This is a genomic window from Parafrankia sp. BMG5.11 (assembly GCF_004337455.1).
In genome coordinates this window covers 451,020-505,994 of record NZ_SJXI01000001.1, presented here as the reverse complement: position 1 = coordinate 505,994, position 54,975 = coordinate 451,020, and the positions used below count along the sequence as shown (strand labels likewise).

The window sequence follows — 54,975 nt, the reverse complement described above, 5'->3', positions numbered from 1 at the left end:
GCATGGGCCGCCATCAGCGTCAGCGAGCGGACCAGGCGGTAGGTGAACAGCCACTCGCCATCCGCGCTGCGATTGCCGGTCGCGCCCAGCGCTGCGGCCAGATCCTCCGCCCCCCAGGTCAGTCCGCGCAGCCGCGTCAGTCCGGCAGTGGCGTACTCGCCCAGCCGGAACGGCGCGAGCGCGGTCTCGGTGGCCACGGGGATGATCCCGATGGAGCCGGGCGTAATCCCGTGCGCCAGTTCCATGTGATCGAGCAGGCTGGAAACCTTGGCGACGTCATCCGGGCCATCGGGCTTGGGCTGCATGATACCGTCGGGGCGTGCCGGGATGATCGCCGCCAGGTCACGCTCGGCAAGCCCGCTGTCGAGCGGGTTGATCCGCACCCAGAGTTCGGGCGCGCCTTCCGCCGTGCGGTCAAACCCGCGGAGAAATTCCGCCACTTTGTCCCGAGCGATGAGCTTGTTCGCCGGCGCCACGGCGTCTTCCAGATCCAGGATCACCGCATCGGCGCCGCAGCCGGCAACCTTGGCCAGCTTCCTGTCGCTGTCGCCAGGGATGAACAGCAGCGATCGGAGAGCGCGGCTCACGATGGTTTCCGCCGCTGCAGACCGCTCCGCTTGCAAGTCGCCACCAGAACTCCGTCCTGATTGAACGCCCGGTGCGCGAAGGTGACGATGCCGGCTTCGGGGCGCGACTTGCTTTCGCGCAGTTCCAGCACCTCGGTCTCGATCCGCAGCGTATCGCCGATGAACACCGGCGCTGGAAAACGCACCTCGTCCCAGCCGAGATTGGCGACCGCGGTGCCCAGCGTGGTGTCCCCCACCGACACGCCGACCATCAGCGACAGCGTGAAGCACGAATTGACCAGCACCCGGCCATATTCGCTGTCTTTCATGTACTCTGCATCGAGATGCAGCGCGGCCGGATTGTGGCTCAGCGTCGTGAACAGCAGGTTGTCGGTTTCCGTCACCGTTCGGCGGATCGGGTGATCGAACACCCGGCCCACGGCCAATTCATCGAACCACAAACCCGGCATCGGCGTCTCCTTTGCCGATGCGACTAGCGCGGGGCTGCGACGAATGACAGAGGGAGCGAAACCCGCGCCGCCGTTGCGCGTTGGAGCCCACCATGACGATCGCCATCAACGCCCGGTTCGACTTCCAGCTCGACCAGCCCACCGACATTATCCTGCAGTTCGAAGCGGCGGATATTCCCGAACAGAAGATCATCTCGGCCAACACCCGGATGACCCCGACCGATGCCGCCCGGGTGCCCGCGCATGACGGTGTGGGGGAGCGCGTGCTGTTCCAGGCGGAAGGGAAGATCGAGGTCAGTTATCAGGCGGTGGTCGACGTGCAGCGGCTGGTGCCCGAACTCGCCGACCTCGAACAACTCTCTCCCCACGACCTGCCCGGAGAGACGCTCGATTACCTGCTCGATTCGCGGTACTGCCCCGCCGACCGGTTCCAGCCGTTCGTGGAAGACGAATTCGGCGGCACGTCCGGGGGCGCGCGGGTGCAGGCGATCCACGACTGGCTGGTCCAGCATTTCACCTACGAACAGGTCAGCACCACCAGCACGACCGCGCTCGACAGCTTCGTGGAGCGGCGGGGGATTTGCCGCGATTACGCGCACGTACTGATCACGCTGGCGCGCGCCTCCACCATTCCCGCGCGCTATGTCTCGTGCTTTGCACCGGGGGTGGAGCCGCCCGACTTCCATGCGCTGGCCGAAGTGTTCCTGGCCGACCCGCACACGCCCGGCGGCGGTGCCTGGTACATCGTCGATGCGACCGAGATGGCCGATCCCGCAGAAGTGGTGAAGATCGGCATCGGGCGCGATGCTGCCGACGTCAGCTTCCTGACCAGCTTCGGGGCTTCGCAATTCGGCGACAAGACGGTCAGCGTCACCCGTCAGGCCGGTTAACCTCTACCACGTCGCTGTCCCGCGGGGGGACGCCGGCTGCCGGCCGGTGGAACCGCTTGCCGCCGTGCCGCATAGCCTGTTCCATGAACGCGATGATCAGGTGGTTAGGCGGAGCGACAGCCGCAGTGGTTCTGGGCTTTACCGGCGCCGCGTTTGCGACGGGTCAGTTCACCGCGCCGGAACGGCCCGCCGCGCCGGCTGAGTCGGCGACAACGCTCGCGCAACCGGCCCCGGCGGACCAGTCCGGCTTTTTCACGAGCCCGGCCCAGCCTCGGCCAGCACGGGCGGAGCGCCTGACGGTCAAGCGCGTCCTGCCGATCGACGGCCCGATCAAGTACGGCGAATGGCACTGGGACGATGCGAACGTGCCCGACGGCCCGATCGTGATGACCGTCGATCTCGACGCGCGCGTGCTGTCGGTGTTCAAGGGCGGGTACGAGATCGGCGCCGCGGCGGTTCTGCTCGGGACCGACGAATACCCCACCCCGCTCGGCACCTTTCCGATCCTGCGCAAGCAGCGGCATAATGTATCGGAGAAATACGACAATGCGCCGATGCCCTGGTCGATGTTCCTGACCAGCGACGGGGTCGCGATCCACGGCGGTCACGCGATCGAGAACGGCTATGCCAGCCACGGCTGCATTTCGGGCCCCGACGGGTTCATCTCGAAAATCTTCGCCATCGTGCAGCCGGGGGACAAGGTCATCGTCACCCGCGGCGAGATGCTGCAGCAGGGCGACCCGATCGTCTAGCCGACAGTCGCCCGGGGCGGCGCGCGGCGGAAAGTCCACGTCCCCTTGCGAACGGAAAGCTGCACGCCTGCCAGCGTACCGCCGCGCACGTCCTGGTTGATGATGGCGTCGTGCAGGCGGGCAACCCCGCTCATGGTGAAGCCAGTGCCGCCCGCTTCGGCGATGGCCCGCGCGAGAATGCGCAACCGCACCGCACGCGGTTCATCCTGCGGCCGCCACTCGACCGCTTCGTCAGCATAAGCGATCGTGCGGTCCCAGACCTGCGCCGCGATCCAGCCGAGCGCCAGGTCGCTTTCGTGCAGCAAAGCCGCAGAGCGCGCGATCGCCAACGGATTGAGCCAGTCCGCCCCTTTCAATGCCGCGCGAACCTGCGCCCGGTCGAAACGGGGGTCCACGTTCGATGGGTCCGTCGCCGGGCTTATTCCGGCACCGGTCACGATTTTGGTCAACTCTTCCTTGGACCAGCTCAACAGCGGACGGAAAATCGCGATGCCCGTCCCCGGGTGACTGGTCATAGGGCGGATACCGCTGAGACCAGAAATCCCGCTCCCCCGATTGAGCCGCATGACGACCGTTTCAGCCTGATCGTCGCCGTGGTGCGCGGTTGCGAGCGCCACCAGGCCCCGGTCGCGTGCCCAGCGGCCGAGCGCGGCGTAGCGCGCGGTGCGCGCGGCGTCCTGCAGATTTCCGCCGGAAACCTCGACCGGCAAGGTCGCGTGGCGGATTCCGAGCTGGTCGCAAAGTTTCGCCACCAACGCTGCCTCGGCGGCGCTGTCAGCCCGCAAGCCGTGATCGACGGTCGCCACCTCGAACTGCCCGGGACGAAAGGCGTGGCACAGCAGCATCAGCGCGAGGCTGTCCGCCCCCCCGGACACCGCCACGCCGAACGGCATCGAGGCGTCGGCCCCGGCGCGCCAGACCTGGCGAAAATCCGCCCCGAAACGTGCGATCAGCTCAGGCGAAAGCGCCGTATCAATTGCACTTAACCTGGCGGCGATCGGCGTCGTACTGGCTCTTCAGCCGGCCGCTGGCGACCGCGGGATAGGTCTCGCTGAACTCCGCGAGCGCGATGCAGGCGCGCTTGGTGTCCTTCATCACGATCATGCTTTCGGCAAGATACAGCAGGCTGTCGGGTGCGCGCGCACCCTGCTTGTCGGACTGGTAGTTCTTGAGAAACCAGGGCGCCGCTTCCGCCGCCTTGCCGCCATCGAGGTAGGCCCGGCCCAGCAAGTTGCGGCCATAGCTGATCTGCGCGTGGCGCGGATACTTCTCGACGTACAGCGTCAGCTGCTGCTGCGCTTCGGGGTAGAACTTGGCCTCCCACAGGCGGAAGCCGTAATCGTACTCGTCCTTGCCGGCATCGTCGGTTTGCGGCTTGGGGATCGCCTGCACCGCCGCCAAGCGCTGCGCGGTGGGCCCTGTCGGCGCCGCCGCCGGCGGGGGCGTGGCCGCAGCGGGCCTTTGGGCGGGTGTGATGACGGTGGCGGCGGGCTGGCTGACTGCCGCGATCGGCGGATTGGCCGCAGTCGCCGCCGTGCTGGTCACTTCCAGCGCGCCCAGCCGGGTGCCCAGCTGGGCGATGGCATTGGTGTTCTCTTCGGTCTGCGAGGTCAGCCGGGCGATCTGGCCTTCCAGCGCATCGAGCCGGGCGAGGATATCGGTCACCGCCGTAGTGGAGGGCCGCCCGGCGACCGCGCCCGCCGGTTGCGCGGCCGTGATCTCCGGTTCGAAATACTTGCCGTCCGAACCCGGGAACACCTTGCGCTGCAATGCGCGAATCTCCGTCTCCGCTTTACGCAGCCGCGCATCGGTCGAAGAATCCTGCGCAGACGCCGGCAACGCGCCCAGGCCCAGCGCCACGATCGCCAACGGCGCCGCGAAGGCGCGGTTCAACTTGATCCCCATCGATACTTTCCCGTCCAAATCTTGTCCCGAGCACCAGTGTCGCCTTCTGTGGGCGAACCGCCGATGAACCGGATGGTTAATGCCTAGGTCCCGGTCGGTCCAGCCGCGGGTGCCGCCGCCGCAGCCGCTTGTCCCCGTGCAAGGAGCGCCTGCGCCGTCACCGGCACGTCGCGGATGATGCCCTCGCTCTCAGCCAGCTTGGGCACGGGCTTGCCGCCGACGGTAATCGCCAGCGCGTCGGGCCGCCCGGTCCACACCTGTGGCCCGGTCGCTTCGGCCGGCACGGTATAGCGTTCGCCGCGCGCCATCTGCTTCTGCATCAGCTGTGCGCCGGTGCCGTCATAGAACTTGACCCACACGCCGTCCTCCAGCGCGGTGAACACCACCGGCCCTGCCGGACGCGCGGCACCCTCGCCTGGACGAGCCGCAGCCGGCGGGTTCGCCTTGGCGTTCTGGGCGGCGAGCCGCTCTTCCTCCAGCAGCGAACCCGGTCCCGATCCCGGAGCCAGCACTCGGTTATAGAACATCACCCCGCCCACCAGCAGCAGGATCAGCGCAGCCAGGCTGAACAGCGCCAGCCCGCGCGATGGGATGCGCGCCGGGTCTCCCGGTTCGAAAGAGGCGGCGCGATAACGGTCACCGCCGTGGCTGCGGGCAAGCTCTGCGCGCACTTCCTCGACGACCGCACGCTGGTCGAGGCCGACCGCCTTCGCGTAGGTGCGGGCAAAGCCGGTGGCATAGGTCTTGGCGGGAAGTCCGGCGAACTCGCCCTTCTCGATCAGCGCCAGGTGCCGCGCGGGGATGCGCGTTTCGGCCGACAGCTGCGCTAGGGTCAGGCCTTGCTGCTCGCGCGCCATGCGCAGGCGATCGCCCACGCCGTGCAGCGGCAGCTGTCCGTCAGGCGGACTTGTTTCCTCGTTCATCTGGCGTCCCGAACTATCGATCCACGCCCCCCGCTCCTCTTGAGACGGCAGAGCCGCGGTATGTCAAGGTTGGCCACTGCCAGACTGTTGATCGCGCACGACGAAGCGCCGCCCCCGCGCGGCGAAGTCAGTCGGTGTCGATCCCGTTCGACTCGGCCCAGGCCTGCAGTTCGGCGCGGATGCTGGCGGTGGGGGATGCGAGCAGCCGTTTCATCGTCTCCTCGATCTGGGGCAGGTCGACCTTGCGGATCAGTTCCTTGATCGGGCCCACCGCGACCGGCGTGATCGAGAACCGGCGGAAACCGAGGCCGAGCAGGGCCAGCGCTTCCAGTCGGCGCCCGCCCATTTCGCCGCAGATGCCGAGGTCTACCCCGCTGCCCACCGTCCCTTGCGTCAGCCGCGCCAGAAAGCGCAGGATCGCGGGGCTGAGCCAGTCGTACCGTTCCGCCAGCTTGGGGTTGGCGCGGTCGGCGGCGAACAGGAATTGGGTCAGGTCGTTGGTGCCGACCGACAGGAAGCTGACCTTGGGCAGCAACTGGTCGAGAACTTCGGCCAGCGCCGGCACTTCCAGCATCGCGCCATAACGGATCGCCTCGGGCAGCGGCTTCTTGCGCGCCTTCAGAAAGGCGAGCTGCCCATCGAACACCGCCTTCGCCGCATCGAACTCCCACGGCTCCGACACCATCGGGAACATGACGTAGAGCTTGCGGCCCGCGGCGGCTTCCAGCAGCGAGCGCGCCTGCGCCTTCAGCAGCCCTTCGCGTTCGAGCGCCAGCCGCAACGCACGCCAGCCCATCGCCGGGTTTTCGTCATGCTCGCTGGTGACGGAATCGAGGTACGGCACCGCCTTGTCGCCGCCGATGTCGACGGTGCGGAAGATCACCGGCTTCTCGCCCGCAGCTTCCAGCACGTCGCGGTAGAGGCGCGTCTGCCGCTCGCGCGCCGGCAGCGTGGCGGACACCAGGAACTGGAACTCGGTGCGGAACAGCCCGATCCCGTCCGCGCCGACCAGCGGCAGCGCCGCCAGGTCGTCGCGCAGTCCGGCGTTCATCATCACCTGGATGCGCGTGCCGTCGCGAGTGAACGGCTCGATATCGCGCATCTCGGCATAGGCCGCCTGCCGCTGGCGACTTTGCGCGAAGCGTTCGGCAAACAGGTCTGCGGTCTGCTGGACGGGGCGGACGTGGGCAATGCCCTTGTCCGCATCGACCAGAATCTCGTCACCTTCGCGCACGATCCCGCGCAAGCCCCGGACCCGGCCGATCACGGGCACGCCCATCGCCCGCGCGACGATCACCACGTGCGCCGTCAGCGAACCTTCTTCCAGGATCACGCCCTTCAGCCGGCGCCGGTCGTATTCCAGCAGCTCGGCCGGCCCCAGGTTGCGGGCGATCAGGATGGTATCCCGCTTCAGCCCTTGCGTCGCCGCGGTGCCAAGCTGGCCCGAGACGATCCGCAGCAGCCGGTTCGACAGGTCCTCCAGATCGTGCATCCGGTCCGCCAGCAGCGGATCGTCGATCTCGCGCATCCGCATCCGGGTGCGCTGCTGCACCCGCTCGATTGCCGCCTCGGCGGTCAGGCCGGCGTCGATCGCCTCGTTGATGCGGCGCCCCCAACCTTCGTCGTAGGCGAACATCTTGTAGGTCTGGAGGATATCGACATGCTCGCCGCCCACGCCGAATTCGGCCTGGCTCGCCATCGTGTCGATCTGGTCGCGCATCTTGTCGAACGCGAGGTAGACCCGCTGGCGCTCCGCCTCGGTATCCTCGGCCACGACATGGTCGATATGGACGCGCGGCTGGTGATAGACCGCGGACCCGCCCGCGATCCCTTTGACCAGCGTCAGTCCCTGGAGCATCACCGGACCGCTCGCCGCCGCGCCCAAGGCAGCGGTCTCGTCGTCGACCAGGCCAGCGTGCGCGATCAGTTCCGACAGCACCATCGCCACCGTCTGCAGGGTCTCGATCTCGATGTCTTCGTAGCGGCGCGGATCGGCATGCTGCACGCACAAGCTGCCGATCGCCCGTTCGCGATAGACGATCGGCACCCCGGCGAATGAATGGAATTTCTCTTCGCCGGTTTCCGGCCGGTAGGCGAAGTCGGGGTGCGCGGCCGCTTCGGCCAGGTTCAGCGTCTCGCTGCGTTCGGCGATGATGCCGTTCAGGCCTTCGCCGATCGCCAGCTGAGTCACGTGCACCGCGCTTTGTTCCAGCCCGCGAGTGGCGAACAGTTCCAGCATCCCTTCGCGCAGCAGATAGATCGAGCAGACCTCGCTATCGAGGACTTCGCCGATCACTTCGACGACGCGGTCGAGCTTGGCCTGCGGGTGCAGGCGCGATGCCATGACCTCGTGCAACTGGGTGAGGATCTGGCGGGCGGCGGCGGCGGCTGACATGCGTGTCCGGGCCTAGCCTATCCGGACGCCCAAGGGAAACGGCCATCGCGCGGCCAAAGCTCGGTTCATACCCGACGATCACTGAACGCGACCGCGCGCCCCGGCCGCCGCGATGACCACTCAAGCGCCTGCGGGAGTGCCACGCGGGAAAAATGGCGCGCGCGGCCGCCCACTCGCTGGCAGCCGGCGCGCGCCATCCCCTCCCGCAGCTTCAGCCGCTAATCTGAGATCGTCTGTCGGCGCGGGGTCAGAGAGCGGTAAGCTCCTGCTTGATCCGGAGCTTGGCGCGCTTCAGTTGCTGGATCGTCCCTGCGTCCGGCGAAGGCCGGCCCATTTCTTCGCGCAGCCGGGCTTCGATGCCGGCGTGCTTGGACTGGAGTGCAGTGGAATGGGACGAAGACAGCATGCGTGTTCTCCTGGTTGCGGACCACACCCCTGCAAGGGGGGGCGGACCTTCTTCAAGGCGACTCGTGCCCGCGCAGGCACCAGCCGCGCTGAGAGGATAGGACCACACGAATGAGGCCTTGCGAAGACCTGCCAGTCGCCTAATCGACGAGCCGCCGATTATCGCGCGATGAGCCGATGACGCATCGCGCGGGTGAGGGACGAGGGACGGTTGACCGAACAGGAACTGACCAAGCTGCTGGCTGCATTGCGCACCGAACATCGCGACCTCGACGCCGCGATCGATGCGCTCAGCGGCACCGGATCGACCGATCAGTTGCAGATCGCGCGGCTGAAGAAACGCAAGCTGCGCCTCAAGGATCAGATCGCGGTTGTGGAGGACCAGCTGCTGCCCGACATCATCGCCTGAGGAACGGGGTAAAGTGAATCCCGGGTAAAACTGTCCCATCCCGGCACGGACTGAAATTGGCGCGGGATTGTTAGGTTAGCGTTGTGGCGGCGCCGAGTCGCGAGGCGTAGCGGGGGTTGGCAATGACTGTTCCCGCCGACCTCAGCCGACCCATCATCGAGGCGCTTTATTGCGAGGCGCTGGTACTTGCCGACGAGGTGCGCGCCGCGTTTGACCTGGCGCCGCGGCGGTGCGAGCAGGAGGATCTGGTCCGCATCGCCCTGTCGTGCGAGGGACTGCGCACCACCACCCGGATGATGCACGTGCTCGCCTGGCTGCTCAATCACCGCGCGTATTTCGCCGGCGAACTGTCGGACTTCCAGCTCCGCCGCCACGGCGTGCTGCCGCCCGACCGTCCCGCCGATCCCGACCAGCTCGCGCTGCTGGAGCCGGCGACGTGCGCGCTGATCCGCGAGACCGAAGCGCTGCACGGGCGCATCGCGCGGCTGGATAGCGCCTGGCGCGAACGGTTCGTGGTGGCGCCGGCGGTGCTCGGGCAGCGCGAACGGCTCGGCCGGGCGCTCGGATCGCTGTGAGTATGGCGCTCTAGATCGCGGCCAGCGCGCGGCCCCACCGCTCCAGCCGCTCCCCGCGCACCGATCGATCCATCGCCGGAGTGAACTCGCGCACCGCGCCGCGCATGGCCTGGGCCGCTTCGTCCAGCGAACCGAACAGCCCCGCACCGGTTGCCGCGAGCACGCCTGCGCCCAGCGCGGTCGTTTCCACCATGTCGGGCCGCTCGACGGTCAGATCGAGCATGTCGGCCAGATCCTGCGCCATCCAGTCGTTGGCGCTCATCCCGCCATCGATCCTGAGCCGCTTCCAGGCCGCCCCATCAGCGGCGAACGCGCGGGCGAGGTCGTGCGTCTGGTGGGCCATCGCCTCCAGCGCGGCGCGGGCGATCTGCGCCCTGCCGCTGGCGAACGACAGCCCGGCGATCACTCCTCGTGCGTCCGCCCGCCAGTGCGGCGCGCCCAGCCCGGCCAGTGCCGGCACGATCGTCACCCCGCCGCTATCCGCGACCGAACGCGCCAGCGCCTCCGTTTCGGACGCACTGCTGATCAATCCCAGGCTGTCGCGCAGCCACTGGATCAGGCTGCCCGCGACGAATACCGAGCCTTCCAGTGCGTAAGTGCGCCTCCCGCCGTGCTGCATCAGCACGGTCCCGAGCAGGCGGTGGGACGATCGCGGAACGTTCTCCCCCATATTGGTGAGAACAAACGCGCCGGTGCCATATGTCGCCTTGGTTTCGCCATGCGCGAAGCAGCCTTGACCGACCGTGGCAGCCTGCTGGTCACCAGCCAGCCCGGTGATCGGGATCGGCCGCCCGAAGAGCGCGGTCTCCGCCACCTGGCCATGAGTATCGACGACCTGCGGCAAGGCGCCGCGCGGGACGCCGAACAGGTCGCACAGCCCCTGGTCGAACTGCGCGCCGTCGAGCGGCAACAGCAACGTCCGGCTGGCGTTGGCCGCGTCAGTGACGTGCAGACCGCCCGAGAGCTTCCACACCAGCCAGCTTTCCACCGTCCCCAGCGCCAGCCGCCCCGCCTCGGCAGCGCTGCGCACTTGCCCGTCGTGGTCCAACATCCAGCGCATCTTGGTGGCCGAGAAATAGGGGTCGAGCAGCAGCCCGGTCCGCCGCTGGACCGCATCTTCGTGACCCTGCTCGCGCAGGGCGGCGCAGACGTCGGCGGTGCGCCGGTCCTGCCACACGATCGCGCGGGCCAGCGGCTCCCCGCTCTGCCGGTCCCACGCGACCACCGTCTCGCGCTGGTTGGTGATGCCGATGGCAGCGATTCGGTCAGCTCCGATCCGGGCCGCCACCTGCTGCGCGCAGGCCAGCGTAGCGCGCCAGATCTCCTGCGCGTCGTGCTCTACCCAGCCGGGCTGCGGATAGTGCTGCGTCAGCGGCGCCTGCGCGACCTCCGCCACCCGGCCCGCCCGGTCGAACGCGATCGCCCGCGTTGAGGTGGTGCCGGAATCGAGAACCAGGACGTGATCGGACATAAGCGTGACATGCGGCATGCGGCGCTCCATATGCAAGCGCATGGCAGGACCGCCCCCCAAACCCTGGCCGACCGGCCTGACCGAGCAGGTTGAACCACTTGTGCGCCGAGTTCTGGCGCCCAATCCCTCTCCCTATACGTACACCGGCACGCAGACGTACCTCGTCGGCACCGGTGAGCGGATCGCGGTGATCGATCCCGGCCCTGACGATCCGGCGCATGTCACAGCGCTGCTCGCCGCGATCGGTGAGGCGAGCGTTGCGGCGATCATGTGCACTCACACGCACCGCGACCATTCGCCCGCATCCCGCCCTCTCGCCGCCGCGACCGGCGCGCCGATCGTCGGATGCGCGCCGCTGGTGCTCGACGACAGCGGCCCCCGCGCCGACGCCTCGTTCGACCGCGACTATGCACCCGACCGCGTGATGGAGCACGGCGAGGCGATGACCGGACCCGACTGGACGCTGCGGGCGGTGCATACCCCCGGCCACACCTCCAACCACCTGTGCTTCGCGCTGGAAGAATCGGCCGCGTTGTTCACTGGCGATCATGTGATGGGCTGGTCAACCAGCGTCGTGGTTCCGCCGGACGGCGACATGGGCCAGTACATGACCAGCCTGGACCATCTCCAGGCGCGGCAAGACCGGGTCTACTACCCCGCCCATGGCCCGCAGATCGACAATCCCCGTCAGCTCGTCCGCGGCATGATCGGCCACCGCCGCCAGCGCGAGAACCAGATCGTCCGCCTGCTGACCAACGAAGGTCCGATGCGCGCAGCCGATTTCGTGCCGTTGATGTACAAGGGGCTGGACCCGCGCCTTGTGGGGGCGGCGGAAATGAGCGTGACTGCGCACCTCGTCGATCTGGAACGCCGCGGCATGGTCGCCCGTTCAGACGATACATGGACAGCCCAGTAAGCACCCTCACTCGTTCCGGCGACGAACCCGTCGTACCCGCGCCTGCAACTCACCAACCGTCGCTCGCCCGCATCCGGGCGGTGCCGTGGCTGATCGTCGTTGCGTTGATCGCAGCGGTGGCCTGGCTCAGCTGGCGGGCATTCTTTTATAATGAAGAAGGCGACCCGGTCGGCAGCGCGATGCTGGCGTTCGAGAAGCAGAACTCGCTCAACGTATTCTCCAGCCGGTTCGAGATCGTGGCCGAGAGCCAGAACGCGCAAGGCGTGTTCGGCATCGACCTGCTCAAGAGCCGGCAGGCGACGATCATTCCGGCGACGGTCACCTACCGGCTCGACCTCGGTAACATGGACCGCGATGCATTTGCGTGGGACGCGGCCAGCGAAACCCTCAACGTGGTGCTGCCGCCGCTGCGCATTTCACGCCCCAATCTGGACGAGGCGCAAGCGCGAATGTTTACCGAAGGCACCTGGGTGACGGCGGGCGCGCAGCGCAATCTTTCGCGCAACAATTCGATGCAGGCGGAGCGCAAGGCGGCGACGTTTGCCAAGAACCCGCAAGTGCTGGGACTGGCCCGCAACGCCGCCAAGGATGCGATCCGCCAGAACCTGGCCATCCCGTTGCAGGTTGCCGGATACCAGAACGCCAAGGTCAGCGTCCGGTTCGAAGGCGAACAGCCCGCAAACTGAATTCTCTCGGGCCCGCAAGTCTGCTATGCCCCGCAACCGGGGACGCAACTTGAGGGAGTTGTGCGATGGCGACTTTGGCGCCGGGTGCAGCGCCGCTTACCGCTGAGGCGCGCGAGCGGCGGTTCTTTTTCATCATGGCTTGCGTAATGGCCGCGACGATCGTCGCCGGCTTTTCACTCAACATCGCAATGGGCCGCTCATCGTTCGCGGCACCGCCCGTGGTGCATGGTCACGGGGTGATCTTCATGGGCTGGCTAGCGCTGTATCTGGCGCAGGCTTTCACCATCGCGAGCGGACGGCGCGCGCTGCATATCCGTCTTGGCAAGGTGGCTTACGTCTGGATCCCGCTGATGGTCGTCGCGGGAGGCATCATCATGCTACGGTCGGCCCGAGTGCACGGCGGGCCTCCCTTCTTCGCGCTCAACGAATTTCTGATCAGCAACCTGGCGTTGCTGGTGTGCTTTGCCGGGCTGGCTTTGTGGTCGCTCAGGATCCGGCGCCACAGTGGTTGGCACCGTCGACTGATGCTGGTCGCGGTGGCGGTGCTCACGGGCCCGGGCCTGGGGCGCCTGCTGCCGATGCCATTGATGATCCCGTATGGCTGGACGGCGTCGTTCCTGGCTACCTTGATCTTCCCGGCGATCGCGATGGTGGCCGACAAGCGCCGCCATGGCCGGGTGCATCCGGCGTATTGGTGGGGAACAGGCATTTATGCGGGCACCTTCGTGATCTCGATGCTGCTGGCCTTCAGTCCGCTGGGGTATGCGATCACCGAACGGATCGTGGCGGGCACCCCCGGGGCCGAGCGACCGATGCACGCCTTCCTCCCCCCTGGCTTCACGATGTAGCAAGCCGACAGCCGGGCCGAACCGACCTTTCCTGCACCAGCGAAGCTGCCTCAGCATCGAGCGCGTTGCCGACGGTCGGAAAGTCTACCACCGGATCCGCCGCGCCCACGCCCGCCATTGCCGCGCGGCGCGCCGCCCCCTATCTCGCGCTCGCGGCGCATCCATTTCGCGCCCCAGCGTCAAGGATTCCGATGACCGACCAGACCCGCATCCCGCTCGCCGGCGACGACCTGCTCACCGAGATCGACCGTCTGCGCAAGGAACGCAACGCGGTAATCCTGGCGCATTATTATCAGACGCCCGCGATCCAAGACATCGCCGACTTCGTCGGGGATTCGCTTGAACTGTCGCGCAAGGCGGCGGAGACCGACGCTGACGTGATCGCGTTCTGCGGGGTGAAGTTCATGGCCGACACGGCCAAGATCCTGTCCCCGCAAAAGGTAGTCGTCCTGCCCGACATGGATGCCGGGTGCAGCCTGGAAGATTCGTGCCCGCCCGCGAAGTTCAAGGCGTTCCGCGAGGCGCACCCCGACCACATCGCGCTGACCTACATCAACTCCTCGATCGAGGTGAAGGCGCTGTCGGACGTGATCGTCACCAGCTCGTCGGCGGAAACCATCATCAGCCAGATCCCGCCCGAACAGAAGATCATCTTTGGGCCCGACCGGCACCTGGGCGGCTACCTGTCGCGCAAGTTCGGGCGCGAGATGCTGCTGTGGCCGGGCGTGTGCATCGTGCACGAAGCGTTCAGCGAGACCGAGCTGTTGAAGCTCAAGGCGCAGCACCCCGGCGCGCCGGTCGCCGCGCACCCCGAATGCCCGCCGACGATCGTGGAGCACGCGGATTACGTCGGCTCGACCAGCGGCATCCTGCAATTCGCCAAGACGTTTCCCGGCGACACGCTGATCGTCGCGACCGAGCCGCACATCATCCACCAGATGGAGCTAGCGCTGCCGGAAAAGAACTTCATCGGCGCTCCGGGCGCGGACGGCAACTGCAGCTGCAACATCTGCCCGTACATGGCCCTGAACACGATGGAGAAGCTCTACGCCGCGCTGCGTGATCTGGAGCCGCGGATCGAGATCGAGGAAGGCTTGCGGTTGGATGCGAAGCGCAGCCTCGACCGGATGCTTGAAATGGCGAGCGGCACGATCGGTCTGGGCGACCTCGGCGCGCGCTAGGCCCGGGCGCGAGGGGCTCCGCCGGGGGCCTTGGCGCGGGCGAGGACCAACGCCGCGCTGACCAGTGCCATGCCCGCAAGGTCAAGCGCGCCGAGCGTTTCGCCGAACGCCAGCCAGCCGACAACCGCAGCCAGCGCCGGTTGGGTCAGCAAGGCCATCCCGATGATCAGCGGGGAGAAATGCTTGAGGGCGAAGACCAGCAGCCCCTGTCCCACGATCTGGCTGCTGATCGCCAGCGCGACGACCGGAAGCCACCCCGCCCCGCCGGGCAGCACCGGCTCCCCCCGGACCAGTGCGATCAGAAGCAGCGGCGGCGCGGCAGCGGCGCACACCAGCGCCAGCACGCTCCACTGCCCCAGCGTCTCTCGCGCGCGCTGCGCCGGGACCAGGTAGAACACGTAGAACACGCCCGCGAGCAGGCACAGGAGATCGCCGATAAGCGAAGTCGTCGAGATTTCCAGGCTGCGGCCCAGCAGAATGGCCGCCCCGCCAAACGCCGCGGCCAGCGCCAGTATCTCCGGCCGGCTCGGCGCCCGCCGCAGCGCGATCACGCCCCAGATCACCAGCAGCAGGCTGCCCGCGTTGCCGAACAGCGTCGCGTTGCCCAACCGGGTCTGCTCGATCCCGATATGCCAGCTGGCCAGATCGGCCGCGAAGAATGCGCCCGCCGCCAGCAGCAGCCACACGGTGCGGGCGCTGGCGGTCCACGTCGCCCGCTCCCGCCACGCGAGCCAGGCGAACAGCGGCAACGGCAACAGCATCCGCCAGAACCCCGCCGCCACCGGCCCGGTGTCGGTGAGGCGGACCAGCCATGGCCCAAGCGCCAGCGCGGCATTGCCGCCGATCAGCGCGGCCAAGTGCCACGCGCCGGCACGATACTCTTTCTTGTCTGCCGGGTCGGTTGCGCTGCTCACGCGCGCCCCCTAGCTCGGTTGCGAAACGAAACCAGCGAAAAGGATCGCCATCGATGCACGAAGCCCTGTTCCAGCCGATCGATCTGGGAGCAATCCGCGCCAGCAACCGGATATTGATGGCGCCGCTCACCCGCGGTCGATCCAGCCAGCCGGGCTCGGTGCCCAACGACATGATGCTGGAATACTATCGCCAGCGCGCCGGCGCCGGCCTGATCATCAGCGAAGCGACCGGCATCAGCGTCGAAGGGTCGGGCTGGCCCGCCGCTCCGGGCATCTGGAGCGACGAACAGGTCGCCGGCTGGCAGCCGATCACCCAGGCAGTCCACGATGCCGGGGGCAAGATCGTGCTTCAGCTGTGGCATATGGGCCGACTGGTGCACCCGGATTTCCTCGGCGGCAACCCGCCGGTCTCCGCCAGCGCGACGTGCGCGCCGGGCCACGCCCACACGCCCACCGGCCGGCAGGACTACCAGCCCGCGCGTGAGTTGACCAAGGACGACATCGCCCGCGTCGTTGCCGACTATCGCAAGGCGGGGGAGAACGCGCAGGCCGCCGGATTCGATGGCGTCCAACTCCACGGCGCGAACGGCTATCTGGTGGATCAATTCCTGCGCGATGCAACCAACCTGCGGACCGACGAATACGGCGGGAGCGCCGAAAACCGCACCCGCTTCCTGCGCGAAGTGCTCTCAGCGCTGGTCGATGTCTGGGGCGCTGATCGGGTCAGCGTGCGACTGTCACCAAACGGAGAGACGCAGGGGTGCGACGACAGTGATCCGGCAACCACCTTCGCCGCGGCGGCGCAGGTCTGCCAGGACCTGAAGCTCGGCTTCGTGGAACTGCGTCAGCCGGGGCCAGAGGGCACCTTTGGCCAGACCGACGTGCCGCAGCAGGATGGCGTGATCCGCGCGATCTATTCCGGGCCGCTGGTGCTCAACAGCGACTATACGGCCGAGAGCGCAGAAGCGGACGTGAAGAGCGGCCGCGCTGACGCGATCGCCTTTGGCCGGCCCTACATCTCCAACCCCGACCTTGCCGAACGCATCCGCGCGGGCGCGGAATGGGCGCCGAACGTCAACGTACCCGCTAGCTGGTACTTGCCTGGCCCGGCTGGCTACATCGACTACCCGGCGATGGAACAGCAACCGGCGGCGGTCGCCGGCTGAGTCTCAGTCCACTTCGGCCGGCGGTGCGGCCGGAGCGGTTTCCGACGAAGACGGCGATGATGACGGGGCGGGGGCTTCCTCCTCCTCCTCGTCGTCGTCTGCCGCTTCGGATGGACCGGCCCCGCTGTCGTCCGCAGCGCTCTCGCGCAGGGGCGGGCTTTGCGACTGCACCGTGTCGAGCGGCAACATGGAGTCGCTGATCGACCCGCCCAGCACTTCGCCCGCGGCGGTCTTGCGTTCGGGCTCGTCACTCTTTTGATCGCCGCAAGCGGAAAGCATCGTGAGTGCCAGCAGGGAAAGGGACAGGCGGCTCGGCAACATCAACGGTTCTCGCACGGCTTCAGCGCGGCAAGGAAATCGCCGGCGCGGGCGAGCAATGCCGCATCGAAGGCCTCGGGCGCAAGATCGATGCCGAGCCTCGCCAAGCTCGTGACGCCGAATTCGGCGATCCCGCAAGGGACGATCCCGCCGAAGTGGGCAAGGTCAGGCGCCAGGTTGACCGAGAACCCGTGCATGGTGACCCATCGCCGCACGCGCACCCCGATCGCGCCGATCTTTGCTTCCGAGCCGTCGACGTCGCGGGTCCAGATGCCAACCCGGCCCGGAGCGCGCCAGGACTCCAGACCGACATCGCGGAGGGTGTCAATAACCCAGCCCTCCAGCGCGTGGACGTACGCACGCACATCCCGTCCGCGCTGACCAAGATCGAGCAGGACATAGCCGACCCGCTGCCCCGGACCGTGATAGGTGTAGCGCCCTCCGCGGCCCGCCTCGACCACCTCGAACCGGGGATCGAGCAGTTCGTCGCCGGCGGCGCTCGTCCCCGCGGTGTAGACCGGCGGATGCTCGAGCAACCACACCAGCTCGCGCGCATTTCCAGCGGCAATCGCGCGGTTGCGTTCATCCATCTCCGCCAGAGCATCGCGATAGGGTACGCGCGCGACCGATGTGCGCCATTCGATATCAGCTGCAAGTCCTGTGGACATCATCGTTGCGTGGGACGGTGCGCGCCGGTTATCAAGACCTTCAACAGCGCGCAGGAGAGATAGCCCGATGAAATTCGACATGAGCGCGGCGTGGAACGAGGCGTTGCGCCTGATCTCGGCCAACCGGCAGGTGATCACGATCGTCGCGGGGGTGTTCTTCTTTCTGCCCTACCTTGCGTTCATGCTGCTGTTCATGAACCAGATGAACGCGCTGGAGGCTGCGCAATCATCCAACCCGGATCCCGATGCGATGGGCGCGGCGATGATGACCTTCTACGGCGATGTCTGGTGGGTCATTCTGTTGTTCATGGTGATCCAGGGGATCGGCATGCTGGGTCTGCTGACCCTGCTGACCGACCGCAGCCGACCCACGGTTGGCGCCGCGCTGGCGAGCGGGGCGCGGCTGTTCCTTCCCTACTTCGGCGCGCAATTGCTGATGGGCGTGGTGTTCGGATTGCTGTTGCTGGTGCCGATTGCGGTCGGTGCGGGCGCTTCCGCCGCCGCCGGCGTCGTGCTCGGCATCGGCGCGGTGATCGCGTTCGTTTACCTGTTCGTGAAATTCCTGCTGACCCCGGCAGTCATCGCGATCGAGCGGCAGGCCAATCCGATCAGCGCCCTCAGTCGTTCCTGGCAACTGACCAAGGGTAATTCGCTCAGGATATTCCTGTTCATCTTCCTGCTGTTCGTCGCCGTGATGATCGTCGGCGGCGTGTTCAGCATGATATTGGGCCTGCTGTTTGCGCTCGCTGGCGCAGAGGCCGCGGTGATCGGACAGGCGCTCGTATCCGGCCTGGTCAACGCCGTGTTCTACGTCATCTTCCTGGGCGTGATCGCCGCGATCTATCGCCAGCTCGCCGGCACTTCCGGCGAAGCACTGCACGAAACCTTCGACTGAAAGGTCAGTCCTTCCAGCCCCAGAACAGGCGACAGGGAAGAACGTTCAAGGGCTCGAACCCGCTGTCGATATGGCGAAAATGCTTCGCCATGAAATCGCGCGCGGCGGCGCTGAACTGGTAGACCAGAAAGGCGCCGCCCGGACGCAGGATGCGGTGAGTCGCCGCCGCGATCGCCGGGCCAATGCCGTCCGGCAGGGTCGAAAACGGCAAACCCGAAAGCACATAGTCGGCGTGATCGAACCCGTGCGCGCGCACGATTTCCTCCACGTCCGAGGCGCTGCCCAGCACCGCCTTGAAGCGTCCGTCGGTGATCGTCCGCTTCAAATAGTCGATGTACAGCGGGTTGGTGTCGATCACGATCAGGGTGCCGTCGCGCCGCATCCGTTCGAGCACCGGTCGGCAGAAGGTGCCGACACCGGGCCCGTACTCGACGAACACCTGGCACTCATCCCATTTGACCGGGGCCAGCATCTTGGCGATCGTGAAGCCTGATGACGGGATGATCGAGCCGACCATCTTGGGATGTTCGACGAACCCCCGAAAGAACACGCCCCACTGGCCGAAGAAACGCGTCGCGCGCTGGCCGAAGCTTTCTTGGCGGCGAATTGCCAACTCATTGGGAGGGGTCAAAGCTTGCGCGCCCTGTCTACGCCCCACCGGGGGGCCGAATTCAAGCGCGCGCCACTGACAGTTTAGCAGGCGCATTGCAAGCGCTGCGGACGAACGCTAGCCCCGCGAAGATGAGCGAGCGCGACCCTGACCTCCACGCCGCGGCTGCCGAAGCCGACGCGGTGCGCAAGCCCATCTCAAGGGAGCGCATGGCGCTGCTGTTCATGGTCATGCTGGTGACCGCCGCGGGCAACACGGCGATGCAATCGGTGATGCCGTCGATCGGCACCGAACTGGGTGTGGCGGACGTCTGGATCAGCCTCGCCTATACCTGGTCCGCCCTGTTGTGGGTCGTGTGCGCGCCGGTATGGGCCCGCCGATCCGACCGGCGAGGCCGCAAGGCAATGATGGCGCTCGGCCTGATCGGCTTCATCTCCAGCTTTGCCCTGTGCGGCGTCATCCTGTGGTTCGGACTGTCCGGCCTGCTGCCTGCGCTGTGGACCTTGTTGCTGTTCGCTGCGGCGCGCAGCCTCTACGGCGGGTTCGGCTCTGCTGCTCCTCCGGCCGTACAGGCCTATGTGGCCAGCCGTACGCCGCGTGCGGAGCGGACGCAGGCGATGGCGCTGATCGCGTCGAGCTTTGGCCTGGGCACCGTCATCGGCCCGGCGCTGGCACCGCTGCTGGTGTTTCCGGCCACCGGTCTGCCGGGCCCTTTCTTTGCCTTCGCGCTGCTCGCGCTGGTGGTGCTGGTCGCCTTGCGCGTGACCCTGCCCAATGACGACCCGATGTTTCCTGCCCGCAGCGAGGTGGTCGGCGCTCCCTATGGGTCCAATTCCAATCCCCGTCCGCAGGAGGCTGACGAAGACAGCCTGGCCGGCACCGCGGATCAGCCGGCCATCCCAAACCTGTCGTGGCGCGATCCCCGGCTGCGGCCCTGGCTCGTGGCGGGCCTGGTCGGCGGGCACGCGCAGGCCGCATTCCTTGGCATCGTGGGCTTCTTCATCCTCGACCGCTTAGGCCTGAGGGACACTCCAGCTGCAGGTACCGGCTCGATCGGGCTGGTGCTGATGTGCGGCGCGATCGCGACGTTGCTGGCCCAGTGGGGCCTGATTCCGATGCTCAAGCTCGGCCCGCGCAGTTCTACCTTATGGGGAATGGCGCTGTCGATCGTCGGCATCCTGGTGTTCGCGTTGTCCGCCAACCTCCATTCGATATCGCTGGGCATGGCGATCGCCTCGCTCGGGTTTGGTCTCTACCGCCCGGGTTTCACGGCAGGCGCCTCGCTGGCGGTGACCCGGGCGGAGCAAGGACAGATCGGAGGCATCGTCGCCTCGGTCAACGGCGCCGCGTATGTGATCGCGGCGCCGCTGGGGGTGTGGCTCTACGGCCATCACGCATGGATCGGCTTCTTCGCGATCTGCGCGATGTGCGCCGTGGTGTTCGTCGTCGGGTGGAAATCCCTCGCAAACGACGAGGTGCTCGAAGCACCCCGCTAGAGGATTTCCTCGACCGTTTCTGGAGGACGGCACAGCCGCACGCCCTTGTCGGTTTCGACCAGCGGGCGCTCGATCAGCCGCGGCTCGGCGACCATGGCATCCAGTACGGTGTCATCGTCGGCGGATAGTAGTCCGCGCTCCTCCGCATCGGTCTTGAACGTGCGCACGCCCTCGCGCGGCGCCATACCGGCGCTGCGGTAAAGCTGTGCGAGCTTCGCGCGTGTCGGCGGGTTCCTGAGATACTCGATCACCTCGAGGTCCACCCCATCACGCGCTTGCAGGATCGCGAGGGTCGCGCGCGATTTGCCGCACTCCGGGTTGTGCCAAATGGTTGCTTTCACCGCATTCCTCCGACGGGCATTATGGCAAGATCAGTAACGCGCGACCAGCGTCACCAGCGCCTGACGACCGTCCGCCGGTACTGCGAAATGCGGGTTGCGCAGTTTCACGAAATAGCGCTCGTCGGTCACGTTGTTGAGGTTCACACGGACGGAGAAATGGTCGCTGATCTGATACTGCGCGTGCGCATCGAACCGCAGATACCCGCCCGCGGAGATCAGGTTCGCCGGATCGGCATAACGCCGCGAAGCGCCATAGGCACCGCCGCCGATGCTTAGTTGCGGGGTCGCTTGCCAGGCGATCGTCGCCGCCAGATTGTGCTTCGGGGTTTGCGGCAAGGCATTGCCAGCGTTCGCGGGCGCATCGTCAGGAAGCTTTGCGTCGAGATAGGTGTAGCCGACCAGCATGGTAACGGGGCCCGCGCGTCCGCTCGCGCTCAATTCGAAGCCGCGGGTCCGGGCGGCGGCGAAGACTTCGGTCACGGCGCCGGTGGGATCAGTCTGCTGTATGTTGCTGCGATCAATCTGGAACATAGCACCAGCCAGCAGCAGGTTACCGCCAAATACCTCTGCCTTTGCGCCCGCTTCCCAGCTTTCGGTGCCTTGAGGTCGCTGTAATTCGGTGACCAGGTTCAACGCGTCCTCACCCTCACCCGCCGATGCGCCAGGGGGGGACTTGGAGTTGCCGTATGACACGTAAAGGCTGGTGTTGGCGCTCGGTTTTGCGATCGCGCCAAGCTGGTACGACCAGAAATCGCCGCCACTCGCGGCGCTGAACGGCACGCCGCTGGTGAAGCCCGTGGCGCGCGCGGAGTAATCCGTCCAGCGAACTCCGCCGCTGAGCAGCAGTTCGGGTATCAAGGTGACGGTATCGAACAGATAGGCGCTCGTGTCCCGGACCGCGGCGGAGCTCACGTTGGGGCTCGCCGTGATCGTGCCTGACCACGGATCGCTCGGGTTCGGCGCGAACAGATCGGTGCAATTGAACGCCGCGATGTCCGTCGGCGTGCACGCGCGATTTCCGGTTGCGACCACATAGGGCACGTTCGACTGTCTGGTGTCGGTATACTCGACGCCGGCCGCCAGGCTGTGGATTACACTACCCGTCGCAATTTCGGCGCTCAGGTTCAAGTTGCTGGCGACGCCTTCGGTGCGGGCATTGCGCGACTTGATGTTGCGCCAGACCAGACCGCGAACGACATTGCCGGCGCTGTCGTCGGGGTTAGTGACGATGTAGTTGTTGCGGGTCCAGCTATAGCGGGTGGTGCTGCTGAGCACGACCCCCGGGGCCAGCTCCGCCGATACCTTGCCGGTGACCGCGTCGACCTTGCCGCGTTGGAAGTCGCGGTTGACGAGACCGTAGAAGTTGTCACGGTCCACATCCGCGGGCCGGCGAATATCGGGGTCGGCCGGGTCAGCATTTAACTGACGGCGGGAGGTCAGCGGAATGCCGTAATCGGGCATCCCGTCGGTCTCGAGATGATAATACCCGACCGTCGCGCTGAGCGGTCCGTTCAGGCCGAATGTCACTGACGGGGCAATACCCCAGCGATCATCGAACACGCGATCGCGGCCGGCGACCATGGAGTCGTGATACATGCCGGCCACCCGGATCGCGACTTCGTCACTAAGCTGGCGATTGACGTCGCCCGTCACCCGGATCAGATCCGATGTCCCAGCCGTCACCTGAGCGGTAGACAACGATCCCGCTTGTGCCAGCTTGGTCACGAGGTTGATCGTGCCGCCCGCGCCTCCCCTGCCCGCCATCGGGCCATTCGGCCCCTTGGACACCTCAATGGATTCGATCGCGAACGACTCCCGCTGCTGCGAGCCGGGATCGCGCACCCCATCGACGAAGATGTCGCCGGTCGAATTGACGCCGCGGATTAGCGGCACATCGCCGCTGGATACGCCGCCCTCGCCGGCACCCAGCGTGATCCCGGGGACCGTCCGCAGCGCATCCTCGATCGAGAACGACGCCGTGTTCTGGATCGTCTCTTCGGAGATCACGCTGATCGTCCGCGGGGTGTCGACAAGCGGTGCGGTATTCTTTGGCGAGGACGTCTCGCTCTGTCCCTGTCCGTTCACGACGATCTGCTCGGCATCGTCAGCAAGTGCCGGAGCACTGGCGATAAAGCCAATGCAGCTCAGTGCCAGGAAGCTGCCGGTCGCGGCGGTCGGATAGTGCCTCATAACTGTCCCTGTGATTGCTTTGGCCGCGCTGTTGCGCAGACGACGAGATCAGTCAAGGCTAATGAGAATTATTCGCAACAGGAGATGCGGAGTGGCTAGATGTCAGCCCAGCGACGGAGCAAGTTGTGATAAAGCCCCGTCAATTCGATGACGGCACGGTCGTCCGTGCCGCGCTCGGCTGACAGATCACGGATGGTGCGGTCCAGGCGGTAGAGTTGCTCTCGTTCGCCATCGTCGCGGACCATGCTCTGCAACCAGAAAAACGCCGCTGTCCGGGCGCCACGGGTCACCGGCGTGACCCGATGCACGCTAGACGCCGGGTAGAGAACCATGTCACCTGCGGCGAGCTTGACGCGTTGCTCCCCATACAAACTCTCGATGACAAGTTCCCCGCCCTCGTAAGCCGCTGGCGGCTCAAGAAAGAGGGTGCACGAGAGGTCGCTGCGGATGCGGAAACCAGATCCGGCATCGACCCGGATGCTGTTATCGATGTGAGCGCCAAAAGCCTCGCCGCCCTCGTAGCGGTTGAAGAGTGGCGGGAAGACTTTGAGCGGGAGCGCTGCAGCGATGAACTCGGGCGCCCGACCCACGGCGTCCAGGACGATCTGCCCTGCTCTCGCAGCCGCCTTGCTGCCCTGCGGCAACTGGCGATTGCGCTTGGCAACGCTCGATTGGTGCCCCGACGTTTCGTTCCCGTCTACCCACTCCGCGGCGTCAACGATCGCACGCACCTGAGCTACGCCTGCGCCGTCCAGCACACCCTCGATCTTTATCATCATCGCGATCGGATGCTCTAAATGAGATTGACTTGCAATAGCCGGACTGCGAAGCGCTTGCGCCTTGAGCGGAGTGGCTGATGACGAAAGTTGGTTTGCGGAACGCCTGGTTTCAGGTGCACAAGTGGATCGGTTTGATCCTGGCGGCCGTCATCATCCCCATTTCGCTGACCGGCTCGGCGCTCGTCTGGCACGATCCGCTCGAGAAAGCGCTCAACCCCGAACGCTACGCCCTCAGCGGCACCTCCGTGCTGCCGGTGGCCCGATACGCCCAAGCGGCACAGGCGCGCCTTGGCCCCGGGGAACGACTGCAAAGAATCGAGTTGCCGGCAGAGGCTGGTGAACCAGTGACGGTTCGCGCCTCCAAGCCCGGAAAAGGCCGGCCGCAACGCCTGACGCTGTTCCTCGACCCCCCGACCGGCAGGGTGCTCGACACCGCCCGCAGTGGCGAAGGCGTGTTCCAGGTGATGCACGTCCTGCACGGTTCCCTCATGGTGCCCGGCGTGGGGCGGCAGATCGTCGGATGGATCGGAGTCGCCATGCTGGTCAGTTCGATCAGCGGCCTCTGGCTGTGGTGGCCGCTCGCCGGCGGTGTCAGGCGCGGGCTGCGGTGGAAAAGGCATCGGAACCTGGACGCCAATCTTCACTACCAATTCGGCTTTTGGATCTCGCTGCCGCTGTTCGTCCTGTCTCTGACGGGGGTGTGGATCTCCTTCCCCCAGTGGTTTGCCGGCTTCGAGGCGACCCAGGCGGAGCGCGCTCCGGGCGGACCGGGGCGCTTTGCAGCCCCGTTGCAGCTACCGCTCTCAGCCGTCGCCGGCGCGGTTGATGCGGCGGAGAAGGCAGCTGGAGGACAGGCGGTGTCAGTCGCGTGGCCGACGGAAAAAGCCAGCGAGTGGACCATCGCCGTGCAACCGGCGGCTGGAGACACCGTGGGAGAGGAATCCACGGATGTGAAAGTCGCAGCAGCGGACAACCTGGCGACCGTAGAGCGGGGCACGGGGGAGCGGCCGGAAACGCTGGCTCGCCTGATGCGCCGCATCCACGATGGCAATGAAATGCCACTCGCATGGCAGATCATCGTGTTCCTGGGAGGGATTTTGCCCGCGGCGCTGGCGGTGACCGGGATCATCATGTGGTGGCGCGCACGAAGCTGGCGCGCTCAGCTTGCACAGCGGAGATCGGCAGTCGCGGCCTAATCTCCGCGATCGAGTGCCGGCACGGTGCGGGCCGCATCTTCGGCGCTGATGCCCGGGGCTGGCGCTGCGCTGACCGTCTCCTCGCGCCGCGCAACCCGCCCCGCCCGCTGAACCGCGCGCACCAGCCGGGGATACACGCCGCAGCGGCATAGATTGGGAAGCGCCGCCTTGATTTCGTCGACGGAGGGATCGGCGTTGCGTGACAGCAGCGCAGCGGCGGCCATGGCGATGCCGGGCGTGCAGAAGCCGCACTGGATCGCCTGCTCCGCCACCAGAGCCTGTTGCACCGGATGACTGCGATCGCGGCTCAGCCCCTCGATCGTGGTCACCACGCGCCCCTCCGCCTCGGCGACCGAAATCAGGCAACTGCGCAGCGCCTCGCCATCGACGATCACGGTACAGGCGTGACAGTCTCCCACTCCGCAGCCGTACTTGGTGCCGGTCAGGTTCGCCGCATCGCGCAGCGCCCATAGCAACGGGGTTCGCGGATCGACGTCGAAGCGCAAGGGGCGGCCGTTGACGGTGAGCGCGGTCATGCAGTTTGGCGCTACCTCCCGGCCACCGCTTGTTCAAGCGCTGGTCGCCGCCCGCTTACGAGAGGTTAACCATCAAGCCCCCATAGCTCCCGTGGAAGGCTAAGGGGGCACCGATGGACGATCTGCTGGGCGAATTCCTGGCCGAAACGCGCGAGATGCTGACCGCCATCGGCGGCGAGCTGGTGGCGTGGGAGGCGGACCCGTGCGACCGGGCGCGGCTCGATGCGATCTTCCGCTTCGTGCACACGGTCAAAGGCAACTGCGGGTTCTTCGACTTTCCGCGCCTGGAAGCGCTGAGCCACGGCGCGGAGGACGCTCTTGCCGAAGTCCGCGCCGGCCGGCGATCGGTCAGTCCGCGGCTGGTCACGGCCGTGCTGGCCATCATCGACCGGATTGCCATCATGGTCGACGCGATCGAGGCAGGCGAGGAATTGCCTGCCAGGGGCGACGACGTGTTGCTCGCCGCGCTGGAGCCCGACAGCAACGACGCCGCGGACCTTGCGGACGACAACTTGTCCGATAACGACGGGGCTCATCCAGCCAGGGTTTCCGGGAGCGCGCAGCGCTCGATCCGCCTGCCGGTCGGCCTGCTCGACGGGGTGATGGGCAGCGTTTCCGATCTCGTCCTTGCCCGCAACGACCTCGCTCGCCGGTTGCGCGATGCGGGGGTGGATCCATCCGTCCACGGCCCGTTCGAACGTCTCTCGACAATTCTCGACCAAGTTCGCGAAGCGGTCACCCGCATGCGCATGCAACGCATCGAACACCTGTTCGGCGCGCTGCCACGGCTGGTGCGCGACCTTTCTGCAGAGCTCGGCAAGCAGGTCATGATCGATCTGGAAGGGGCTGACGTCGAACTGGATCGCGAGATGATCGAGATGATCCGCGATCCTCTCACGCACATCATCCGCAACGCCATCGACCACGGTATCGAACGCCCGTCGCAGCGCTTGGCGGCCGGCAAGCGCGAGATCGGCACGCTGCATATCGCGGCCCGCCAGAGCGGTAACCGGATCATGATCTCCATCAGCGACGATGGCCGGGGCATCGACGGCGCACGCCTGGTCGACAAGGCCATCGCCGCCGGCGCCCTGTCGCGGGCGGACGCGGAAACGCTCGACGAAACAGGGCGCCACAGCCTGATCTTCGAGCCAGGCCTGTCGACTGCGCTGGAAGTCACCTCGGTCTCCGGTCGAGGCGTCGGCATGGATGTCGTGCGCGCCAACATCGAGCGCGTGGGAGGTACGATCGAGGTCGGCAGCACGCCGGGAGAAGGCACCCGCATCGGCCTCAGCCTGCCGCTGACGCTCAGCATCATTCCGTCATTGACGGTCGGGGCTGGAGGACACCTGTTCGCACTGCCGCGATCATCCGTGGAAGAGATCGTGCACGGCGGCGCGAGCCATATCGACTTCGCTCGCGCAGGAGACCGCGTGCTGGTTACGGTGCGCGGCCGAAGGGTCGCCTGTCTGTCGCTTGCCGGCCAGCTTGGCCTCCCTGACCCGGCAGATCCTGAAGCCAGCACCCTCGTCCTGATCCGTCTGGCGCACGGAGAGCTATTCGCGCTCGCGGTCGATCGCGTATTCGATCACGAGGAACTGGTGATCAAGCCGCTGGCGCCGGCGGTCATGGCCACCGGTATCTATGCCGGCAGCACGTTGCTCGACGATGGCCACCCCGTCCTGATGCTGGACATTACCGGAATTGCCCGCAAGGCCCGGTTGCTTAGCGAAACCCAGCGGCGCAGCCGCGTCAGCGAGGAGCCGAGCGCGAGCGAAGCGGCGCGCGGTACGCCGGCGCTGCTGTTCATTGGTCTCGGCGGAACCCGCAAGCTGGTCCGGCTCGGCACGATCAACCGCATCGAACGCGTGTCCGCCGATGCGGCCGATCTGTCCTCCGATCCGCCACGCGTCGTCATCGGAGACGCGCTGTACCCGCTCGCAGGCGTCGATGGCGCCCTTCCCGAACACGGCCAGTTAAGCGTGCTGCGCCTAGGTGATGGCGACAGCGAGATCGCCTATGCCATCGACTGGATAATCGATACGGTCGAACTCGTTGGCGAGATTGCTCCCGCCCGCACCGCCGGCGCCGCCGAAGGTACGGCACTGGTCGATGGATTGCCCGCCGAGGTGCTCGACACGCATTGGCTGTTCGCCGGTCTGGCCGCTCCAAGCCGGGCGTTCGATCCCCCGCTGTGTCGTTTGCCGGCCAACGATCCCTGGGCCCGCACCATCCTGGCACCCCTCGTTGAGAGCGCCGGGTACAAGGTGGTCGACGAAACCTTTGAAGGAACCGCGGACGTGGCCATCGAGACGGAAGGCGGATCGGCCGCAACGGGCGAGCGATCGGTCATCAAGCTGTATTCCGACCCTGCGCAGGCAGAACAGCTGCCGGGCGCGCTGTACCGCTACGACCGTGCCGGTCTCATCGCCGCGCTTTCCGCCTTGCGTAGCGGGAGGGCCGCCGCGTGAGCGAGCTCGTGGTCATTGTCGAAATCGGGCATCGGCGGGCGGCACTTCGCACCGGTGATGTCCAGTCAGTCGTGGAACTGGAGGCAATTTCAGTGGTCCCCCGGGCGCCGGCGTTCGTCCTTGGCTTGACGGCATTGCGCTCGAGCACGCTGACCGTAATCGACGCGGCAGCGGCGATCGGACTTCCTCCGTCCGGCATGCCCGCTCCGGGCACCCGCGCGGTGATCGTCGACCAGGCAGGGCACCGCTATGCCCTGGTGGTGGATGCCATCGATGACGTCGCCGCGGTTCTTGGGAATCCCGCCGCCGTGCCCGGTGATGCGGGTCCCGGTTGGGACCGGGTCAGCGCCGGGCTGATCGAAACCGACCGCGGACCGGCTGTGCTGATTGATCTGGGAGCTTTGCTCGCAGGACCTTTGCAGACCGCCGCTTAATCGGATGGTTACCGCTCGCCCGTAGCACCGCAGACAAAGCAAAAAAACAGGATCGCCCCGACCATGAAGCACTGCCTGATCGTCGATGATTCGCGGGTTATCCGCAAGGTTTCACGGCACATCCTCGAGGAACTCGGGTTTGCCGTCGACGAGGCGGAAAATGGGCGCGAAGGCCTCGACCGGTGCAGCGAAACGATGCCCGATGTCATCCTGCTTGACTGGAACATGCCGGTGATGAGCGGGATCGAATTCATCGTCCAGCTCCGCCAGCGCGAAGGCGGGGACCGGCCCAAGGTGGTCTTCTGCACCACCGAGAACGATGTCGCTCACATCCGCGAAGCGATCAGCGCCGGCGCCGACGAATACGTCATGAAGCCGTTCGACCACGAAACGCTGCAGATCAAACTCCAGCTGGTCGGTTTTTCCTGAGGCTACGCAGGTGGACCCGCTGGCCCCGCTGACCGGACCGCCCGGGATCGGTCGCGGATTTGTCCGCGATGCAATCCGGGTCATGATTGTCGACGATTCGCTCGTCGCCCGCACCGTCTTGTCGCGCATTATCGAGGCTGAGGCCGATTGCGAGATCGTGGCCAAGGCGACCACCGGAGAAATGGCGATTGCGCGACTGGCGGAAACGCCGGTCGACGTGATCCTGCTGGATCTCGAAATGCCTGGCATGGGCGGCATTGGGGCCCTGCCCCGCATCCTCGACCTGGCGGGTGCCGGACAGGTACTGGTCGTCTCGTCCCTGACTGCCGCGGGCGCCGAGCATACGCTGCAAGCACTGTCGATGGGGGCCGCTGACACTCTCCTCAAGCCTCGGGCCGGCGAATTCGATGAGGGATACGGGCGCGCGCTGATCGGCAAGATCCGCGCACTGGCAGGCCGCGCCCGCCACCCCGCGCCATCGGTCGTCCGAAGCATGCCCCTGGCACACCGCCGCCGGGAAGCCGGCGTGCCGCAAGCGATCGGCATCGGCGCGTCGACCGGCGGAATTCACGCGCTGTGCCTGCTATTGGCGGCACTGCCGCGATACTGCGATTTGCCAATCCTGGTGGTGCAGCACCTGCCTGAAAGCTTCATGGACACGCTGGCGCGCCAGCTGGCCGCGGCATCGGGCCGCCCGGCGGTGGTCGCGGATGCGGGCACACCGGTGCAGGCCGGACGCATCCACGTTGCGCCCGGCCATGGCCATATGGTCGTCCGGCGACAGGGACATGAGATGGTTACCGGCATTTCCCATCACGCGGCACCCAGCGGCTGCACACCCTCGGTCGATCCGCTGTTCGAATCGCTCGCCGATGCAACAGGCGGGCAAGCCATCGGTGCGGTGCTGTCGGGAATGGGCCGGGACGGAGCGATAGGAGCCGCCCGATTGGTGGCGGCAGGGGGAACGATCTTTGCCCAGGACGCGGCCACCTCCGCCGTGTGGGGCATGCCCCGCGCGATTGCCGATGCCGGATTGGCCACCGCGGTCTTGCCGCCCGCGCAGATCGCCGCGCGCATCGCTGCCATGGCGCGAAACATCGAAACGACCCGGGCGTGAGCGAAGTCTCTCAACGCATCATCGCCGACCTGCTGTTCGCGCGGACGGGTCAGCAGTTGACCGCCAGCCGCCGCTGGCGGATCGACACGGCACTGGCCGGGATTTTCCGCGAGCGTGGCTTGTCCAACCTCGATCAGCTCGTCTGCCTGCTGGCCGACGCGCGCGAGGAGAAGCTCACGCACGAAGTCGTCGAAGCGCTGCTGAACAACGAGACCTATTTCTTCCGCGATCGGCTGATGTTCGATCTGCTCGCGTCGGAAGTCCTGCCCGATCTCGCTAGCAAAAGAGCGGAGACGCGGAGGTTATCGATCTGGTCCGCCGGTTGTTCGACGGGGCAAGAGGCGCTGTCGCTTGCGATGCTGTTTGCCGACCAGCCGCAGCGATGGCAGGGATGGCGGATCGACATTCTGGCGACCGATATCTCCAGCCGCGCCATCGAAGCCGCGAAGCGCGGTGTTTACTCACAGTTCGAAATTCAGCGCGGATTGGGCGTTTCGCAGATGCTTTCTTGGTTCACCGAGACGCCAGAGGGCTGGCGTCCGCGCCCCGAACTCAGCCGGCCGATCCGGTTTCAGCGCCGCAACCTGCTCGACGCGCCGCCAGACCCGCAGCGGTTCGACCTGGTTTTGTGCCGCAACGTCTTGCTCTATTTTGCAGCCGTGAACCGTGAAAGAGCACTTGGGCGCCTGGCCGCGGCAACTGCGCCTGACGGATGGCTGATGATCGGCGCAGGCGAAACGGTGACCGGTCATTCGGACGCGTTCTCCGCTGCTTGCGATACCAGCGGGCTGTACCGCCGCCTTCCGCGCAGCGCGCCTCAGCCGGTAAAACTCGGAATCGGAAGGTAAATTCTGGCTTAGCGGTTCATTAGGCAATGCACGTTAGGCATCTTCCCCGGCGTCTGTTCTGGGGTGACGCCGGGGGGAATCTGGTGAACGCACGAGACAACACGTCTGCTCTCGGTCCGCGTGTGCTGGTGTTCGCGCCGCTGATCATCCTGTCGGCCATCTTCGGCATGTTCGCGGGCTTGCTGCTTGTCGGTGCGCAGATCGATCACATCGCCACGACATGGATCGCCGCCATATGCATTGCCATCTACGCGGCTGCGGTTCTCGCGCTGGGCCGGTTCGGCCTTACGCACGTCATCCGGCTGGAAGATCTGAGCCGGACGGACAGCCTCAGCGCCCTACCCAACCGGCGCGCGCTGCATGAAGATGCTGTGCGGCTGGCAAAGCCCGGCGAGGAAGTGGCGGTCGCGCTGATCGACCTCGACGGGTTCAAGCTGGTCAACGACCATTATGGCCACGTCGTCGGCGATCAGGTGCTGATCGAGGTGTCTCATATCCTGCAGGAAATCTGCATGGGTGAAGCGCGCTGCTATCGTCTGGGCGGAGACGAGTTCGCGGTGCTCAAGGTCGGCCCCGTGGCGGGCACAATTCTGGAAGGCATTTGCCGCACCCTGATCGAGCGGTTGGGAGCGCCGATTCCGCTTGAGGATCGGCGCATCCTGCTTGGCGCAAGTGTGGGCCTGTCGCGTTCGACGGGGCGCGATAGCCTAGGCTCATCCGAATTGCTGCGCCGGTCGGATGTCGCGATGTACGCGTCCAAGCGCGGCGGCAAGATGCGCTGCACCTGGTTTTCCGACGACTTCGACCGAAGCCGGGAGGCGACGCAGAAGATCGACGAGGAACTGCGTGGCGCGCTGGCCAAGGGCGAATTCACGGTTGCTTACCAGCCGCTGGTCGATGCCCGCAGCGGCGAAGTCGTCGCGGTGGAATCACTGCTCCGCTGGGACCGTGCCGACGGCAAGAAGATCGGCCCCAACATATTCATTCCCGTCGCCGAGGAATCCGGCCTGATCAACGGGATCGGCCTGTGGGTGATGGAGCGGTCGTGCCGGGACGCACTCGCGTGGCCGACCATCAAACTCTCGGTCAACATCTCGGCCGCTCAGCTCCGGAATCCGGAATTCCCCTTCCAGTTGGGCCAGATCCTCGAGGAGACAGGGTTTCCGCCGGAACGACTGGAGCTGGAAATCACCGAGACCTGCCTGGTCATCGATCCGGTGGTGGCGGAGCGCTGCCTGAACGTGATCCGCGATTTTGGCGTGAGCATCTCGCTTGACGATTTCGGTACCGGGTATGCCTCGATCGGTTTCCTGCGCCAGTTCCGGTTCGAGAAACTGAAGATCGACCGCTCGCTGGTGACGGATGCCCAGAGCGACGAGGGCAGCCGCGCAATGATGCTGTCGAGCATCTCGGTCGCCCGGGCCATGAACATGGACGTGACCGCCGAGGGGGTCGAAACCGAAGAGCAGGCCGATCTGGTCCGCGCCGCGGGGTGCGATCAGATCCAGGGCTGGCTGTATCACAAGGCGATGCCCGCCGATCAGGTGGCAAGGCATCTGGGTAAGCCGGCGAAACGCACGGCAACGAGGGCAGCATGAACGCAATCACGACATTCGAACCGGGAACCCTGCACGCGGAAATCGCGAGCGTGACGCTGGGCGACGAAGCGGTTCACCGGGAGGTATCCCGCCAGCCGCTGCCGACCTGGTTCAACAACCTGCCGCTCGATCGGAAGTTCAAGCTGCTCGCGGGGCTGCCGCTTGGCGCTCTGACATTGATCGCGTTCTCTTTCGTCGCGGTTCTGAACGCCAGCGCCGCCCAGAGCGCCCTGCCCGTGATGCTCGCCATCGTCGTGCTGTGGGCGGCTACGCTGGTGCTGACCGGCCTCGCCTTGCGACGCAGTCTGATCGACACGGCGATGCCCCTGCGTCAGCTCACCAGTGACATGGCCGACCTCGCGAGCGGCAACCGCGGCCATAAGCTGCGCTACCTCGACCGGGCGGACGAGATCGGGGACATGGCGCGGGCATTCGAGGTGTTCGTGAAGTCGGGTTACAAGCTCGACGAGATGTTCGCGGATCGCAAGAAGGCGCGCGAGGAACAGAAGCGCATGCTCCTCCAGCTCAGCGCGGATTTCGATCGCGAAGTGAGCGACGTGGTCAATGCCGTGGCTTCGGCAGCCGCTCAGCTTGAGGGCGCCGCCAGTTCGATGGCCACCGCCGCGGAGCATGGGGCCGATCAGATCGACATCGTCTCGCGCTCCATGACGGAAGCGTCTTCCGGCGTGTCTGCCGCCGCAGCAGCCAGCGACGAGTTCGCCATGTCCATCGGCGAGATCAGCCGTCAGGCGGCGCACTCCGCCGTGCTGGCGCGGGAGGCGACGACCGCGGCGGAACAAGCGGACGGAACGGTCAAGGCGCTCGCCTGTTCGGCCGACCAGATCGGGGAAATCGTCGAACTCATCGGCTCCATCGCGCGGCGCACCAACCTGCTGGCGCTCAACGCGTCGATCGAGGCCGCGCGCAGCGGCGAGGCGGGCCGCGGGTTCGCGGTGGTGGCCAGCGAAGTCAAGGAACTCGCCGCCCAAACCAGCAAGGCGACCGAAGAAATCGCCGCGCAGATTCGCGCCATGCAGAACTCCACCGGTGACAGCGTCAGCGCGCTGCAGGCCATCTCCGGTCAGGTGCAACAGCTGGAGGCGACGGCCGTATCGATCGCTTCGGCGGTCGATCAGCAGTCGGTCGCGGGTCAGGAGCTGGCGCGCAACATCGATACCGCGGCGCGGGGTACCGGCGAGGTGAGCGCCAACGTCGTGCACGTGCGGGAAACCGCGCTGGCTACCGGGGCCACCGCATCGCAGGTCTTGAGCTCGGCAAGCGAGTTGAAGCATCAGGCATCGACGTTGCGCCACAAGGTCGACGGCTACCTTAGACACGTCCGGGCGAGCTGAGCGCAGCAGCCCACAACGCGGTTGCCACTTACTCGGCCGGCGCGCCGGCCCGCCGTTCCATTCTCCGCCAAGGCAACCCCCGCAAGCTCGCGTTTTGCGCGCGGGAGTGAATCGTTGCACCTTGAAACGGAAAGGCTTACGTTCGCGTCAACCAGGAGAGAGAGTGATGAGCCTGACCGCGTGCGACCACGACGTGCTGATCGTCGGCGCCGGGATATCCGGCATCGGCATGGCTGCTCACCTGGAAATGATGTGTCCGCATCGCAGCTATGCCGTGCTCGAAAGGCGATCCGATCTTGGCGGTACCTGGGATCTCTTCCGCTACCCTGGCATCCGCTCCGACAGCGACATGCACACGCTCGGGTTCAAGTTCGAACCCTGGAAGCACGAAAAATCGATCGCTGATGGCCCTGCGATCCTCGATTATCTCCACCGGATCGTTGACCAGCGCGGCATCCGCGACAAGATCACCTATGATAGCAAGGTCATCGCCGCCGACTGGCGTTCGGATGAAGCCTGCTGGCATGTGACTTACGAGCAGGGCGGCAAGCGCGCCACGACCACGGCCAACTGGCTGTACCTCGGCACGGGCTATTATGATTACGACGATCCGTACGACGCCGGCTTCGATCTGTCGCAGTTCGAAGGGCAGGTGATCCACCCACAGTTCTGGCCCAAGGACCTCGACTACAGCGGCAAGCGGGTCGTGGTGGTCGGCTCTGGCGCGACTGCCGTGACCATCGTCCCGGCCATGAGCGACCGCGCCGCCAAGGTGACGATGCTCCAGCGCACGCCGACGTGGATGTTCTCCCGCCCGGCGAAGGACGGAATTGCCAATACGCTGCGCAAATACCTGCCGGAAGAGCTCGCCTACCGCATCACTCGATGGAAGAACGTGCTGCTGCAGGACGTCGCCTTCAAGCGCGCCCGCTCGGCGCCCGAAAAGGTGAAGGAGGCGCTGCACAAGCGGATCAAGAATTCGCTTGGCGACCGATACGATGCGGCCACCTGGACCCCGCCTTACAACCCCTGGGATCAGCGACTGTGCCTAGTGCCGGACGACGATCTGTTCACCGCCATCCGCGAGGACAAGGCCGAAGTCGTCACCGGCAATATCGCGGCATTCGAGAAGGATGCGGTTCGGCTGACCGACGGACGCCGCATCCCGGCGGACATCGTGGTCACGGCAACCGGTCTCAAGCTGGCCGTCGCCGGCAAGATCGCTGTCAGCCAGGACGGCGCGCCGGTCGAGTTCAGCGAGCGGTTCTATTACAAGGGCTGCATGTTCTCGAACCTGCCGAACTTCTCCGTCGTGTTCGGGTATCTCAACGCCAGCTGGACCTTGCGCGCCGACATCAATTCGGAATTCGTCTGCAAGGTGCTCAACCACATGGAGGCGATTGGGGCGAACGTTGCCGATCCGGCGCTGCCGGAAGACCACGGGCTGGTCGAGGAAGACCTGTTCGACTTTTCGAGCGGTTACATCCAGCGCAGCAAGCACATCATGCCCAAAAGCGCGGTCAGCCTGCCATGGCGGTTGAACCAGGACTATCGCTTCGACCGCAAGGCGCTGGCCACCTCGCCCATCGATGACGGCGTGCTCAAGTTTGACCGGGCGGCCACGTCCACCGGACAGCAGCTTGAGGCGGCCGAGTAAATAGGCAGAACCCGGAAATCGCCTAGCCCGCGCAGATGACCACCCCCGATCGCATCTGGACCGCTGCGCTGATCGTGATCGGCGACGAGATCCTGTCGGGCCGGACACACGACAAGAACATCGCCCAGATCGCCAGCTGGCTGCAGGTGCAGGGCATCCGCCTCGCCGAAGTGCGGGTGGTGCCGGATGTCGAAGGGCGGATCGTCGAAGCGGTGAATGCCCTGCGGACCCGCAACGATTATCTGTTCACCACCGGAGGCATCGGCCCCACTCACGACGACATCACGGTCGATGCCGTGGCCGCCGCGCTTGGCGTGCCGGTGGTGATCCATCCGCAGGCGCGGGAAATGCTGGAGCGGTACTACACCGGCCGCGGCAGCGCGCTCACCGATGCGCGGCTGCGGATGGCGCGAGTGCCCGAGGGCGCCGAACTGATCCCCAACCGCATGTCCGGTGCCCCCGGGATTCGCATCGGCAACATGTTCATCATGGCCGGCGTCCCGCATATCACCGCGGGCATGCTCGACGCGCTGACCGGCACGCTGGAAGGCGGCGCACCGCTGATCGCGCGGACCATCGGCTGCTGGGTGGCGGAAAGCGAAGTCGCTGACATCCTGCGCGCGGCTGAGAAGAAACACGAAGGGGTGCAGATCGGCAGCTACCCCTTCTTTCGCGATGGGCGGGTCGGAGCGAACTTCGTGGTCAGATCGACCGACGAGGCGGTACTGGCGGACTGTGTCGCCTCACTGACGGCCGACCTGCAGCACGCCGGCTACGCGGTTCATCCCGAAGAGATCTAGCGACCGCCAGCGACAGTGGCCTCGCGATTGCCGCACGGCACCTGACGACATAAAAAAGGGCCGGCGGATCGCTCCGCCAGCCCCTTATTCCGTCAACCGAGGACTCAGGCGTTCTCGATGTCAGCGATGTCGAGCTTAAGGCCCGGTCCCATCGTGCTGGTGAGCGAGACCTTGCGCAGGTACTTGCCCTTGGCGCCGGCTGGCTTAGCCCGCACGATCGCCGAGGTGAAGGCCGAGAAGTTGGTCTTCAGGTCTTCATCAGAGAACGACAGCTTGCCGAGCCCTGAGTGGATGATGCCCTGCTTCTCCACGCGGAATTCGACCTGGCCGCCCTTGGCGTCCTTCACGGCCTGTTCGACATTCGGGGTCACCGTGCCGAGCTTCGGGTTCGGCATCAGGCCCTTGGGACCGAGCACCTTACCCAGACGCCCGACCACGCCCATCATGTCCGGCGTGGCGATCACGCGGTCGTAGTCGAGATTGCCGGCCTGCATGTCTTCCATCAGGTCTTCGGCACCGACCTTGTCCGCGCCGGCGGCGAGCGCCTTGTCGGCGTTGTCGCCACGCGCGAACACGGCGACCTTGACGGCCTTGCCGGTGCCCGAGGGCAGCGACACCATTCCGCGGACCATCTGGTCAGCATGGCGCGGATCCACGCCCAGGTTCATCGCGACTTCGAGCGTCTCGTCGAACTTGGCGCTGGCGTTCTCGCGCAGCAACTTGAGCGCAGCGTCAAAGCTGTACAACTGGTCGCGGTCGATCTGCGAAACGGCTTTCGCCTTCTTGGTCTGCCTGGCCATCGTCTCAGCCCTCCACGACTTCGAGACCCATCGAGCGGGCGGAGCCTTCGATGATCTTGGTTGCCTGTTCAACGTCGTTCGCGTTGAGATCCTTCATCTTCATCTCGGCGATCTCGGACAGCTTCGAGCGAGCGATCGTTCCGGCCGAAACCTTGCCCGGCTCCTTCGAACCCGACTTCAGGTTCGCAGCCTTCTTGATGAGGAAGCTGGCAGGGGGCGTCTTGGTGACGAAAGTGAAGCTGCGGTCGCTGTAGACGGTGATGACGGTGGGGAGCGGAATGCCCTTTTCCATCTCGCCGGTCGACGCGTTGAACGCCTTGCAGAATTCCATGATGTTGACGCCGCGCTGACCCAGGGCAGGGCCGATCGGGGGCGACGGATTGGCGGTGCCCGCGGGCACCTGCAGCTTGATATAGCCGTCGATCTTCTTGGCCATGATTGGCCTCCTTTCTCACTGTCGCCGCGCTGGACAGGGCCAGCGCAGCTCATGGTAAGCGGTCAAACGAGAAGCTCCGAAAGAGCTCTCTCCCGCGTGGAATCCCGGTGCTGATGCGTGGGGAAGGCGCGCCCCTACTCAAGTGTGGGCGCGTATGCAAGGTTATCGGCTCAACGACGCCTGGGACGCCCGCGACGCCGTGATCAGATGCGCCGGCTCACTTGACCAGTTCGACTTCCTCGAACCCCAATTCGACCGGGGTGGCGCGGCCAAAGATCGATACGCTGACCTTGACCCGCTGCTTGTCGAAGTCGAGCTCCTCCACCAGGCCGTTGAAGCTGGCGAAGGGACCGGCATTGACCTTTACCTGATCGCCGATCTCATAATCGACGCTGACCTGGCGCTTGGGCGCTGCCTTGGCTTCTTCCATCCCGCCGAAATAGCGCGCGGCGTCGCGCTCGGAAATGGCCTGCGGCTTGTTGCCGGAGCCCAGGAAGCCCGTGACCTTGGGGGTGTTCTTGACGAGGTGGTAGACGTCGTCGGTCATCGTCAGCTTGGCCAGGACGTAGCCCGGCATGAACTTGCGTTCGACCTGGACCTTCTTGCCGCGCTTCACCTCGGTCACGGTTTCGGTCGGCACTTCGACCGCTTCCACCGCTTCGGACAAGCCCAGCCGTTCCGCCTCGCTGATGATCGCGTCGCGAACCTTGTTCTCGAACCCGGAATAGGCGTGGATGATGTACCAGCGAGCCATACTTGCGTCTGAAGTCCCGTGAAAAGCGTCAGGCGAGCGACAGCAGAAAGCGCATGATCGCGCCAAACAAGGTGTCGACACCCAGGAAGAAGACGGAGAGGATCACCATCATGATCGCCACGAAGATCGCGGTGCGAACCGTCTCTTCACGGCTCGGCCAGACGACCTTGCGCCCTTCGGCGCGTACCTGGTTGATGAATTCCGCCGGGCTGGTCTTGGCCATGATAACGTCAGCTCTCGCTTCGATTTGGTTGCGCGTTTTCCGGGAGAGGCCCCCCTATTCCAGATAGGACTTGCCGCCGCCCCGGTTCAAGTGCCGGGATGGCAAGCAATGCTCATCTGTCGGAAAAAGCGGGACCGCCATTACGGCGGGCTGACAGCAAAAGCAAGCGAGCGACCCGGGGGCGGCCGCGCGCCATTTTCAATCGGTGCCGTCAGCCGCGCCCGAACAGGCGCGCCAGCAGGCCCGGCTCTTCCATCGGGCGGATGGGGCCGTACATCTGGTGGCGCGTCGATGCGTCATGAAAGGGACGCGGGTGCACCCAGGAATCAGGGCGGCTGCTGCGGAAAGAGAGACCAGACATATAAATTCCTCCAAGAACCGTTTGCCCTCCGGTTGTCGCTGGTAACGCTCGCTTCAACGCCGCGGTTCCGGGACTAACTAAAGCTAACCCGCTGAATCCGGCGCAGAAGCCGGTTCATCCAGATGGAGAGTGACACTGACTAAGGTTTGGGAGAAATTGGCAGGGGTGACAGGATTCGAACCCGTGGCCCTCGGTTTTGGAGACCGATGCTCTACCAGCTGAGCTACACCCCTGCGCTGGAGAGCGCGCGCTGTAGGTGCAAATGCGTTGCATCGCAAGCGGCCAAACCTTGTTAGGATTGGCGCAATGCACGCCCCCGCCTCTCCGCCGGTCATTCCCAGCGATCTGCTCCTGCTCGCATACCGTAACGGCATCTTTCCCATGTCGGATGGGCGCGATGATCCGGAAGTGTTCTGGGTCGAGCCCAAGATGCGCGCGATCCTGCCGCTGGACGGGCTGCACGTCTCGCGGTCGCTGGCCAAGAAAATCCGCAAGGACCATTTCCAGGTCACCTGCAATGCCGCGTTCGACCGGGTGATCGAAGAATGCGCTCGCCCGCGGATCGACCATCCGGACAGCTGGATCAGCGCGCGCATCATGGCGAGTTACCGCGCTCTTCACGATGAGGGCCACGCGCATTCGATCGAATGCTGGCGGGCCGGTGATGAAGCGCCCGAACTCGTCGGGGGCCTCTACGGCGTGCAGTTTGGCGGTGTTTTCTGCGGCGAGTCGATGTTCAGCCGCACCGACGATGCAAGCAAGGTCGCGCTCGCCTGGCTGGTCGGATTGCTGAAGCGGGGGGGATCAGTCCTGCTCGACTGCCAGTTCATGACCGAGCATCTGGGCTCGCTGGGCGCGGTCGAAATTCCGCAACCTCGTTATGTGGCGTTGCTCGAAGACGCGGCGGGTGTCGGCGCGGCTTCGCTCCCGGCAGCATTCGGTGCACTCGACGAAGCGGCCGCCGGTTTAGACTCGTCGCCCGGAAAGCTCATCTTACAGTCCTTGACCCAGACGTCGTAGATCGGGTGCTCGACCACGTTCAGGCTGGGCGATTCCTTGAACAGCCAGCCTGAAAACTGCTTCGTCCAAGTGTCGTTGTCCCCGGCTCCGCGGACAAAAACCTGGGCGAAGGCGCCTGTCTGCTTGGGAAACTCCCACGGCGCCGTTCGCTCGCAAGCAGCCAGGCGGACGATGACGTTATCCCACCGCTGCGCCTCGCCAGGCTTCATGGTGAAATCGCGCGACAGGTTGTTCCGCTTGTTCAGCACCCCGATCACCGCGACGCGGTCCTTCATCGGGCTGCCCTCTCCGGCATCGAACGGCCGAACGGACTGCGTGCTGCGCAGATCTTCCGGAATATCGGTTTCGACGGGTCGCGGCGCCGGCGGACCTTTCGAACAGGCGCCCAGCGCGATGAGCGCCGGTGCCATCAGAGCGACCTTGAGCGACATCGTCAGGCTTCCGGGTTCCACGCTTCGTAGTCACCGGTCGCCGCCGCGCGCCGCCCACCCCGCTCCAGCGCCCCTTGCGGACGATATGCCTGGAGTGTGCCGGTCGCGTTGGGGGAGTGTTCGGCCTCCCAGATGCGCGCGGGCGGAAGGCGGCTTTCGGGCACGCCGTCGAACTGTCCGTGCAGCCAACCGTGCCATTCGGGCGGCACGTTGCTGGAATCGTTCGCGCCCGAGTAGATCACCCAGCGCCGCTCGCTACCCGCGAACGGCTGGCCCGGTTTCACCCGCTTCTTGGCGCGAAAATACCGGTTGCCGGCCAGATCGCTGCCGACCTCCTCGCCATTGAGGGCGCTGAACAGCGAGGTGCCGATGGTCGCACCGTTCCACCACGTGAAGATTTTGGAAAAGAAACCCATGGCCGGCGCGGTTAGCCGATTCGCGCACCAGCGCCAAGCGCTACCACGAGACCCGTGCCCCCGGCCCGATGCCGAGTTCGGCGGCGCGGCCACCGGGGATTTCCAGCACGGCGCTCGACAGGCCGACCGCCCCCACGGAAGCCAGCGAATACGGCGTGGTGCGGGCGGCGATGTTCAGCACCCGCCTGTCCGGACCGATGAAGATGATGTCGAGGGGCAGCGGCGTGTTCTTCATCCAGAAGCTGGGCACATCGTTCGGCTGGCGAGGAAAGATCATCCCTTCATCAGGCCCAAGCTTGGTGCGGAACATCAGCCCCTGGGCCTGCTCTTCAGCGCTGCGAGCAACTTCGACCTGAAACGTGTGGCTCCCCTGGGGGGTGATCACCGTCAGCGGAACGACCGGCAGGCCCGACACCGGGTGGGCTGAGGCGACTGTGGGCGCCGAACCCGCCTGTGCCGCAGGCTGGGGGGAGCAGGCAGCGAGCGCTGTTACGGCGGCTGCGGCGATCATGCGTTTCATGGGGTTTCCTCGGGCTCTGCAGCCCACTGCTCGGCCGCGGCGATACTTGGAGCTTCGATTACCGCGCGCGCCGCGTCAAAGCCATGGCCTGCGCGCAGCATCGCGGCGAGTTGTTTCTGGCGCAGGTCACGGTCGGACGGCGGACCCCACGGCCCCAGCCTGCGACGGGCGGCAAGCGCGATCGCGGCGCGGCGTTCCTCGCCCTTGTCAGCCCGGATTTCCTCGCGCAACTCCGCCGCGATCCCGTCCGCGTTCAACGCCTGGGCGACCCGGCGCGGGCCGTATCCCCGGCGCAGCAGGCGGCCGCTCTTGGTGCGGGCGTAAGCCTCGTCGTTCAGATAACCCAGATCGACGAACCGCCGGGCTATGGCTGACGGGTCGGCGGATCGTTCACCGTCCCAGCCCCGCTCCCGGACCTTGCGCACGAGGTAGGCCTCGAGCTTCGCCTCGCTGGTGGCGAACCGCGCGACATACGCCAGCGCGAGTTCCTCCAGCCGCGCGGGGTCCAGCGGGCGGGGTTTGCGCGGGCGACGGGAGCGGTCATCTGGCATGGTTCGCCATATTCGTGCCACACTGTATCACGATTGGGAAATATGAACCATACGGGGGTTGGGACGCGCACCGGCTCGAACCGCGGGCGATAAGCGCCGGGACTGGTGCGCTGACGACGGGTTTCTCACCAGACATGACAGATACAAACCAGATGCAAACGCCGAACGACTGCCCCCTGCCCCGCCGGCGGGCCGACTTTGCGACTTTCGCGGAGGCGATCGATTACGCGGCGCGCAGTGCCAAGGGGCTGAATTTTCACGACATGCGCGGGGATCTTGAACGTCCCTACTCGTTTCGCGAGATGCGCGACGATGGCCTCGCGATGGCCCGGCGTCTGGTCGCCGCCGGCATTGGCAAGGACGATCGCGTCGCCCTGATCGCGGAGACGAGCCCCGAATTCGCCGCGCTGTTCTGCGGGTGTATCTATGCGGGTGCCTGGCCAGTGCCCTTGCCGCTGCCGACGACGTTTGGCGGCAAGGAAGGCTATATCGAGCAGCTGGCGGTGCAGCTTGAAAGCGCCGATCCAGCCATCCTGTTTTTCCCCGCAGAGATCGGTGAGATGGCGCAGGCCGCGGCCGATCGGCAGGGCTGCAAGGGTGTAAGCTGGGAGAATTTCGCGCGGGCCGATGCGCCGGATTGCGCTCTTCCCGAGGCGCAGCCGGACGACATCTGCTACCTGCAGTACTCCAGCGGCTCCACCCGTTTCCCGACTGGCGTTGCGGTCACTCACCGCGCGCTGCTGCATAACCTGTGCGGCCACGCCACCGGTGTGGACCTGGGCACGAACGATCGGGTGGTGAGCTGGCTGCCGTGGTATCACGACATGGGGCTGGTCGGCTGCTTCCTGTCGCCGATCGCCAATCAGGTGAGCTGCGACTACCTCAAGACGGAGCACTTCGCGCGGCGGCCCCTCGCTTGGCTCGATCTCATCAGCCGCAATCCCGGCAACACGCTGAGCTATTCCCCCACGTTCGGGTACGACATCTGCGCGCGGCGCATTTCCAGCCAGAGCCAGGTCGCCGAACGGTTCGACCTGTCGCGCTGGCGGACCGCAGGCAACGGGGCGGATATGATCCGGCCCGACGTGATGCAAAGCTTCGTCAATGCGTTCGCGCAGGCCGGGTTCAAGGCGAGCGCGTTCACGCCGAGCTATGGCTTGGCCGAGGCGACGCTGGCGGTGACCGTCATGCCGCCCGGCGAAGGCATCCGGGTCGAACTGGTCGAGGAGGAAGCGCTGTCAGGCGCCCCGCGCGATCTCAGCCGCCCTGCGCGCTACCGGGCGATCGTGAACTGCGGCAAGCCGCTTCCGGGAATGGAAGTCGAAATCCGCGGCGAGCAAGACCGGGTCAAGGGCGACCACCAGATCGGCAAGGTGTGGTGCCGGGGCGAAAGCGTGATGCACTCGTACTTCCGCAATGAGGAAGCGACCAACGACTGCCTGGTAGGCGGATGGCTCGACACCGGGGACATGGGTTACATGGCGGACGGTTATCTGTTCATCGTCGGACGGGCGAAGGACATGATCATCATCAACGGTAAGAACCACTGGCCGCAGGACATCGAGTGGGCGGTGGAGCAGCTTCCCGGCTTCAACCACGGCGATATCGCGGCTTTCTCGGTTGAATCGGAGAACGGTGAGGAGGTGCCCGCGGTGCTGGTCCATTGCCGGGTGTCGGACCCTGAGGAACGGGTCCGTTTGCACGACCAGATCCGCGACAAGGTGCGCTCCATCACCGGCATGAACTGCGTGGTTGAACTGGTTCCGCCGCGCACCCTGCCGCGCACCAGTTCGGGCAAGCTGTCCCGCGCCAAGGCCAAGCGGCTGTACCTCTCGGGCGAAATCGAGCCGATCAAGCTGCTCGAAGCCGCCTGAAGTCCGCGCACAAAAGGTTCAACCTCGCGTCTGGCGTGCTAGACGGGCTTGAAACACGCGCTACCTGTTTTATGTAGCTAACACAGCGTGCCGAGAGGACCCATGGCCGAAACCCAGACCAAGACCGCCACCGCGACCGAATTTGAACTGACCCCGCCCGATCCGGTGCCGGTCGTTTCGGCTGAAAAGGCTGCCGGTCTGGTGCCGGTGGGAGGCGACAAGAAATCCAAGCTGGAGGAAAAGGCCGACGCATTCGTCGCCGACCTCGTGGCGCAGGATGCCAATTCGCCGGAATTCGGGCGAAAGGTCGACCAGATCACCAACATGGGCCGCAAGGAGATCATGGCGGCCGCCGGGCATTCCAACCGGTTCCTCGACCGGCCGGTCCGGGCGATGGACAAGGATGAGGGCGTCGGCGCGAACCTCGCTGAACTGCGCCGGGTGGTGGAGGATCTCGATCCCGGCCGGCGCGGGGCGAAAAGCGGGCCGCGCAAGATCCTGGGCATCATCCCGTTCGGGAACAAGCTGACCAATTATTTCCGAAGCTACCAGTCCGCGCAGACTCACATCCAGTCGATCCTGGGCAACCTGGCCAGCGGCAAGGACGAGCTGCTGATGGACAACGCCGCGATCGACGTCGAGCGGCAGAAGCTGTGGGAGGCGATGGGCAATCTGGAACAGATGATCCACATCTCCAAGACGCTCGACGAGAAGCTGGAGGACAAGGCCAACGAACTCGACGCGACCGACCCCGCCAAGGCGCGGGCGATCCGCGAAACCGCGCTGTTCTATGTCCGCCAGCGCACCCAGGACCTGCTGACCCAGATGGCGGTCAGCGTGCAGGGGTACCTGAGCCTGGACCTGGTCAAGAAGAACAACGTCGAGCTGGTAAAGGGCGTCGACCGCGCCAGCACCACGACGGTCGGGGCGTTGCGAACGGCCGTCACCGTGGCCGAGGCGATGACCAATCAGCGGCTGGTGCTCAACCAGATCACCGCGCTCAATTCCACCACCGCCAACATCATCGACAGCACATCGAAGCTGCTGCGCGAGCAGACCGGCAAGATCCACGAGCAAGCCGCCGCCAGCACGATCCCGCTGGAAACGCTGCAGCGCGCCTTCCAGAACATTTACGACACGATGGACGAGGTGGACGCGTTCAAGCTGCGGGCGCTGGATTCGATGAAGCAGACGGTGACCACGCTGTCAGGCGAGGTCGAACGGTCGAAGGGCTACATCGCTCGCGCCGAAGGGCAGGCCAAGGCGGCGGCGCAAGTCACCGAATCCAAGCTGCTGAGCGTCGAGAGCTAGAGGGAATAGCCGCTTGGCCAACCTGACCCGCGATACCGATCGAGCGCTGGCCGAAGCACGCCGGGTGCGTGACGACAACCGCGCCGGCGGGCGCCACCGGCGTGCCGCGCAGGCATCCATCGGGCGCGAATCCAAGCGGATGAAAAGCCGCCATCTCGGCAAGAAAATCCGCAACATCCTCATCGCGCTGTTCGCGCTGTGGATCGCCAGCGGCGTGTTCGGGACGATCGTGGGCGGCATCGGCTTCATGGGGGTCATGGCGCTGATCGTGGCCAGCGTGGTGGCGCTGGTGGTGCTGACCAAGTTCCCCCGGATGAAGGTGCCCCAGCGCGCCGACCTCGCCCGCGCAACCGATGCGCAGCAACTGGTCGGCCGCACCGAACTGTGGCTGGAAGCGCAGCGCCCCGCCCTGCCCGCCCCGGCCGCCGACATGGTGGGCAAGATCGGCGTCCAGCTCGATGCGCTGGGCCTGCAGCTCGGCGGCATCGACCCTGCTCACCCCGCCGCGCACGAGGTCCGCACCCTGGTGGGCGAAACCCTGCCCGAAGTCGTCGACAGCTATCGCCGCATCCCGCAGCACCTGCGGACCGAACAGCGCGCCGGCGCTACCCCGGACGACCAGCTCGCCGGGGGCCTCAGCAAGATCAGCGACGAGATCGACCGGGTGACCCGGCAACTCGCCGAAGGATCGCTCGATGATCTGGCGATCAAGACCCGCTACCTCGATTACAAGTACGGCGAGGGCGACGTCGCCCTGCCCGCTGCCCCGATCTCCCCAGCCAAGGACCCCGCCTGATGCGCGTCGCCATTCCGCATACGCTTGAAAACGACGTGGTGCGCGATCGGCTCAAGTCGAAGAGCCACAAGATCGCCGACAGCATTCCCGGCGGCGGGACGGTTCGGACCATGTGGCCGAGCGAAAACCGGATGACGATGGACATCATGGCGATGGGCCAGACGCTGCATGCGCACGTCGATCTGGAACCGGGGCAACTGGTGTTCGAAGTGCCGCTGCCGGCGGCGCTGTCGTTCGTCGAGCCGATGATCGCCAGCGCGATACAGTCGCAGGGCAAGAAGCTGCTGGCGCCGCCCAAAGACTAGAGCCGCGCTAAAGCGGCCGCTCGTGTTCCAGATATTCCGCCGGGATGCGCAGCGCGGCTGAGGCGGTCTGCGTTTCGCGCAGGAACAGCACCAGCGCCCACATCAGCAGGCCGATCGAGGCCATGAAGGTGCCGGCGGCCACGCGCTGCAGGTCCACACCCGCCAGTTCTTCCAGAAACAACAACGCCACGGTCAGTCCGATCGCGAGGCTGCCCACGACCAGGCTGCGCATCGAGCGGCCGATCAGGTTGATCCGCCGGTCGATCATGCGGATTTCGCGCACGACCATGTCGTGATCGGCGCCCTCGGTTTCCGCATTGCGGCCTTGCAGCGCACGGCTGCGATCGACCACCCGGCTGAGCCGGGTGGACAGCAGGTTCAGGATGTTGCTGATCGCCACCAGCACGAACACCGGCGCGAGCGCGAGTTGGATGGTCTGCGCGATCATGTCCGCCGCAGATAGGACCCCCGGCACCGATTGGAACCGAATCTGCCGATGAATCGCTGACCCTGCACAGCAAGGGGATAACCATGGCCGCACGCGCATATTGGACGGGTCAGATCAGGCTGGCGCTCGTCTCCATTCCCGTCGAAATCTATTCCGCCACCAAGAGCGGCGCGGCGATCCAGTTCCACCAGATCCACGAACCCAGCGGCAAGCGGATCAATTACGAAAAGGTCGTCCAAGGCATCGGTCCGGTCGACCGGGACGAGATCGTCAAGGGCTTCGAAGTCTCCAAGGGCAATTACGTCCTGCTGGAAGAGGATGAGATCGAGGCGGTCAAGATCGAGAGCAAGCGCACGCTGGAACTGGTGCAGTTCGTCGACACCAACGAGATCGACGTGTTCTATTTCGAAAAGCCGTATTACGTCGTGCCGCAGGACGAGCTGGCGGAAGAAGCCTTCGTGGTGCTGCGCGAAGCCTTGCGCGCCCGCAAGAAGACTGCGCTGGGCCAGCTGTCGATGCGCGGCCGCGAACAGCTCGTGTCCCTGAAACCTTGCGGCAAGGGGATCGTGCTCGAAACCCTGCGCTACGAGGACGAGGTCCGGAAAGCGCAGGATTATTTCAAGGACATTCCCGCCACCAAGCCGGCGAAGGAGATGCTGGAACTGGCGGGATCGCTGATCGACCAGAAAAGCGCGCCCTTCGATGCAAGCGAGTTCCATGACCGCTACGTCGACGCCCTGCGCGGGCTGATCGAGAAGAAGGCGAAGGCCAAGGGCAAGAAGATCCTGGAAGAAGTGGAAGAGCCCGCCTCCGCGCGCGGGTCCAACGTGATCGACCTGATGGCGGCGCTGAAGAATTCGGTCGGCGGCGGCGATAGCGGCAAGAACGCGGCCAAGCCCGCCGCCAAGGCCAAGACTCCGGCCAAGAAACCAGCAGCCAAGAAGGAGGCTGCACCAAAGGCGAGGAAACGCGCCTGATGGAACTCAACGATCCGATCCTGGTGCACTGGCTCGACACCGATGTGCTGATGCGCATCGGGATCGCTGCGCTTGTCGGGCTGCTGCTGGGGCTCGACCGAGAAGTGCATCGCCGCGCCGCGGGGCTGCGCACGCACGGGCTGATCTGCGTGTCGGCGGCGACGATGACAGTGTCGATGATCTCGCTCTACCACCAGATCGGCGGCGAGCGGGCCGATGTGCTGCGCATCTTCGAGGCGACCGGATCGTTCATCGGCATCATCGGCGCGGGGCTGATCGTGTTCAGCAAGGGCCGGGTGCAGAACCTGACCACGGCGGCGCATCTGGGGCTGACCGCGGTGATCGGAATCGCCTGCGGCGCCGGGCAGTGGCCGCTGGTGCTGATCGGGTCGCTCGTCTCGATCGTCATGCTGACGGTGCTGGGGGAACTCGCCAAACGCTTTTGGCCCGATCAGGAGGTCGTGGAATGACCAGCGCCCGTACGAAAGCCGCCGATCCGCTCAAGGAATACAACGCCAAGCGCGATTTCAAGAAGACTGCCGAACCCGCCGGCAAGCGGGCTGCCAGCGCGCGGCAGGAAGGCGGGCGGCTGGTGGTGCAGAAACACGATGCGACGCGGCTGCACTGGGACTTGCGGCTGGAAGCGGACGGTGTCCTCAAAAGCTGGGCGGTGACCAAGGGCCCGAGCCCCGATCCCGACATCAAGCGGCTCGCGGTGCAGACCGAGGACCACCCGATGTCCTACGGCGATTTCGAAGGGACCATCCCCAAGGGCGAATACGGCGGCGGCACGGTGATGCTGTGGGATCGCGGCACCTGGGAGCCGGTCGAGGGCAAGAGCTGGAAGGATCTGGAAAAAGGCCACCTGCACTTCCGCTGCGACGGGGAGCGGATGAAAGGCGAATGGCTGCTGATCCGCCTCAAGCGCCGGCCAAAGGAAAAGCGCGACAACTGGCTCCTGCGCAAGATCAACGACGAATACGCAGCCGAGGGCGATCCGTTGGTGGACCACGCCCTCACCAGCGTGCTGACCGGGCGCTCGATGGCGGAGATCGCCGCCGACGCCGACGGGGCGCATTCGCTGAAGGGCAAGCGTGGCGATACCTTTGCCAAGGAAATGGCCAAGGCCGCAAAGCACAACGCGGGCAAAGCCAAGCCGAAGCCGCGCGCGAAACAGAAGTCCGGCAAGCCGCCGGCGTTCCGGCAGCCGCAGCTTGCCACGCTGGTCGACAGCGTGCCGGCGGGCAACAAGTGGATGCACGAGATCAAGTTCGACGGCTATCGCGCGCTGATCGCGGCCGCCGGCGACAAGGTCCAGGTGTGGACCCGCGGGGGCAAGGACTGGAGCGACAAGTTTGGCCCCCTTGTGGAGGCGGTCGCCGCGCTCGACCTGCCGCCGTGCCTGGTCGACGGCGAGATCATCGCCTGCGACGCCAAGGGCAATCCCGACTTCTCCTCGCTCCAGGCGGTGCTGAAGCGCGGCCACGGCAGCCAGAAGCCGAGCGACAAGCTGTCGTTCCACGCGTTCGACCTGCTGGAGGCGAACGGCGAGGACCTGACGAAGCTCCCCAACATCGAACGCAAGGAGCGGCTGGAGGCGCTGCTCGCCGCTGCGCAGCCGCCGATCCACGTCGCCGATCACGTGCTCGGCGCGGGCGAGAAGCTGTTCCGGGCGATGTGCGACGCGGGCCAGGAAGGGATCATCTCCAAGGCGATCGACGCGCCATATCGCCACGCGCGCAGCAACAGCTGGGTCAAGGTCAAGTGCACCCGGCGGCAGGAGTTCGTCATCATCGGGTGGAAGAAGTCGACCGCCAAGGGGCGGCCGTTCTCCTCCATCCTGCTGGCGCAGCACGAGGACGGCGCGCTGGTCTACAAGGGCAATGTCGGCACCGGCTTCAACACCGATACCCTGCGCGATCTGGCGGCGCGGTTCGCCAAGCTGCAGACTGATGATCCGCCGGCCGAGGTCGACCGCGTATCCCGCCGGGGCGTGACCTGGGTGAAACCGGAACTGGTGGCCGAGATCGCCTTTGCCGAATTCACCGGTCCCACCAGCGAAAGCGGCGGCGGCCATATCCGCCACGGCAGCTTCCTGGGCTTGCGCGGCGACAAGGACGCAGCCGAGGTCGTGCCCGAAGTGCCGCAGGCGGCGCCCGAAGCTCCTCCGGCCAAGGAACTGGTCAAGATCTCCAACCGCGAGCGGGTGATCTTCCCCGAAAGCGGCCAGACCAAGGGCCAACTTGCAGATTACTACCAGGCGATCGCCCCGCTGATGCTGCCGTGGGCCGCGCAGCGCCCGATCAGCCTGGTGCGCTGCCCCCAGGGCCGCGGCAAGAAATGCTTCTTCCAGAAGCATGACAGCGGATCGTTCGGCGCGTCGGTCCACCACGTGCCGATCCGGGAGAAGGACGGGCACCACGAGGACTACCTTTACGTCGAGGATGTGGAGGGGCTGCTGACCTGCGTGCAGATGGGCACGATCGAATTCCACGGCTGGGGCGCCCGCACCGCGGACGTCGAGCTGCCCGATCGGATGGTGATCGACCTCGACCCCGACGAAGGGCTGGATTTCGAGGACGTAAAGCGCGCCGCGATCGATTTCCATGCGCGGCTGGAGGACCTGGGCCTGGTCAGTTACGCGATGCTGTCAGGCGGCAAGGGGGTCCACGTGGTGGTGCCCCTGACCCCGGGCCATTCGTGGGACCAGCACAAGGATTTCTCCAAGCGCTTTGCCGAGGCGATGAGCATGGCCGAACCCGACCGCTTCGTCGCCAACATGAGCAAGGCCAAGCGCGTGGGGAAGATCTTCATCGATTACCTCCGCAACCAGCGCGGCAGTACCGCGGTGCTGCCCTACTCCGCGCGCGCCCGCCCCGGCGCCCCGGTGGCGGTGCCGGTGTCGTGGGACGAGCTGGAAGGTTTCCCCTCCGCGCACGATTTCAGCATCCTCGACGCCGACAAGCTGCTCGAGCGGGCCAAGAGCAAGGCGCTCGCCGGCTGGGGCTTTGCCGAACAATCGTTGCCGGATTTCTAGCTCAACCGAGGCCGCGCGCCAGGTCCATGCGGCCCGCATCGCCGACCGAGCTGCCGCCGTCGACGTCCAGGATCGCGCCGGTGATGTAGCTGGCGGCGGGTGAGCACAGGAACGCCGCCGCGTCGGCGATCTCGCCGATCTCGCCCCAGCGCTTCATCGGGATGCGGCTCTCGCTCGCTTCCTTCATGCCGGGATTGGGCGAGAGGCGCTCCATCCCCTCGGTCCCGGCGATCGGGCCGGGCGAGATGCCGTTGACCCGCACGTCCGGCCCCCACTCGATCGCCAGCGTGCGGACCACCTGGTTGACGCCCGCCTTGGCCGCGCAGGCATGAATCTGCAGCGCCATCGCCTGATCGGCCTGGCCCGCGGTGATCGCGATCAGCGAGGCACCGGGTTTGTTGAGGAGATCGTGGCACGCGCGCAGCGTGTTGAAAGTGCCGAGCAGGTCGATATCGACCACCGTCTTGAACGCATTGGCCGACATGCCGAGCGCGGGCGCGAGGAAATTGCCCGCCGCGCCCGCGATCACGATGTCGAGGAGGCCGAAATCGCCCGCGGTCTGTTCCAGCGCCGCGCGGATCGCGCCGTAATCGCGCACGTCGGCTGACAGGCCAAGCGCGTCCCCGCCGATCTCGCCCGCGGCGCGCGCCGCCTTTTCCGCGTCGCGCCCGCACACCGCCACCCTCGCGCCCAGCTCCGCCAGCCGCATGGCGATGCCAAGGTTGATCCCGCTGGTCCCCCCGGCGACGAACGCCACCTTGCCGGCCAGCAACCCGTCGCGAAAAGTCGTCATCGGTTATCTCCCCTGGCGCGGCGTCACATGCTGCGCGCGATCAGCATCTTCATGATCTCGTTCGATCCGCCGTAGATGCGGCTGATCCGGCTGTCGCGGAACATGCGCGCGATCGGGTATTCGTTGATGTACCCCCAGCCGCCGTAGAACTGCAGGCACTTGTCGACCACCTCGCCCTGCAACTCGGTCAGCCAGTACTTGGCGATCGATGCGGTCGTGACGTCGAGCTCGCCCTTCAGCACCTTGTCGGTGCAGTCGTTGATGAACACCTTGGCGGCGGTCGCCCGCGCCTTGAGGTCGGCGAGCACGAACTGGGTGTTCTGGAAGTCCCAGATCGTCTGGCCGAATGCCTTGCGCTGCTTGACGTATTCGACCGTGGCGTCGAGCGCCTTTTCGATGGTGATCATCGAGCCGATGGCGATCGACAGGCGTTCCTGCGGCAGTTCGCCCATCAGCTGATAGAACCCGCGCCCTTCCACTCCGCCGAGCACGTTCTCGGCCGGAATGAACACGTCATCGAAGAACAGCTCGCTGGTGTCGGCCGCGTCTTGGCCGATCTTGTCCAGCTTCTTGCCGCGGCGGAACCCGTCGGCGCCGTCGGTTTCCAGGCACATCAGGCTGATGCCCTTGGCGCCCTGCGTCGGATCGGTCTTGGCGACCACGATGATGAAGTTGGCGAGCTGGCCGCTGGAAATGAACGTCTTCGCGCCGTTGAGGCGGTAGCCGTTGCCCTCCTTCGTCGCGGTGGTGGTGATGCTCTGCAGGTCCGACCCCGCGCCGGGCTCGGTCATGGCGATGGCGCTGATCAGTTCACCGGTGACCAGCTTGGGCAGCCACTTCTTCTTCTGCTCTTCCGTGCCGTGACGCACCACGTAAGGCAGGATGATCACGTTGTGGAGCGACGAGGCGAACCCGTCGACGCCCTTTTCCGCCTGCTGTTCAAGCAGCACCAGATCGTGGCGGAAATCCCCGCCGTGGCCGCCGTATTCCTCCGGCACGGTCATGCCCAGCAGGCCAGCCTGGCCCGCCTCTTCCCAGAACGCCCGCTCGACCATCCCGTCCTCGCGCCATTTCTCGACCCGCTGTTCGGGCGCGTGCTGGTCGAAGAACTTGCCCACGGCATCGCGGAACACCGCGATTTCCTCATCCTGCATGAACTGGGGATCGGGAACGTCGATGACGGGCATGGCTGGTCCTCTCGGGTTTTCTATGGTTGGACGAAACCGTATCAGGCGGGTAGCAATCCGCAACGCATTTTGACGCTTACGTTAAGGGCAACGCATGACCGTATCGGGGCCAGTGGCCAGCGGGCCGACCAGCCAGAGTTATATCTCGCAGCGGACCAAGCTGCATTACGCGGACTGGGGCAACCCGGACGCGCCGCCGCTGATCCTGCTGCATGGCGGGCGCGACCACTGCCGCAACTGGGACTGGACGGCCGAGGCGCTGCGCGGCGACTGGCACGTCATCTGTCCCGATCTGCGCGGCCACGGCGACAGCGAATGGAACAACAACGGCCTCTATTCGACGATGGGCTATGTCTATGACCTGGCGCAGCTGATCCACCAGCTGGGCCTCGCGCCCGTAACGATCGTCGCGCATTCGCTGGGGGGCAACATCTCCACCCGCTACACCGGCCTCTACCCCGACAACGTGAGGCGGCTGGTGACCATCGAGGGGCTGGGCCCCAGCCCCAAGATGGTCGAGCAGCGCCGCGCCCGCCCGTATGGCGAACAGTGGACCAAGTGGATCGACAAGAAGCGCGAGGCGAGCGCGCGGTCGGTGCGCAAGTACGCCACGTTCGAAGATTGCCTGCAACGGATGCGGGAGGCGAACAGCTACCTGTCGGACAGCCAGGCCCACCACCTCACGCTGCACGCGGTGATGCGCAACGAGGACGGGACTTTCAGCTGGAAGTTCGATCCGCACCTCCACGCCTGGCCGCCGGATGACGTTCCGACCAAGGGCCAGCAGGCGCTGTGGGGCGCGATCACCTGCCCGACGCTGATGATCTACGGCGCGGATTCGTGGGCTTCGAACCCGGAAGCCGACGGGCGGCTGCAGCACTTCGGACCGAACGTGCGGGTCAGCGAATACGAACGCGCGGGCCACTGGGTGCACCACGACCGGTTCGATGACTTCATCGCCGAGGTGCGGGAATTCATCGCCTGATCAGTCGGTCGGCAGCGAAGTCTTGATCCCGCGGTTCTTGTAGTAGTTCCCCAGCCTGCGCAGCGACGGCGTCACCAGCACGCCGTGCATCAGGATGGACACGGCGATGATGAGGCCAAGCGTGCCCCACAAGCTGTATTCGTAATCGAACGAACCGTGGTTGAGGCCATAGCTGAGGTAGTAAACCGACCCCAGCCCGCGGATGCCGAAGAAGGCGATGATCGCCAGTTCCAGCTTTGGGCGCTTCACCCCGATCAGGCTGATCGCGCCGGCGAGGGGGCGGATCACCAGCAGCATGATCGCGGCGAACAGCGCCTCCTCCCAGCCGATATCGGCGAGTAGCCCGGCCGCGATCATGCCGCCGAACAGCAGCAGCAGCAGCAGCATCATCAGCCGTTCGGATTCGTCGGCGAAATCGTGCAGCTTGCGGTTGAAGTCCTGGTCGCTGGCGGCGCGGCGGATCGCCAGCCCGGCGACGAACACCGCGAGAAAGCCGTAGCCATGCGCGAACTCGGTGGCGGCATAGATGAACAGCGTCGCGCCGAGCGCGATGAACCCGTCTCCGGTGCGCGAGAGGCGGGTATCCGCCGGCAGGCGATAGATGATGTACCCGATCAGCCAGCCCAGCCCGGTCCCGACGATCAGGCCGACGACCAGCTTCTGCACCACGTCCACCAGCACCCAGTGGCTCATCACGTCAAGCGTGAGGCTGCCGGCCGCGGCGACGGCGATGGCCAGGTGGATGAACGGGAACGCCAGGGCATCGTTCAGTCCCGCCTCGCTGGTCAGCGCGAACTTGGATTCGGCTTGCCCCTCGTCCTCGTCGTGTTCGATCTGCACGTCGCCCGCGAGCACCGGATCGGTCGGGGCGAGCGAGCCTGCCATCAGCAGCGCCGTCGCCAGGCCCAGCCCCAGCAGATGATGGCCCAGCAGCATCACCATCGCGATCGTCAGCGGCATGGCGATGCCCAGCAGGCGCCAGGTCACGTTCCACCGTTTCCAGCTGATCACGCGCTGTATCTTCAGCCCGCCGCCCATCAGCGATACGATCACGATCAGTTCGGTCGCCCGCTCGACCAGCACCGGCGTGTTGTCCGGGTGCGGCGCCCAGCTGGAAAACGGGGGAAGCGAAAAGATCGCGAAGCCGATGCCGACACACATGATCGGCAGCGACAACGGCAGCCGCTTGAGGATCAGCGGCACCCAGGCGACGAACAGGATCATCGCGCCCACCGCGAACATGATCGGCAGGTAATATCCCGCCAGGCGCGGCGCCTGCGCGGCGATGGTCGCAGCTTCGGACAAGAGCGGGATCACGGCGTCTCCGGGGGAAATGTCGCCCCCCGCCAGCGCCGGGGATGCACACAAACGAACCGGAGGCGATAACGTGCCGCGGTCAGCTCGCGACCTCCATTCTCAGGCGACGGTCCCCGCCGCGCGCAAGGTGCCGATCTCGTCGGCGCCGATGCCCAGCGCGCTCAGGATGTCGTCCGTCTGGTCCCCCGGCATCGGCGCGGGCTGCGGCGTGGCAGTTGCGGACCCG

At 65.9% G+C, this 54,975-nt stretch carries 58 protein-coding genes, 1 tRNA gene and 1 pseudogene (2 of these 60 running past the window's edge); 30 read left to right on the top strand and 30 right to left on the bottom strand.

The genetic code is table 11. From position 1 onward, the window contains the following. A protein-coding gene (locus tag E0504_RS02485) for a CoA ester lyase (protein ID WP_207912108.1) crosses the window boundary here: on the bottom strand, positions 1-587 show its 5' portion. It extends 304 nt beyond the left edge of the window; the window shows 587 of its 891 coding nt (coding positions 1-587); its start codon is at positions 585-587; its stop codon lies off the left edge, out of view. After that, a complete protein-coding gene (locus tag E0504_RS02480; RefSeq protein WP_131621542.1) occupies positions 584-1,036 on the bottom strand; it encodes a MaoC family dehydratase in 453 nt (150 codons plus the stop codon). Before E0504_RS02480 ends, E0504_RS02485 begins: the two co-directional genes overlap by 4 nt. 92 nt (positions 1,037-1,128) lie before the next feature. On the opposite strand from E0504_RS02480, the gene E0504_RS02475 reads away from it, so the two are divergent. Together E0504_RS02475 and E0504_RS02470 are read left to right on the top strand one after the other, a co-directional pair. After that, positions 1,129-1,926: a transglutaminase family protein gene (locus tag E0504_RS02475; RefSeq protein WP_131621535.1), complete on the top strand. Its 798-nt coding sequence runs from the start codon at positions 1,129-1,131 to the stop codon at positions 1,924-1,926. Between the two features lie 83 nt (positions 1,927-2,009). After that, a complete protein-coding gene (locus E0504_RS02470; RefSeq protein ID WP_131621533.1) occupies positions 2,010-2,678 on the top strand; it encodes a L,D-transpeptidase family protein in 669 nt (222 codons plus the stop codon). On the opposite strand, the gene tilS is transcribed toward E0504_RS02470, so the two are convergent. The 5 genes from tilS to E0504_RS02445 all read right to left on the bottom strand — a co-directional run bounded on the left by tilS (position 2,675) and on the right by E0504_RS02445 (position 8,307). Continuing rightward, positions 2,675-3,571, bottom strand: coding sequence for a tRNA lysidine(34) synthetase TilS (gene tilS, locus E0504_RS02465; RefSeq protein ID WP_131621531.1), 897 nt, complete (start codon positions 3,569-3,571; stop codon positions 2,675-2,677). The genes E0504_RS02470 and tilS overlap by 4 nt on opposite strands. A 79-nt stretch (positions 3,572-3,650) precedes the next feature. Continuing rightward, a complete protein-coding gene (locus tag E0504_RS02460) occupies positions 3,651-4,583 on the bottom strand; it encodes a tol-pal system YbgF family protein (RefSeq protein ID WP_131621529.1) in 933 nt (310 codons plus the stop codon). A gap of 83 nt (positions 4,584-4,666) precedes the next feature. After that, entirely contained in the window at positions 4,667-5,506 is an 840-nt protein-coding gene (locus E0504_RS02455; protein ID WP_131621527.1) for a helix-turn-helix domain-containing protein, read from the bottom strand. Between the two features lie 127 nt (positions 5,507-5,633). Continuing rightward, the gene (gene ptsP, locus E0504_RS02450) at positions 5,634-7,901 is read right to left on the bottom strand and encodes a phosphoenolpyruvate--protein phosphotransferase (protein ID WP_131621525.1); all 2,268 of its coding nucleotides are present in this window, start codon (positions 7,899-7,901) and stop codon (positions 5,634-5,636) included. A gap of 247 nt (positions 7,902-8,148) precedes the next feature. Then, positions 8,149-8,307, bottom strand: a complete 159-nt coding sequence (locus E0504_RS02445) for a YdcH family protein (RefSeq protein ID WP_207912107.1) — start codon at positions 8,305-8,307, stop codon at positions 8,149-8,151. 210 nt (positions 8,308-8,517) lie between these two features. Between E0504_RS02445 and E0504_RS02440 the strand changes: the two genes are divergently transcribed. Further along, positions 8,518-8,715 (top strand): YdcH family protein, encoded by a 198-nt coding sequence (locus E0504_RS02440; protein ID WP_131621523.1) that lies wholly within the window; start codon positions 8,518-8,520, stop codon positions 8,713-8,715. A gap of 122 nt (positions 8,716-8,837) precedes the next feature. Continuing rightward, positions 8,838-9,290, top strand: a complete 453-nt coding sequence (locus E0504_RS02435) for a DUF1465 family protein (RefSeq protein ID WP_131621521.1) — start codon at positions 8,838-8,840, stop codon at positions 9,288-9,290. A 10-nt stretch (positions 9,291-9,300) separates the two neighbouring features. On the opposite strand, the gene glpK is transcribed toward E0504_RS02435, so the two are convergent. Then, complete coding sequence (glpK, locus tag E0504_RS02430) at positions 9,301-10,761, bottom strand: glycerol kinase GlpK (RefSeq protein ID WP_131621657.1); 1,461 nt, start codon at positions 10,759-10,761, stop codon at positions 9,301-9,303. A gap of 40 nt (positions 10,762-10,801) precedes the next feature. On the opposite strand from glpK, the gene E0504_RS02425 reads away from it, so the two are divergent. The 4 genes from E0504_RS02425 to nadA all read left to right on the top strand — a co-directional run bounded on the left by E0504_RS02425 (position 10,802) and on the right by nadA (position 14,392). Beyond that, positions 10,802-11,677: an MBL fold metallo-hydrolase gene (locus E0504_RS02425; RefSeq protein ID WP_131621519.1), complete on the top strand. Its 876-nt coding sequence runs from the start codon at positions 10,802-10,804 to the stop codon at positions 11,675-11,677. Between the two features lie 80 nt (positions 11,678-11,757). Next, a complete protein-coding gene (locus E0504_RS02420; protein WP_207912104.1) occupies positions 11,758-12,363 on the top strand; it encodes a DUF4230 domain-containing protein in 606 nt (201 codons plus the stop codon). Between the two features lie 65 nt (positions 12,364-12,428). After that, entirely contained in the window at positions 12,429-13,211 is a 783-nt protein-coding gene (locus E0504_RS02415; protein WP_131621515.1) for a hypothetical protein, read from the top strand. Between the two features lie 191 nt (positions 13,212-13,402). Further along, complete coding sequence (gene nadA / locus E0504_RS02410; RefSeq protein ID WP_131621513.1) at positions 13,403-14,392, top strand: quinolinate synthase NadA; 990 nt, start codon at positions 13,403-13,405, stop codon at positions 14,390-14,392. Here nadA and E0504_RS02405 read toward each other — a convergent pair. Continuing rightward, on the bottom strand, positions 14,389-15,306 hold the full coding sequence (locus E0504_RS02405) for a DMT family transporter (protein ID WP_131621511.1): 918 nt from the start codon (positions 15,304-15,306) through the stop codon (positions 14,389-14,391). The genes nadA and E0504_RS02405 overlap by 4 nt on opposite strands. Before the next feature lie 53 nt (positions 15,307-15,359). On the opposite strand from E0504_RS02405, the gene E0504_RS02400 reads away from it, so the two are divergent. Beyond that, positions 15,360-16,472, top strand: a complete 1,113-nt coding sequence (locus E0504_RS02400; RefSeq protein ID WP_131621509.1) for an alkene reductase — start codon at positions 15,360-15,362, stop codon at positions 16,470-16,472. Between the two features lie 3 nt (positions 16,473-16,475). On the opposite strand, the gene E0504_RS02395 is transcribed toward E0504_RS02400, so the two are convergent. Together E0504_RS02395 and lipB are read right to left on the bottom strand one after the other, a co-directional pair. Further along, positions 16,476-16,793, bottom strand: coding sequence for a hypothetical protein (locus E0504_RS02395; RefSeq protein ID WP_207912103.1), 318 nt, complete (start codon positions 16,791-16,793; stop codon positions 16,476-16,478). Next, a complete protein-coding gene (gene lipB, locus E0504_RS02390; RefSeq protein WP_131621655.1) occupies positions 16,793-17,458 on the bottom strand; it encodes a lipoyl(octanoyl) transferase LipB in 666 nt (221 codons plus the stop codon). The genes E0504_RS02395 and lipB overlap by 1 nt, the downstream gene beginning before the upstream one ends. A 67-nt stretch (positions 17,459-17,525) precedes the next feature. On the opposite strand from lipB, the gene E0504_RS02385 reads away from it, so the two are divergent. Beyond that, positions 17,526-18,353, top strand: coding sequence for a glycerophosphoryl diester phosphodiesterase membrane domain-containing protein (locus E0504_RS02385; protein ID WP_131621504.1), 828 nt, complete (start codon positions 17,526-17,528; stop codon positions 18,351-18,353). Between the two features lie 4 nt (positions 18,354-18,357). On the opposite strand, the gene E0504_RS02380 is transcribed toward E0504_RS02385, so the two are convergent. Further along, complete coding sequence (locus tag E0504_RS02380) at positions 18,358-18,966, bottom strand: class I SAM-dependent methyltransferase (RefSeq protein WP_131621653.1); 609 nt, start codon at positions 18,964-18,966, stop codon at positions 18,358-18,360. A 128-nt stretch (positions 18,967-19,094) separates the two neighbouring features. Between E0504_RS02380 and E0504_RS02375 the strand changes: the two genes are divergently transcribed. Beyond that, positions 19,095-20,459 carry an MFS transporter gene (locus E0504_RS02375; protein WP_207912100.1) on the top strand — a complete coding sequence of 455 codons (1,365 nt, stop codon included), beginning with the start codon at positions 19,095-19,097 and terminating at the stop codon, positions 20,457-20,459. Here E0504_RS02375 and arsC read toward each other — a convergent pair. The 3 genes from arsC to E0504_RS02360 form a co-directional block, all read right to left on the bottom strand. After that, the gene (gene arsC / locus E0504_RS02370) at positions 20,456-20,800 is read right to left on the bottom strand and encodes an arsenate reductase (glutaredoxin) (protein ID WP_131621502.1); all 345 of its coding nucleotides are present in this window, start codon (positions 20,798-20,800) and stop codon (positions 20,456-20,458) included. The two genes, E0504_RS02375 and arsC, sit on opposite strands and share 4 nt — an antisense overlap. A gap of 30 nt (positions 20,801-20,830) precedes the next feature. After that, entirely contained in the window at positions 20,831-22,990 is a 2,160-nt protein-coding gene (locus E0504_RS02365) for a TonB-dependent siderophore receptor (protein ID WP_131621500.1), read from the bottom strand. A 95-nt stretch (positions 22,991-23,085) separates the two neighbouring features. Further along, entirely contained in the window at positions 23,086-23,769 is a 684-nt protein-coding gene (locus E0504_RS02360; RefSeq protein WP_131621498.1) for a Fe2+-dependent dioxygenase, read from the bottom strand. Positions 23,770-23,846: 77 nt separating this feature from the next. On the opposite strand from E0504_RS02360, the gene E0504_RS02355 reads away from it, so the two are divergent. After that, the gene (locus E0504_RS02355) at positions 23,847-24,965 is read left to right on the top strand and encodes a PepSY domain-containing protein (protein ID WP_131621496.1); all 1,119 of its coding nucleotides are present in this window, start codon (positions 23,847-23,849) and stop codon (positions 24,963-24,965) included. Here E0504_RS02355 and E0504_RS02350 read toward each other — a convergent pair. Beyond that, the gene (locus tag E0504_RS02350) at positions 24,962-25,501 is read right to left on the bottom strand and encodes a (2Fe-2S)-binding protein (RefSeq protein ID WP_131621494.1); all 540 of its coding nucleotides are present in this window, start codon (positions 25,499-25,501) and stop codon (positions 24,962-24,964) included. The two genes, E0504_RS02355 and E0504_RS02350, sit on opposite strands and share 4 nt — an antisense overlap. 113 nt (positions 25,502-25,614) lie before the next feature. Here E0504_RS02350 and E0504_RS02345 point away from each other — a divergent pair, with 113 nt between their 5' ends. The 9 genes from E0504_RS02345 (at position 25,615) to E0504_RS02305 (ending at position 36,207) form a co-directional block, all read left to right on the top strand. Further along, positions 25,615-27,972, top strand: a complete 2,358-nt coding sequence (locus tag E0504_RS02345; protein WP_131621492.1) for a chemotaxis protein CheA — start codon at positions 25,615-25,617, stop codon at positions 27,970-27,972. After that, positions 27,969-28,406 carry a chemotaxis protein CheW gene (locus E0504_RS02340; RefSeq protein WP_131621490.1) on the top strand — a complete coding sequence of 146 codons (438 nt, stop codon included), beginning with the start codon at positions 27,969-27,971 and terminating at the stop codon, positions 28,404-28,406. Before E0504_RS02345 ends, E0504_RS02340 begins: the two co-directional genes overlap by 4 nt. Before the next feature lie 63 nt (positions 28,407-28,469). After that, positions 28,470-28,835, top strand: coding sequence for a PleD family two-component system response regulator (locus E0504_RS02335; protein WP_131621488.1), 366 nt, complete (start codon positions 28,470-28,472; stop codon positions 28,833-28,835). Positions 28,836-28,845: 10 nt separating this feature from the next. After that, complete coding sequence (gene cheB, locus E0504_RS02330; RefSeq protein WP_207912099.1) at positions 28,846-29,952, top strand: chemotaxis-specific protein-glutamate methyltransferase CheB; 1,107 nt, start codon at positions 28,846-28,848, stop codon at positions 29,950-29,952. After that, positions 29,949-30,800 (top strand): protein-glutamate O-methyltransferase CheR, encoded by an 852-nt coding sequence (locus E0504_RS02325; protein ID WP_207912098.1) that lies wholly within the window; start codon positions 29,949-29,951, stop codon positions 30,798-30,800. The genes cheB and E0504_RS02325 overlap by 4 nt, the downstream gene beginning before the upstream one ends. 83 nt (positions 30,801-30,883) lie before the next feature. Further along, positions 30,884-32,398: a bifunctional diguanylate cyclase/phosphodiesterase gene (locus tag E0504_RS02320; protein ID WP_207912097.1), complete on the top strand. Its 1,515-nt coding sequence runs from the start codon at positions 30,884-30,886 to the stop codon at positions 32,396-32,398. Next, on the top strand, positions 32,395-33,750 hold the full coding sequence (locus E0504_RS02315) for a methyl-accepting chemotaxis protein (RefSeq protein WP_207912096.1): 1,356 nt from the start codon (positions 32,395-32,397) through the stop codon (positions 33,748-33,750). Before E0504_RS02320 ends, E0504_RS02315 begins: the two co-directional genes overlap by 4 nt. 166 nt (positions 33,751-33,916) lie before the next feature. Beyond that, positions 33,917-35,407: an NAD(P)/FAD-dependent oxidoreductase gene (locus tag E0504_RS02310; RefSeq protein WP_131621486.1), complete on the top strand. Its 1,491-nt coding sequence runs from the start codon at positions 33,917-33,919 to the stop codon at positions 35,405-35,407. Between the two features lie 35 nt (positions 35,408-35,442). After that, the gene (locus E0504_RS02305; protein ID WP_131621485.1) at positions 35,443-36,207 is read left to right on the top strand and encodes a molybdopterin-binding protein; all 765 of its coding nucleotides are present in this window, start codon (positions 35,443-35,445) and stop codon (positions 36,205-36,207) included. Positions 36,208-36,311: 104 nt separating this feature from the next. Here the strand turns inward: E0504_RS02305 and rplA are convergent, their stop codons facing one another. The 5 genes from rplA to E0504_RS02280 all read right to left on the bottom strand — a co-directional run bounded on the left by rplA (position 36,312) and on the right by E0504_RS02280 (position 39,014). After that, positions 36,312-37,007, bottom strand: a complete 696-nt coding sequence (gene rplA / locus E0504_RS02300; RefSeq protein ID WP_131621483.1) for a 50S ribosomal protein L1 — start codon at positions 37,005-37,007, stop codon at positions 36,312-36,314. 4 nt (positions 37,008-37,011) lie between these two features. Further along, on the bottom strand, positions 37,012-37,443 hold the full coding sequence (gene rplK, locus E0504_RS02295) for a 50S ribosomal protein L11 (protein WP_131621481.1): 432 nt from the start codon (positions 37,441-37,443) through the stop codon (positions 37,012-37,014). A gap of 217 nt (positions 37,444-37,660) precedes the next feature. After that, entirely contained in the window at positions 37,661-38,197 is a 537-nt protein-coding gene (gene nusG, locus E0504_RS02290) for a transcription termination/antitermination protein NusG (protein WP_131621479.1), read from the bottom strand. A 28-nt stretch (positions 38,198-38,225) separates the two neighbouring features. After that, complete coding sequence (secE, locus tag E0504_RS02285; protein WP_131621477.1) at positions 38,226-38,420, bottom strand: preprotein translocase subunit SecE; 195 nt, start codon at positions 38,418-38,420, stop codon at positions 38,226-38,228. A 518-nt stretch (positions 38,421-38,938) separates the two neighbouring features. Next, positions 38,939-39,014, bottom strand: a tRNA-Trp gene (locus E0504_RS02280). 73 nt (positions 39,015-39,087) lie between these two features. Between E0504_RS02280 and aat the strand changes: the two genes are divergently transcribed. After that, positions 39,088-39,801: a leucyl/phenylalanyl-tRNA--protein transferase gene (gene aat / locus E0504_RS02275; protein WP_131621475.1), complete on the top strand. Its 714-nt coding sequence runs from the start codon at positions 39,088-39,090 to the stop codon at positions 39,799-39,801. Positions 39,802-39,836: 35 nt separating this feature from the next. Here aat and E0504_RS54010 read toward each other — a convergent pair. The 4 genes and pseudogenes from E0504_RS54010 to E0504_RS02255 form a co-directional block, all read right to left on the bottom strand. Continuing rightward, a pseudogene (locus E0504_RS54010) lies at positions 39,837-40,010 on the bottom strand (DUF2155 domain-containing protein); the annotation flags it as partial. Between the two features lie 224 nt (positions 40,011-40,234). After that, positions 40,235-40,648, bottom strand: coding sequence for an NADH:ubiquinone oxidoreductase subunit NDUFA12 (locus E0504_RS02265; protein ID WP_131621473.1), 414 nt, complete (start codon positions 40,646-40,648; stop codon positions 40,235-40,237). Between the two features lie 40 nt (positions 40,649-40,688). Further along, a complete protein-coding gene (locus E0504_RS02260) occupies positions 40,689-41,168 on the bottom strand; it encodes a DUF192 domain-containing protein (protein ID WP_131621471.1) in 480 nt (159 codons plus the stop codon). Next, the gene (locus E0504_RS02255; RefSeq protein WP_131621469.1) at positions 41,165-41,719 is read right to left on the bottom strand and encodes a regulatory protein RecX; all 555 of its coding nucleotides are present in this window, start codon (positions 41,717-41,719) and stop codon (positions 41,165-41,167) included. Before E0504_RS02255 ends, E0504_RS02260 begins: the two co-directional genes overlap by 4 nt. Positions 41,720-41,871: 152 nt before the next feature. On the opposite strand from E0504_RS02255, the gene E0504_RS02250 reads away from it, so the two are divergent. The 4 genes from E0504_RS02250 to E0504_RS02235 all read left to right on the top strand — a co-directional run bounded on the left by E0504_RS02250 (position 41,872) and on the right by E0504_RS02235 (position 46,005). Continuing rightward, complete coding sequence (locus tag E0504_RS02250; RefSeq protein ID WP_207912094.1) at positions 41,872-43,593, top strand: fatty acyl-AMP ligase; 1,722 nt, start codon at positions 41,872-41,874, stop codon at positions 43,591-43,593. Positions 43,594-43,695: 102 nt separating this feature from the next. After that, positions 43,696-44,904: a toxic anion resistance protein gene (locus E0504_RS02245; RefSeq protein ID WP_131621466.1), complete on the top strand. Its 1,209-nt coding sequence runs from the start codon at positions 43,696-43,698 to the stop codon at positions 44,902-44,904. Positions 44,905-44,917: 13 nt separating this feature from the next. After that, positions 44,918-45,700 (top strand): hypothetical protein, encoded by a 783-nt coding sequence (locus E0504_RS02240; protein ID WP_131621464.1) that lies wholly within the window; start codon positions 44,918-44,920, stop codon positions 45,698-45,700. Then, positions 45,700-46,005: a polyhydroxyalkanoic acid system family protein gene (locus tag E0504_RS02235; RefSeq protein WP_131621462.1), complete on the top strand. Its 306-nt coding sequence runs from the start codon at positions 45,700-45,702 to the stop codon at positions 46,003-46,005. The genes E0504_RS02240 and E0504_RS02235 overlap by 1 nt, the downstream gene beginning before the upstream one ends. Positions 46,006-46,012: 7 nt before the next feature. On the opposite strand, the gene E0504_RS02230 is transcribed toward E0504_RS02235, so the two are convergent. Further along, on the bottom strand, positions 46,013-46,453 hold the full coding sequence (locus tag E0504_RS02230) for a DUF2721 domain-containing protein (protein ID WP_131621460.1): 441 nt from the start codon (positions 46,451-46,453) through the stop codon (positions 46,013-46,015). A gap of 83 nt (positions 46,454-46,536) precedes the next feature. Between E0504_RS02230 and E0504_RS02225 the strand changes: the two genes are divergently transcribed. From E0504_RS02225 to ligD, 3 genes are read left to right on the top strand one after another with little or no spacing between them, the layout of a single operon-like run. Next, positions 46,537-47,430: a Ku protein gene (locus tag E0504_RS02225; protein WP_131621458.1), complete on the top strand. Its 894-nt coding sequence runs from the start codon at positions 46,537-46,539 to the stop codon at positions 47,428-47,430. Then, on the top strand, positions 47,430-47,900 hold the full coding sequence (locus E0504_RS02220; protein ID WP_131621456.1) for an MgtC/SapB family protein: 471 nt from the start codon (positions 47,430-47,432) through the stop codon (positions 47,898-47,900). Before E0504_RS02225 ends, E0504_RS02220 begins: the two co-directional genes overlap by 1 nt. Beyond that, entirely contained in the window at positions 47,897-50,467 is a 2,571-nt protein-coding gene (gene ligD, locus E0504_RS02215) for a DNA ligase D (protein ID WP_131621454.1), read from the top strand. Before E0504_RS02220 ends, ligD begins: the two co-directional genes overlap by 4 nt. A gap of 1 nt (position 50,468) precedes the next feature. Here ligD and E0504_RS02210 read toward each other — a convergent pair whose 3' ends face one another. Beyond that, complete coding sequence (locus tag E0504_RS02210) at positions 50,469-51,260, bottom strand: SDR family oxidoreductase (RefSeq protein WP_131621452.1); 792 nt, start codon at positions 51,258-51,260, stop codon at positions 50,469-50,471. Between the two features lie 23 nt (positions 51,261-51,283). Further along, positions 51,284-52,447, bottom strand: coding sequence for an acyl-CoA dehydrogenase family protein (locus tag E0504_RS02205; protein ID WP_131621450.1), 1,164 nt, complete (start codon positions 52,445-52,447; stop codon positions 51,284-51,286). A 112-nt stretch (positions 52,448-52,559) separates the two neighbouring features. Here E0504_RS02205 and E0504_RS02200 point away from each other — a divergent pair, with 112 nt between their 5' ends. Beyond that, positions 52,560-53,432: an alpha/beta fold hydrolase gene (locus E0504_RS02200; protein ID WP_207912093.1), complete on the top strand. Its 873-nt coding sequence runs from the start codon at positions 52,560-52,562 to the stop codon at positions 53,430-53,432. Here the strand turns inward: E0504_RS02200 and E0504_RS02195 are convergent, their stop codons facing one another. After that, positions 53,433-54,656: a sodium:proton antiporter gene (locus tag E0504_RS02195; protein ID WP_207912092.1), complete on the bottom strand. Its 1,224-nt coding sequence runs from the start codon at positions 54,654-54,656 to the stop codon at positions 53,433-53,435. 192 nt (positions 54,657-54,848) lie between these two features. Continuing rightward, a protein-coding gene (locus E0504_RS02190; RefSeq protein ID WP_131621446.1) for a CaiB/BaiF CoA-transferase family protein crosses the window boundary here: on the bottom strand, positions 54,849-54,975 show its end. The gene runs 1,034 nt beyond the window's last position; only the last 127 of its 1,161 coding nucleotides appear in the window; its start codon lies beyond the right edge, outside the window; its stop codon occupies positions 54,849-54,851.

Excerpts from the sequence above, each read along its gene's own strand:
- E0504_RS02460 (WP_131621529.1), bottom strand. The coding sequence starts at position 4,583 with ATGGGGATCAAGTTGAACCGCGCCTTCGCGGCGCCGTTGGCGATCGTG.
- E0504_RS02255 (WP_131621469.1), bottom strand. The coding sequence starts at position 41,719 with ATGCCAGATGACCGCTCCCGTCGCCCGCGCAAACCCCGCCCGCTGGAC.
- E0504_RS02235 (WP_131621462.1), top strand. The coding sequence starts at position 45,700 with ATGCGCGTCGCCATTCCGCATACGCTTGAAAACGACGTGGTGCGCGAT.
- ptsP (WP_131621525.1), bottom strand. The coding sequence starts at position 7,901 with ATGTCAGCCGCCGCCGCCGCCCGCCAGATCCTCACCCAGTTGCACGAG.
- secE (WP_131621477.1), bottom strand. The coding sequence starts at position 38,420 with ATGGCCAAGACCAGCCCGGCGGAATTCATCAACCAGGTACGCGCCGAA.
- rplA (WP_131621483.1), bottom strand. The coding sequence starts at position 37,007 with ATGGCCAGGCAGACCAAGAAGGCGAAAGCCGTTTCGCAGATCGACCGC.
- E0504_RS02335 (WP_131621488.1), top strand. The coding sequence starts at position 28,470 with ATGAAGCACTGCCTGATCGTCGATGATTCGCGGGTTATCCGCAAGGTT.
- E0504_RS02455 (WP_131621527.1), bottom strand. The coding sequence starts at position 5,506 with ATGAACGAGGAAACAAGTCCGCCTGACGGACAGCTGCCGCTGCACGGC.
- E0504_RS02250 (WP_207912094.1), top strand. The coding sequence starts at position 41,872 with ATGCAAACGCCGAACGACTGCCCCCTGCCCCGCCGGCGGGCCGACTTT.
- E0504_RS02260 (WP_131621471.1), bottom strand. The coding sequence starts at position 41,168 with ATGAAACGCATGATCGCCGCAGCCGCCGTAACAGCGCTCGCTGCCTGC.
- glpK (WP_131621657.1), bottom strand. The coding sequence starts at position 10,761 with ATGTCCGATCACGTCCTGGTTCTCGATTCCGGCACCACCTCAACGCGG.
- E0504_RS02395 (WP_207912103.1), bottom strand. The coding sequence starts at position 16,793 with ATGTTGCCGAGCCGCCTGTCCCTTTCCCTGCTGGCACTCACGATGCTT.
- E0504_RS02305 (WP_131621485.1), top strand. The coding sequence starts at position 35,443 with ATGACCACCCCCGATCGCATCTGGACCGCTGCGCTGATCGTGATCGGC.
- E0504_RS02385 (WP_131621504.1), top strand. The coding sequence starts at position 17,526 with ATGAAATTCGACATGAGCGCGGCGTGGAACGAGGCGTTGCGCCTGATC.
- tilS (WP_131621531.1), bottom strand. The coding sequence starts at position 3,571 with ATGCCGTTCGGCGTGGCGGTGTCCGGGGGGGCGGACAGCCTCGCGCTG.
- E0504_RS02360 (WP_131621498.1), bottom strand. The coding sequence starts at position 23,769 with ATGATGATAAAGATCGAGGGTGTGCTGGACGGCGCAGGCGTAGCTCAG.
- E0504_RS02475 (WP_131621535.1), top strand. The coding sequence starts at position 1,129 with ATGACGATCGCCATCAACGCCCGGTTCGACTTCCAGCTCGACCAGCCC.
- E0504_RS02210 (WP_131621452.1), bottom strand. The coding sequence starts at position 51,260 with ATGACGACTTTTCGCGACGGGTTGCTGGCCGGCAAGGTGGCGTTCGTC.
- E0504_RS02480 (WP_131621542.1), bottom strand. The coding sequence starts at position 1,036 with ATGCCGGGTTTGTGGTTCGATGAATTGGCCGTGGGCCGGGTGTTCGAT.
- E0504_RS02425 (WP_131621519.1), top strand. The coding sequence starts at position 10,802 with ATGGCAGGACCGCCCCCCAAACCCTGGCCGACCGGCCTGACCGAGCAG.
- E0504_RS02350 (WP_131621494.1), bottom strand. The coding sequence starts at position 25,501 with ATGACCGCGCTCACCGTCAACGGCCGCCCCTTGCGCTTCGACGTCGAT.
- E0504_RS02375 (WP_207912100.1), top strand. The coding sequence starts at position 19,095 with ATGAGCGAGCGCGACCCTGACCTCCACGCCGCGGCTGCCGAAGCCGAC.
- E0504_RS02245 (WP_131621466.1), top strand. The coding sequence starts at position 43,696 with ATGGCCGAAACCCAGACCAAGACCGCCACCGCGACCGAATTTGAACTG.
- ligD (WP_131621454.1), top strand. The coding sequence starts at position 47,897 with ATGACCAGCGCCCGTACGAAAGCCGCCGATCCGCTCAAGGAATACAAC.
- nadA (WP_131621513.1), top strand. The coding sequence starts at position 13,403 with ATGACCGACCAGACCCGCATCCCGCTCGCCGGCGACGACCTGCTCACC.
- E0504_RS02225 (WP_131621458.1), top strand. The coding sequence starts at position 46,537 with ATGGCCGCACGCGCATATTGGACGGGTCAGATCAGGCTGGCGCTCGTC.
- E0504_RS02415 (WP_131621515.1), top strand. The coding sequence starts at position 12,429 with ATGGCGACTTTGGCGCCGGGTGCAGCGCCGCTTACCGCTGAGGCGCGC.
- E0504_RS02205 (WP_131621450.1), bottom strand. The coding sequence starts at position 52,447 with ATGCCCGTCATCGACGTTCCCGATCCCCAGTTCATGCAGGATGAGGAA.
- E0504_RS02470 (WP_131621533.1), top strand. The coding sequence starts at position 2,010 with ATGAACGCGATGATCAGGTGGTTAGGCGGAGCGACAGCCGCAGTGGTT.
- E0504_RS02400 (WP_131621509.1), top strand. The coding sequence starts at position 15,360 with ATGCACGAAGCCCTGTTCCAGCCGATCGATCTGGGAGCAATCCGCGCC.
- rplK (WP_131621481.1), bottom strand. The coding sequence starts at position 37,443 with ATGGCCAAGAAGATCGACGGCTATATCAAGCTGCAGGTGCCCGCGGGC.
- E0504_RS02365 (WP_131621500.1), bottom strand. The coding sequence starts at position 22,990 with ATGAGGCACTATCCGACCGCCGCGACCGGCAGCTTCCTGGCACTGAGC.
- E0504_RS02355 (WP_131621496.1), top strand. The coding sequence starts at position 23,847 with ATGACGAAAGTTGGTTTGCGGAACGCCTGGTTTCAGGTGCACAAGTGG.
- E0504_RS02310 (WP_131621486.1), top strand. The coding sequence starts at position 33,917 with ATGAGCCTGACCGCGTGCGACCACGACGTGCTGATCGTCGGCGCCGGG.
- E0504_RS02230 (WP_131621460.1), bottom strand. The coding sequence starts at position 46,453 with ATGATCGCGCAGACCATCCAACTCGCGCTCGCGCCGGTGTTCGTGCTG.
- E0504_RS02195 (WP_207912092.1), bottom strand. The coding sequence starts at position 54,656 with ATGATCCTGTTCGTCGCCTGGGTGCCGCTGATCCTCAAGCGGCTGCCG.
- lipB (WP_131621655.1), bottom strand. The coding sequence starts at position 17,458 with ATGTCCACAGGACTTGCAGCTGATATCGAATGGCGCACATCGGTCGCG.
- E0504_RS02435 (WP_131621521.1), top strand. The coding sequence starts at position 8,838 with ATGACTGTTCCCGCCGACCTCAGCCGACCCATCATCGAGGCGCTTTAT.
- nusG (WP_131621479.1), bottom strand. The coding sequence starts at position 38,197 with ATGGCTCGCTGGTACATCATCCACGCCTATTCCGGGTTCGAGAACAAG.
- E0504_RS02265 (WP_131621473.1), bottom strand. The coding sequence starts at position 40,648 with ATGGGTTTCTTTTCCAAAATCTTCACGTGGTGGAACGGTGCGACCATC.
- E0504_RS02315 (WP_207912096.1), top strand. The coding sequence starts at position 32,395 with ATGAACGCAATCACGACATTCGAACCGGGAACCCTGCACGCGGAAATC.
- aat (WP_131621475.1), top strand. The coding sequence starts at position 39,088 with ATGCACGCCCCCGCCTCTCCGCCGGTCATTCCCAGCGATCTGCTCCTG.
- E0504_RS02345 (WP_131621492.1), top strand. The coding sequence starts at position 25,615 with ATGGACGATCTGCTGGGCGAATTCCTGGCCGAAACGCGCGAGATGCTG.
- E0504_RS02220 (WP_131621456.1), top strand. The coding sequence starts at position 47,430 with ATGGAACTCAACGATCCGATCCTGGTGCACTGGCTCGACACCGATGTG.
- E0504_RS02445 (WP_207912107.1), bottom strand. The coding sequence starts at position 8,307 with ATGCTGTCTTCGTCCCATTCCACTGCACTCCAGTCCAAGCACGCCGGC.